We start from the raw sequence: 57,671 nt of genomic DNA on the forward strand, positions 1-57,671 counted from the left end.
TTTAAAAAGTTATCAGAACGTTTTTGTAATGCTCCCCAGTCATACCCCTTAGCCGAGTTAACATAGCCAGGATTACCATTCGTTCCCATTTTATGCGCACTTGGACTAAAACCTTGACCACTATTCAAGCGATATTCACTGCCATTATATGGGGCATGAGCAAATGGCCATAAAGGAACGTTAGGCACAGGGTCTGCACCATGGGTACAACGGAATATGTTGTCAACTCTCGCGGTTGTTTGTGCCGAAAAACCATTTAAACCAATACGTGGTGCACCAAAGGTATATAAATTTACCGGCATACCATATTCACTTTTCAACCAATCAGCGGTTAATCCTGCCAAAGCACCACCTAAGCTATGACCAACACAATGTACCGTGCCGATCGGGCCTTGTTTTTTTGCTTGGGTAATATATTGCTGAAATGCAGGTTTCATAGTCTGAAAGGTTTTATTAAAACCTGCATGTACAGTTGTACCAGTTGCTGAACCAGTTAGACCAACATTAGCATTGGTTAACCAATCACGTAAAATGTTTGTTCCTCGAATAGTAATAACATGATCACCTTTATATACGCCTTTGCCTTTCCCAAGCAAAGCAAACCCAGTGGTGCGATTAAAAAGATGTGAAAGAAAACCTCCTGATACCCCTTTTACGGGACCGTTGGATAGCTCAAAATTAAAATGTTTTTTTACAGAAATAGCTTCTTTGCCTATAAGGTTGTATTTTCCTGCCCTGTCTGGGGTCTCTATTTGATACACAACGTTAGCAAGTTGAGAAGATAATTGTGGGGTAATTTTTTTCATATATTAAGTCCTTTATAATATCTTTAAGTTAATCAATCTTTAGTCAGTTCCCAACGACAAATGCTCTCAACCCCATGCGGGTTATCAGGGGATTCAATATTGTCAAATTCGTAATACTCTTCTGAATCACTCAAGTCACAGTTGAGTTGAGATAACTTTTTTGCTACTCCTTCACTTGGTGCAATTCCTGTCATAACAGCTGCCCATAACAGGTATCGCTCATTTTGATAATCGACATCTATAATTTGGCGAATTCTTGCCTCATGAAACATAGAGCTAGGTCTTCTGGAACGTATATTTTTTTCTGCAAAAGAAAATGCCCCGTTTTTGTCAGTTACTGTTTTATCAAGAAGCTCTTTATCACCGACGTAGGTCAATCCCCGAAAAACCTTTAAACCTACAACAGGTGCTCCGTTATTGGTAATAACGCCGTGAACTTCCGGTGATAGGTGAACATCGTATTTTTTAAATAAACCAAACATAGTGGTGGCTGCCTGTGTCGAAAGTAAAAAAAGAAGCGCAGAAACAGCAAGGATAACAATAACGAAAAAGCGTTTTTGATGAGGGAAAGCAGAAGCCATAGTCGTCCTTGATTACTTGATATTCCTTTATTTTTTTAAGCTACTGCTTAAAAGCAATGTATTAGCATTACAATGCGAGAGTAATATAAAAGAAAAAAGTTATTCATTCAAGTACTGTTCTCACCGATGTTCTCAATAGCCTAATTTTTCAGTAGTAAATAACTGCATGTAATATTAAATTGAGCCATATTAACCATAAGAATACAGCGTTATCTTTATTATTTTTAAAGTAATAGTATTTCTTATTGAATTTTTTTCATTTAAGTTGCAAAATATTGCTGCTGTTTTATCAGGTACGTTTCTACCTATAAATGTTTTTAAAGGACTAATTGTTAAATTATGGATAATACTCATTCAAACACCCCTATTGCAGACGATAAAACACTTATCGGCGTTTCATCAAACAAAACTTCTGCACCTGTCAATTTAATTGGAAAGTGCCTAAAAGACCGTTACCTAATAGAATCGCTTATTGGCTCTGGCGGGATGAGTGATATTTACCGGGCAAAAGACTTACATTTAGAATCAGCCGGCATCAATGAGCCTTATGTTGCCATTAAAGTGCTCCTACAACAGTTTTCATCCATTCCTGAAGCAAAACAAATATTAATTAAAGAAGCTAAAAAAACACAGCAACTGTCTCATCCTAATATTATTAGAGTATATGATGTAGATTCACATGATAATTTTCATTTTATCATCATGGAATGGTTGGACGGTGAAACCCTCGATCAGGTAATTAAACGCTCTAAGCCGATGGGTTTACCCTTTAAAGGTGCGAATAATTTAATACAGCAAATTGGCGCCGCTCTAATTTATGCCCATAAAATGGGTATTGTGCACACAGATTTAAAACCTTCAAACATTATTTTAACCAGACAAGGTAATATAAAAATATTTGATTTTGGTGTCGCAAGCGCGCTGCAGTTGAACTTTGATCAATATGCTATTCAAAATAATGATCTTTCGTCACCATTAAGTGGGTTTACACCCGCTTACGCAAGTTTTGAACAATTAGAAGGTAAAGCACCTTGCCCGGCTGATGATATTTTTGCCTTTTCTTGTATTATTTATGAATTATTATCCTGTAAACACCCATACCAACGCATAGCCGCGAACAAAGTAGACTTAACAAAGGCACCACTAAAAAAACCAAACCATTTAAATTGGTTTTTGTGGCCAAGTTTGAAAAAAGGCTTAGCGATACATAAAGAACAACGATGCGATACTATTCAAAAAATTATTAATGATTTTTCTCGTGTAGTATGGCCTAAAGCCCTAACAGCAGCAGCGGCTATTATTATTGCAGCGGCAACATTTCAAGTGTATCAAACCCAACAAAATGAAATAAAAAACCTTAACGCACTACTCACACTAAATGATAATGAACAGGGTAAACTGAACGCATTTAAAAACTTATCCACCGTCGAGTTATTAGCACAATTAGACAATATTCCAACAGAACAAAGGTTATTAAAACAAGGTTTACTTCGAGAGCACAGACAATCAATTATCAACATTGCTGAAAAACGGATCATGAACGTCTCAAAAGACCCAAGTGGTATATACAAAAATTACGATCAAGTTGACCTGATCATAGCTGATGCTCTTAACGTTTTTCCTGACTCTGTTCGTTTAAATCAATTAAAAAGTGAAGCTACTAAACCGCATAGCTATAGTTGACGCATTATCCGAACGATTGAATTTACTGCTACTTCAAGGTAGATATAATGAAAAAGATGACAATAGTATTGAAAAAATAATTGGTGATTTAAGTTTTGTAGACCCTACGTTTAAATTTCAGCCTGAAGATGAAGTTTTTACTATTTATAATGATAGTTTTAACCTGGCACTAACGGATCATAACGTTGATAGAATTACCTTACTAATTACAGTGGGTGAACTTGCCTTTACTCATTATGCTGATGCCAAACCCCTATTAGATTTTGGCAAAAAAATGAAGTCATCCGTTGCTGAATTAGCTAAATACAATGAAGACATTGAAGCCGGAAGATCTACTAATTACCCTTACGAAGCTGCTGAAGTTTTTTACAAGTCAACATTTACTCAGTTTAACTATGACTTATCACTTGTTGTGAATCCAAAGGAGTTAATGAAAATTGATGACAAAATTGGTGAATTAGAAGCACAACTACCAACAGATTTTTCACCTTTAATTGCAATTAAGAAAAAAATGGCAGGTTCGTATCTTAATTATGGCAACCAATATTTGGAGAAAAGAAATTTCAAAACAGCCCGACAATTAATTAAGAGAGGCAATGAACTTTATACACTTATTAATTAATATAAAGCCGTAATGAATTTATATTAATTTCAATGGAAATAATAATTTTTAATAGTTCGCATAAGCGATTATACGCACTAATTTATAAGGCATAAAACATTCATGGAATTGATTTTTGAAATAGTAAGTTATCATCGACTTTCTCCTGAACAAACCTCTAAAATGTGTATTAGTGACACCCTCACTTTTGGCCGTTCTGAAAACAATGATTGGCATTTGCCTGACCCAGAAAAAATTGTTTCAGGCTTTCATGCCCGCGTTGAAAAACGCGTAGATGGGTTTTATATATACGATTTATCAACTAATGGTTTATATATTAATAGAGCTGTAGAAGCACTTGGCACAACAAATACTCATAAATTGTCTGAAGGTGATTTACTAACCTTTGGCGATTATGAAGTCTCTGTTTCGATTATAAATAAAACAGTACCTAATGAAGCAATGCCTAGTGCTCCACCAATAGCTCAAACAATTGCCCAACCTGCCTTTGCCCAACATAGCAAGCCGGTGGTTAGTTCTCCTGTGCAATCGCCTGTTCAAGGTATTGCTCCGAGTACTTTATTTGGTGATCAACCATTAGCATCAAATAACGCATCGAATATATTGGTGACTAATGATCTAAATGACCATTTTGATGTACCTCAACCTATACCTGAAGAATGGGACACAAATATTCTTAAAACTAAGGTAACGAATAACCCTGTTTTTGATGAGCCACTTAAACCCACCATCGCGCCTGTAGCGCCTGTACATTCAGAAACAGCAATCCCCGTTCAACCAGTAGAAAACAAACAACAAGAATATACCGCGCCCATTGCTGCAACTAACACAAATTTTGATGCCTTTATTAAAGGGTTAGGCATTTCTGAGTCAATCAAATCTGAACAATTAAATGATGAATTGCTCTTTGAAATGGGTCAAAGTATGCAATTAATGCTAATGGGATTAGTTGAGTCATTAAGAACTCGCTCAGCATTAAAGAGTGAATTTAGAATTAACCAAACTACCTTTCAACAACAAGAAAATAACCCTTTAAAATTTTCAGCAACAATAGACGACGTATTTCACAATTTATTTTTGAAACGAAGCTCAAGTTTTTTACCTTCATCAAAAGCGATAACGGAAGCTTTTAATGATACAAAAAAACATGATATAGCCCTTACCGCCGGCACAATAGGTGCTATTGAGGGGATATTTAACCAACTTGCCCCAACCGAAATAGAGAAAAAAACGTCAAGGACTCTGTCTTTGATCAGTTAATTCCAGGGCAAAAACAATTGCGCTACTGGAAAACGTATCAAAGTTTACATAAGGACATGGTGAATGAAATAGCTGCCAATGGCAGTTCAGTGTTATCAGATGACTTCGTAAGAGCATATGATAAGAAAATTAAATCATTATAATTATTAGTAGGTAAAAATGACTTTAAAAAATATAATTCTAACCCTGTTCGTTTCTATCAATGTAATGTTGATAACAAGCTGTTCAACCATAAATGCTATCATACCTCCCTCTACTGATATCAATTTTAATGCATCAGCCGATATTAACCCCGACATGAATGGTAGAGCTTCACCTGTTGTCATCAAAGTTTTTGAGCTATCGTCACGCACAATTTTTGATACCCAAGACTTTTTTACACTGTATGAATCACCTGAAGATATTTTAGGCCCAGATTTACTGAAAAAAGATGAATTAGAACTACAACCAGAAGAGTTACAACAATATAAAATGGTGCTAAATAAAAACACGCGTTATGTAGGCTTTGTCGTTGCTTATCGCGATATTGATAGTTCTCGTTGGCGCTCAGTTATTGAAGTATCTCCAACTGGCTATGATAATTTCACAATGAATATTGAAAAATTAGCCATTTATGTTAGTAACAAATAAAGTAAAAATAAGAAGGATTTTATGAGTGATTTTAGCCCAGTAGCATGGACAGAGGGAATGTTCTTACGTCCGCAGCATATGCAACAACAAGAACGCTATCTGCAGTTTCAACAAGCACGAATTAATGCCAAAACAAATCCGCTTTCTTGGGGAATATTTGATCTTGATATTGATAACAGTTTACTTTCATTAGGACAGTTTCGACTTAATAGTGTCGAGTGCCTTTTCCCAGACAATACATTAGCCATTTTACCTGAACAAGGCTTATTACCTGAAGCGATTAGTATTCCTACGGGAACATTAGATCAACTCATTTATCTCGTTTTGCCTATTAATAAAAGTACAGGTTTAAACATTTCAAATGGAGAAGGCACTTTAATCACTCGTTATCATTATCATGACCATAACATTATTGATACGACTATTGGCTCTGACGCCACTGAAGTGCTTCAAATAGGTAAACTACATTGCCAATTTAAGTTACAAGATGAAGACCGCTCCGGCTACGTTTCCATTGCAATAGCACGCGTTATTGAAGTTTCAGAAGAAGGCGTTATTACGTTAGATAAGAAATTTATTCCTCCCTGCCTATCCATTGATAATATTCAAGGGCTAATAAAGGTTACTCGTGAGATAAAAGGCATGATAAACCAACGGGCAGACGCCATAGCGGCAAGGCTCTGTCAAGCACAAGGTTCATCAAGCTCAATATCAGATTTCTTAATGTTACAATTGCTAAACAAATACCAACCATTATTTGAGCATTATAACCTAATGTCTGGTATTCATCCTGAAGCTTTATACCGTACTATTATTAGTTTTTCAGGTGAGTTATCAACCTTTAGTGCCGCAGACAAACGTTCCCCTGAATTGCCTAAATATCAACACGACAACCTCTGTTATGTCTTTAGTAATGTGATGGCAAGTATTACACAAAGTTTGAGTGCAGTATTAGAGCAAACCGCAGTACAATTACCATTAGAAAAAGCCAATATGGTATTTATTTTACGCCAATACACGACAAAAATTCTTTGGAACATGCTGAGTTTATTATTGCTGTGAAAGCGGCATTACCAAACGAAGAAGTGCGCAAACGTTTACCTGCACAAATAAAAATTGGTTCAGTTGAAAGTATAAGAGAGCTAGTCAATAATCAACTTCCGGGTATTGGCATTATTGCCCTTCCTGTAGCTCCAAGGCAAGTACCTTACCATCTTGGATATCATTACTTTCAACTAGATAAACAAAATAGTCATTGGTTAAAATTACATGCTAGCGGTGGTATTGCCCTCCACCTTTCAGGACACTACCCTGATCTTGAAATAGAGCTTTGGCAAGTTAATCAATAATCTAAATCTATAACCAAAAAATCGATAATAATTGGTTTCCCACTCAATATAAAAATGATCAAAAAAAGGTGAGTGTAATTTTTATTACACTCACCTTCATCAAAACGTTTATTAAGCTAATTTACGTACAACTGTGGTTACAAGCTTAGCGCTTATACTCACAATTTTTACGCATTACTTTTTAGCTGCTAACTTTTCAGCAAGATATAACCATGTTGGTAATACGGTATCCGGATTTAAAGACATACTGTGGATTCCTTCCTCTACTAACCAAGCAGCAAAATCTTCATGGTCTGATGGCCCTTGGCCACAAATACCCACATACTTACCACGTCTATTACAAGCGCTTATTGCCATTGACAATAACGCTTTAATCGCAGGATTTCGCTCATCAAATAAATGCGCCACTAAACCCGAGTCTCTATCTAAGCCGAGCGTCAATTGCGTTAAATCATTTGAACCAATTGAGAATCCGTCGAAGTAATCAAGAAATTGATCTGCAAGTAATGCGTTTGAAGGTAATTCACACATCATAATGATACGCAAACCATTCTCGCCACGTTTTAAACCGTGTTCTGCTAAAATATCAATTACCTGTGACGCTTCTTCCAGTGTTCTAACAAACGGGATCATAACTTCAACATTCGTTAAATCCATCTCGTTTCTTACACGTTTTATGGCTTCACACTCAAGGGCAAAACAATCTCTGAAATTTTTAGAGATATAACGAGCAGCACCACGATAACCAATCATGGGATTTTCTTCTTCTGGCTCATACTCTTCGCCACCCACTAAATTAGCATACTCATTTGATTTAAAATCAGACATACGCACAATCACCTTTTCAGGTGAATAAGCAGCCGCTAATGTAGAAATCCCCTCGGTTAATTTAGCAATATAGAACTCAACAGGACTGTCATAGCCAAGAATAATATCGTTAATCTCATCTTGTAAATCAGCAGATTGCTTATCAAAATTCAATAAGGCTTTCGGATGAATACCAATCATTTTATTGATGATAAATTCTAAACGCGCCAATCCAATGCCTGAATGTGGTAATTTAGCAAAAGCAAAAGCACGATCAGGGTTACCAACATTCATCATAATTTTGAGAGGTAATTCTGGCATAGCATCAATTTCTGATGTGGTTACCGTGTAATCAAGTTTTCCTTGATAAATAAAACCGGTATCACCTTCCGCACAAGACACGGTAATCTCGTCACCTGTTGCAATTAAACTGGTGGCATTACCACAACCAACAACGGCAGGAATACCCATTTCACGTGCAATAATGGCCGCATGACAAGTTCTACCGCCACGGTTAGTAACTATGGCAGACGCGCGCTTCATGATAGGTTCCCAATCTGGGTCTGTCATGTCAGTTACCAAGACGTCGCCTGGCAATATTTTATCCATTTCATCTAACGAAGCTAAAACCTTAGCTTCGCCGCTGCCAATTTTGTGGCCAATTGACCGACCTTCACAAATAACGTTAGCACTTGTATGTAATTGGAATTGCTCCATCACATTAGACTTTTCATGACTTTTTACTGTTTCTGGTCGAGCTTGAACAATATAAAGTTTTTGATCTAAGCCGTCTTTTGCCCACTCAATATCCATGGCGCGACCATAATGCTTTTCGATAATCACAGCTTGTTTTGCTAATTCTTGTACTTCATCGTCAGTTAATGAAAAACGATTTGAGTCTTGCTCATCAATATCAACAATTTCAACTTGTTTATTGTGTTCTTGCGACTCGGTGTACACCATTTTAATGGCTTTACTACCAATGTTACGACGAATAACCGCAGGCTTACCTTTAGCTAAGGTTGGTTTATGAACATAAAACTCATCTGGATTAACCGCACCCTGCACTACCATTTCACCCAAACCAAAACTTGAGGTAATAAATACAACATCCTCAAAGCCTGATTCAGTATCAATAGTGAACATTACACCAGAAGCTGAAATATCACTACGCACCATACGTTGAATACCAAGCAGACAAAGCAACACCACGATGATCATAACCTTGATGTACGCGGTATGAGATAGCACGGTCATTAAAAAGAGACGCAAAAACATGCTTGATGGCAACCATCACAGCATCTAACCCACGTACATTAAGAAAGGTTTCTTGTTGACCTGCAAAAGAAGCATCTGGCATGTCTTCAGCTGTTGCAGACGAACGCACAGCAAACGAAGCATCGGCAGTAAAATCACCCGCTAATTTATTATAAGCCTGCTCTATATCTTGTTGCATTTTCGGTAAAAATGGCGTGTCGATAATCCATTGACGAATGGTTTCGCCACTCTTTGCTAACGCGTTAACGTCATCAACATCAAGGGTATCAAGTAATTGATATATCTTTTCATTAATGCCACTCTGCTCAAGAAACTCGTTAAAAGCAAAAGACGTGGTCGCAAAACCGGTAGGCACTTGTACACCTACATTTGCCAAATTTGAAATCATCTCTCCGAGTGATGCATTTTTTCCGCCAACACGGTCAACATCACCCATTCCCAAGTTTTCATACCAAAGCACATTCTCTTGCACAACAATTCTCCATTAAGAAGTCAGTAAAGGTTAAATTTGTTTATTTATTTGTAGCTGAATACATTCTACACTGCCAACTATTGAAACAAAACGTTAAAATGAAAGATAACGTAAAAGTTTTCTTTGAAAACATCAAAACAACTCAATAAGGATTCACATGCGCACTGCATTTTATATTTCTGACGGTACAGCAATCACCTCTGAAGTTTTCGGACATGCATTACTTTCATTATTTCCAACAGAATTTGAGCATCAAACAATCTCTTTTGTCGAAACAATTGAAAAAGCCAATGAGACAAAAGCAAAAATTAATAAAGCAACCGCTCGTTCTAAAGAACTGACGTTGGTATTTCATACCTTTGTTAACAATGATATTCGTGAAATCATCGATAGCTGTGATGGGATTATTTTTAATTTTTTAGAGCATTTTGTTGAACCACTAGAAAAAAAATTAAACATGAAAGCTAAACCTAAAGCCCACAGAACACACAGCATTCATGAAAACAGCTACGACTACAGAATTGAAGCCGTTAATTATGCCTTAGCCAATGATGATGGTTCGGTAGTAACCAATTATGAAGATGCCGATGTTATTTTAGTTGGTGTATCTCGGTCAGGTAAAACACCAAGCTCATTGTATTTAGCCCTACAGTACGGCATTAAAGCTGCAAATTATCCATTTACCGACGATGACATGGACGAACTTAAACTACCCGAGTTTTTAAAACCTCATAAAAAGAAATTATTTGGTTTAACCATCGATGCCCAACGATTAATCGATATTCGTGAAGGCAGAATGTCAAACTCAAAATATTCTTCTGCAAGGCAGTGTAAAATGGAAGTTAGAGAAGTAGAAAAACTCTATAAAAAAGAAAAGATTCCATACATCAATACCACTAAGTTTTCGGTAGAAGAAATCACCGCAAAAATTCTTAATGAAACAGGACTGCAAAGATATAAGTACTAAATTGGAAAAAAACGCTAAATCTATATCAAATTTTAAGACGTTATATTGTTAAAATATTTCACATTATCGTTAAATTTAGCTATGTTAGCGCCCATAATTTAGTTTATACGTACACTTACTTTATTTCATAATATTTTGTTCTACTTTTTCAGAGTAAAATACCTAACTTGAACTCAGTTTAAGATATTTTAAATCAGTTAAGATACGTTACAATATTGTTTTAACTGCTAGAGGATCATTGATATATGCTGAGCTCAGGTTACCTAATAAAGAATACCCAATAAAAAAGAAATGATATGACCATTAAAACAGATGAACTACGAACCAGTTTAATTGAAAACCTAGTCTCTCCGGATTTCAACTTGCAGAGCAAATCCCGCTGAGTAAAGAAACGGCAGACTTTATCATGAAAAGTCGTCAGGAAGTGGAAGCCATTATTTCTGGTGAAGATAAACGCTTATTAGTGATTATTGGGCCTTGCTCAATACACGATACCAAAGCCGCTATTGACTACGCTGAACGTTTAAAAACATTACGTGATAAATATAGTAATGAGCTATTAATTGTTATGCGTGTCTATTTTGAAAAACCTCGCACAACGGTTGGCCGGAAAGGTCTTATTAGCGATCCTGATTTAGACAAATCATTTCATGTAGCAAAAGGCTTAAACCTTGCCCGACAATTATTAGTAGATATTAATGCTATGGGCTTGCCTGCAGGTACCGAGTTTTTAGACATGGTTACGGGTCAATATATCTCTGACCTCATCATTTGGGGAGCTATTGGCGCTCGTACCACAGAAAGCCAAGTACACAGAGAGCTTGCCTCAGCACTTTCCTGCCCTGTTGGTTTTAAAAATGGTACTGACGGTAATGTTAAAATAGCCTTAGATGCTATAAAGGCAGCAAGCGTACCTCACGTACTTTATTCACCTGATAAAAGTGGTCAAATGTGCATATACCGTACTCACGGTAATCCTTTTTCGCATGTAATTTTACGCGGAGGTAAAGTACCTAACTATCACCCTGAAGATATTAAAGATACCCGTGAAAAACTAGTGAAAGCAGAACTAAACACCGGTATTATGGTTGATTGCAGTCACGGTAATAGTTACAAAGATCATAACAAACAAATTGATGTTGCTCGATCACTTGCCCAACAAATAAAGCAAGGTGACGACAGCGTGTTTGGCGTTATGATTGAGAGCTTTATTGAAGCAGGAAATCAAGCAGTGAAAACAGATTCCCCATTAGTCTATGGCAAAAGTATCACTGATGCTTGTATTGATTTAACTGTCAGTGAAGAAATATTAGCGCTACTAGCGGATGCAGTGAAACACAAACAGTAACAGTAACAGTAACAGTAACAGTAAAAAATTTATCAGCCTTTTATCAGATTTTACAAGGGCTTTTCGACATAAGCATGTTGTTTTGGGCACTCATCTGTCATTTCAAGTTATATATTTCAGCGTATAAAAAGAGATGACAGAATGCTTGTTTACGTTACTTAGATAAAATTTACCTTGTTTGTATTATTATCTGAACATTTCTCAACATCATAACCTATATTAAGCATAACCAACCGCGGTCTGATTACTGATAATATTTTCCGTTGTTACAAAGTGTATTAATTCTTCTTTCGTTAGTTCTCCTAACCCTAATGACGTTAGTGTTCTACCCTCAGCAAAAAAATCTCTTGTTAAAATACCACCACACATGTCGATTAAACGATTACATTCAGGCATTTTTATCCCCAATTTTTCACCCAGTGAAGATAATAAAACCAATCCCATAGGAACATCCTCTGTTACGTATCTATTATCAAAACTATAAGGTCCAGGAGGCGACGAAATTTTATAACTTTCAAAAACATCTTTAGGATCTTGTGTTAGATCTTCTTCATTCCTAAATAAACAAGCTTCAAGGTAAGGTGTTGGTTCGCACCCTAATGCAGATAAAACTGCCATTTTTTCTGCATCGAGTTTTTTAATCATCAGCCAAGCCATATCCGTTGAAAGCGCATCTCGGTACATATACGGTACTTCATCAGGATGATGCTTGGCACAATATTCAAGCATTGGATACATAACATATAGTCCCACTGTATGCACAATAATATTGGGATTATGTAGCGCCGATTCAAAGATGTTTTTTCTTACATCTTTTCTATCAATGTCATAGGCAGGAAACAAATTAGCAGCTATAGCCATTCCGCGTGTGGTGGTTACCGAAGGAAAAAAAGAAAGTGAATTTCGGGCATTTTTAAATAAAACTTTTACGATACCGGGTTCAACCACCCTGGCATCATTAGGCGTTGATTCACCTTCTGCAAATATCGGCTTGTTATCGCAATATTTACTATAAAAAATACTTCCCGCATAGCCAGGAATAATTATGACAAGTTGATTATCCTGAAAATATTTTGCAATTCTCTTCGCTAATTCAGGATGATAAGTAGTTTGAATAAAAATCATCACAACATCAGCTCCTTCAATTGCTAGTTTAGGATCACGGGTGATCAATTCTAATGATTGAAAATTTTTAGTGGCATCGTCTGCACTATCGGTAAACGTGCCATTTTTTGTATTGTCGATGCAATATATTCCTTTATTTGCAACCATGGCATCAAAATGTTCATCATGAGTAATATGATTAGACGTTTTCAATAATCTTACTTTATGACCTGCCTCAGCAGCCATAAACGCACATGCAGAACCGGCATTACCGGCACCTATTATGGCGATTCTCATTTTTTTCCTTAGATAATTAAAGGTATTAATTCAAAGGGACTAAAATCTATCACCTTGAACGCGTAAATGTTGAGATGTTGAGATGTTGAGATGTTGAGATGTTGAGATGTTGAGATGGGATTTTGTGATGGATAAACGAATATTTCACCAATTGAACGCGATTAATTTCTATCAGCGAATGCCGATGAGATTCATTCATGGATTGGTGATTAATAGAAACCCATTGTAGCATATTTCCATAATGATATCTGTATAATCTGGTTATCCTTAAGTTTAAAACCCTCTTAATTTATCCGAAAACCCAATAACTAAATTATATTACAACATTTTTTAGCTCATGTTTTTAAACCCTACCCCTCATGTAATATTTCCTTCATTTATCTAACATAAAAATGTCACGTCTTACTTTTACACTTGCTGCGTTTTTAAAATAATAAACTCATTAATAAAAGTAGGAATAACATGTCTATAAGAAAAACAGTAATTGCTTTGTCAATAATATCTTTATTGTCGGCTTGTCAATTTGATGGCGATAAAGGTGATCAAGGAGAGATAGGCGCAACAGGCGCGCAAGGCATTCAAGGTGAGCAAGGAGATCAAGGTTTTAATGGCGAAAATGCAACTTCCAAGGTGAAAGTTGAAGTGGTTGGACGGTTTAGCGCCGGTGGTAGTGAAATTGCAGGTAAGAGCGCCGCCGAAATTGTTCAATTTCATAAAACATCAAACTCGGCTTTTGCCGTAAACAGTGCACTGAATCAAATAGAAGTCATCAATTTAACTAGTCTACCAAACACTGAAGTTGGTAATCCTGTTTCCGATACTAGCTTATCGTCAACCGCTTTTACTTTTCCAAATGAAGTTAATGTATTACTACCAAACAATACACGTGAAATAATCACTTTAGGCGCAGCTAATTCTATTGCCATCTACGAAAACACCTTAGCTATTGCCGTAGAAGCAGACGAAAAAACTAATCTTGGTGCGGTTTTGTTTTACCAACTAAACAATCAAGGTGCGGGCACTTTGATTAAAGCAGTAAAAGTTGGTGCTTTACCCGACATGGTAACGTTTACTCATGACGGTGCAAAAGTGCTTGTAGCAAATGAAGGTGAACCAAATAAAGCGTATACTATTGATCCAGAAGGCTCTATCTCTGTCATTAGTATCACCAATAATTTACCCGAAGATATCGCCAACGAAATCAATTTATCATCAAACATTACTTTCAGTAGTGATCTTTTGTCTGCTAATGATTATGACACTGATGCCGAGCGAGTAGCTTTACTTAAACAGCGCGGATTAAAATTAGCAGGACCAGTGAATACAAGCTTAGCCCAAAGCTTAGAGCCTGAATATATTAGTGTAAGTGAAGATAACAAAACGGCTTTTGTGTCTTTACAAGAAAATAATGCTATTGGCATCATTGATCTAGAGCATAACACAATTGAAATTAAGCCATTAGGTTTTAAAAATTGGAATGAATTTCAACTAGATTTCACCAACAAAGATGAAATTCCATCTTTTAGTCATGTTAAAAATTTATTTGGCATGTACCAACCAGACACCATTACAACCTATCAATGGCAAGGTGCCACCTTTGTATTGTCTGCTAATGAAGGTGACTCGCGCGATTACGATGGTTATTCTGAAGAAGTAAGAGTAGAAGACATTATTGACGTTGATGAACTAAACAAAGCCTTATCAGTTGAATTACAAGCAGCTTATGATGCAAGTGGCGGTTCAGATGGTTTGGGTCGTTTAAAAGTGACAACAGCACTTGGTGATGCAGATAACGATGGTATATACGAAGCCTTATACGCTTATGGTGCTCGCTCATTTTCTATTTGGGACCAAAATATCAATTTAGTTTATGATTCAGGTGATGATTTTGGCAAAATTTCAGCATCAGTATTAGGTAATAACTTCAATAGTGCTCACACTGAAAATAAAGGCGATAATCGCTCAGATGATAAAGGTGGAGAACCTGAAGCCATCGCGGTCGGAAAAGTGGGTGATAGAACCTATGGTTTTATTGCCAGTGAACGTTCTGGGGATTTATTTATTTATGATATTACCAATCCGTTTAACGTTACCTTTTCAGCTTTTTACAACAACCGAGATTTTAACGTTGATTTTGAGTTAGATGACGACTTAGACAACCCATGTGATCCTAACGAAGGCATGGATTGTAGCATGATAACAAGTGCAGGCGATTTAGGCCCTGAAAGCATTAAGTTTGTTAGTGCTGATGACAGCCCTAGCGGAAAACCATTACTTATTATTGGTAATGAAGTCAGCGGTTCAGTCACTATTTACCAAGTGCTTGCTGAATAAAAAAACACAATAGAAACCCTGCAACAGAATTTATTGCGGGGTTTCTAGTTTATTTTTTGTTATTTTTCGGTTATCTATTTCTTGCTATCATACATCTCAAGTAATACACGCTGAGCAGTTAATCAGGATTTGATAAATTCAACCAAATATCTGCATTGACCGATGTTTTCTTTTTGCGTTTTTTCTTGCCGGTTCCTTCAGGCTTTGCCATCGGTTTAGTTTCAGCTAAATGTTGTGAAACAGCTTCTTCATCAACTTCAAAACCAAACCACTTGCTCACGTTCGAGGCGTATTTTGTTTTTCTTTTCGATCACCTTAAAATGATGATAATCTTCAAAATCAATCAGCGATAAAGCTAAACCTATTTCACCCGCACGACCACTTCGACCGATGCGATGCATGTAATCCGCGGGCTTCTAGGTAAGTCAAAATTAATCACAACGGGTAGCTTTTCAATGTCGATACCACGGGCAGCAATATCTGTGGCAATTAGCACATCAATTTCCCCGGCTTTAAACGCATCAAGCACACGATTACGCGCCCCCTGCCCTTTATCACCATGAAACACCTCGGCAGCGATACCACGCTTTGCGAGTTTTCCGCCTAAATGTTCGCAACTATTTTTTGCATTAACAAAAATCAGTGTTTGTCGCCATTGATGTTGATTAATTAAATGCGCCAACAGCGCTGTTTTCTCGCCTTTATTAACGGTAAACACACGTTGTACCAAGGTGCTAGCATCGCGACTTTGCACTTGTATTTCGATAGGATTATTAAGTAACGTTTGTGTTAACGATTGAACTTGCTCTGGAAACGTTGCTGAAAATAATAACGTTTGTTTTTTCTTCGGCAATAATGCAAGCAATGCAGATAATTCTTCGGTAAAACCTAAACTTAACATTCGGTCAGCTTCATCAAGCACCAAGGTGTTGACTAAATCAAGTTTAATAGCGTTACTTGAAATTAAATCAAGTAACCTACCTGGCGTTGCCACTAAAATATCAGTACCGCCCCGTAAAGCCAACATTTGCGTATTAACTGAAACACCGCCAAACACAGCCACCGTTTTAATCGCACCGTTAAAGTGTGCCGCATAAGATTTGATGCTATCAGCCACTTGCTTAGCCAACTCGCGCGTAGGCACTAAAATAAGTTTAGCTACTGTATTGCTTTTATTAGATTTCGCTTGTGCTGTATTTGTTTGATTATTAGATAATTGCTGTAACAGTGGTAAGGCAAACGTAGCAGTTTTTCCTGAGCCTGTATTAGCCCCACCAATTAAATCTCGTCCTGCTAAAATCTTTGGGAATAGCCTTCGCTTGAATAGGTGTTGGCACTTGGTAGTCTAATTCAACTAATCGCGCTAACAAAGGTGCAATAAGACCAAGTTCATTAAAATGGGTGAGTGTTTTGGTAGAGGTCATTAAATAAAGGTTCAAAGCTATAAAGAATTATTTGTTATTTTAGCGTATATACGCCCACTTGAGTATGTAAAATCTAATAAACAACAATATGACCATCACATACTTGAACAAGCAACATCAAATAACACAACGTCACCTATCTAAACTTACGTGAATCTTTAGATTTGCCGGCTATCGTTACTTTACAAAGATTTAGTTTCCTAATATCCTAACGGCAATGGAATCTTAACTTAAATGGAATTTACTATGTCTTGGACAAAACTTGATAAACAAATTAATGCAAATTCACTGATGGCTATAGATGCCCTTTCATGTAGAGATTATGGCGTAAAGCTAGATTATAATTTTCCTTTTCATAAAGTTAAATTTACCTGCCAAGCCTTGGCAATGCTAGCTCAGTTAAACGATTACGACCAAGATATGGTAGTAAAAGACATAGAACACATCTGTGCACACCCTAATGCTAAAAACTCATTGAAACATAGTCGAAATCCATTACGTCGTTTATGGCGCACTAAATATCCATTCCGTAATTACCATTATTTATTGGAATACATACAGAAAGATAACCAGATTAATATTGAGGAAATTTTCTTTGATAAACAATTAAACGGTCCAAAAGATAATTTTTCTGCTGAACGCACTATGCTTTACAATGTAAATAGGCAAACTTCTGTAACTTATAATAAAGCAATGGATGAAGATGAACTTGAAGAATTAAAGGGTGCATGGAATAGAGCCCCTACACCAACAACCAAAATTAATACGGGACATGCCGCGGTTAATGGTATGTTGAATGAGTTAGATAAGGCTACATGGTTAATGGGAACACATTTAGATACAGCCTATCAAAGTGACAATATAAAAGCCTATACGCTATTTCATAACCCGACTGATAATTTTGGCTTAGATATAGTTGAATGTATTTTTGATAAAAGCCAAGGGCAAACATCACATAATGCCCAACACCTAGCGGCGGTATTAGCGCAAAATCATCAACAAGGTAAGAAAGTTAAATGGGTGGCGCACAGTCAAGGGGCTATTATCTTTTGTTCTGCGCTAGAGCACTACCGCATTAAGTACGGTAAGCCGCTAACCACTCAACAACTTGCTATACATGGCTCAGGTACTAACCTTGATCGACTTCAACGCGTTGCACACAATACAGGGATGACGATTAACTCTATTCGTAACAACCCTTTTGATCCTGTGCCTAATATTGGTGGTACAAATGATTTATCAGGCAGTAGCTTAGCCCGCTCAATTAAATTCGGAAAATACCTCGTAGCAGATCCTGGCATTAGCCCGCATACGTTACCTTTTTTGGGGCTAAAAACCTATGCAGACCAGTTGCAATTATCTGGTAATATTCCCGCAGCGACCAAGGTAAGAAAGTTTATAAAAAAACTACCTGAAGGTGATAGTAGAGTATGATAAACCTATTACAACTCATTAAAGCTTTTTGGCGCGGGTTTGTTGGCGGTCCAGACTCTAATCGCTGTATAACGCATCGTTTTCTTTTAAATGCACAACAACTCAGTATTGAGCTACCTGATAGTAATGTCGTCGCAACACCTATCTCTGTTGATGTTGGGTTTCCGCACACATCCACTGCGTGGTTTGAAGAGCATAAAAGAACATATGAGCAGCATAATTTTGTCCGTGTAATAACTAAAAATTGGATGTATGTCCCCCCAATAGCCTTAGTACCAAGTAGTGAATATGGCATGTTAAGTTGTCAATTACGTATTAAACAAACCAATAAGATTAATGTGTTAGACAAGCAAGCTCTGTCTCAATTCGTCATACAAGAATATGATGAATACCATAATGGCCCAAGTGGTAAAAACACCAAAATAAGACAAGAGACAATTGAACGCTATAGTAAAAGAGCAACTCAATGGACACCAGAAGAAATAGAAGAGGAAGCTATGGGATGGATTGAAAACTGTGGTATGCCCTCTATTCCACCGGCTCTCATCAAGACATTTAATCAAACTGATTGGGTATTCTATCAAGAAGTAAGAAGTAACCGTTTATCTCGTCACGACTTTTATTGTTTACCTTTAAGTGAAAACAGCTTTTTAGAAGTAAAGTTTAATCACAGAGTCGATCGTTCTGACAAACACAAAAAATGGGCTAGGCATGCACTTGAATCTCAAGAACGTATTATGGCGTCTATATATTTAGATGAGTTACCAGATGCAACTTTAATTGAAGGCAGTGATAAATAAGCTAATAAAAGAGGAAGGTTAATGCCTTCCTTTTTAGCTATGTAATTTGGGGTTATACAATGTTGAGTTTCACAATATTCAGATATACGATGTTTAAATAGAGTGTTTTTACATTATGTGGTGTAATTAAAGCTTAGCGAGTAACCCATCGCTTGCATCTTCAATTAAATCTAGCACGTAACGAAAACCATTTGCGCCACCATAATATGGATCAGGTACTTCGGTTTCTTCAAAATTTTCGGCAAACTCTAAAAACAGCATGACTTTATGATGCAGATGAACAGGCGCTATTTTCAGTAAATCTTCAAGATTAGTTTTGTCCATTGCTAAAATAAGATCAAAGTTTTCAAAATCTTGAGCGGTTACTTTACGCGCTTTAATACCATCAAAAGAATAACCTCGTTCAACACCCACTTTTTGTGCTCTGTGATCAGGTTTTTCTCTGGCATGAGCGCCCACAGTACCCGCTGAATCTATTTTCAAGGTCACCCCTTGTAATTCAGCTTTCTTCCTAAAAACAGCTTCCGCACTCGGCGAACGACAAATATTGCCCATACAGACAAAAAGAATACTTTTTATTTCTTTATAATTCATAATGTTAATCACTACACTCCCTGTGTTGTCTATTTATTAGCTGTTACGAACTATTTTGAGCTGTTTTGCTTTAAAGGTAAAGGATAATTTTCCCCTTTAAAAATACACTAAACAAAACACTAAATAATACTTATATTGTTCAAAATGCCTTTATCAATAAGTCGTTTTAATAAATCAGCACACTTAAGTTTCAAATGTTCCCTAAGTAATCTAACGGTGGTGTTATAGATTGTCTACTGGGACAAATAAGCCATAGTTCGGTCGGCTTGGGCTTAAACCCCGTTAAAATAGGTACAATATTGTTTGCTAATAAATCGGTAGACAAATCTAAACTTGATTTAGTGGCGATTCCTTTACCAGCCAACGCACCAACGCCTAACTATTTCAGCATCATTTGAAATACGATCACTTTTCATTTTAACACTAATTACGCCTTCATAATCTTGATGAGTAAATTCCCAAACATCATTTACCATGTCACGTAATTGATATAAAAGGCCATTATGATTAATTAAATCATTTGGATGCGTCGGTTCACCGAATTGATCCAAATAGCTTTGAGCGGCACAAAGTATTCTTGGCACATTACAAATTTTAAAACCATATAAGCCGCTATCATCAGGCGAACCGTAACGTAGAGCAATATCAACGGGATCACGGTAAAAATCGATTTTACTATCACTCATATGTAATTTTACGCTCACCCCCGAATATATCTGCATAAACTCATCAAGCCAAGGTAGAATGATATTTCGCCCTAAATCAGACGGCACCGAAATTCTTAACTCACCGTCAACAATATCTAAATCTTCTTTTACATTCTGTCTTGCCAAGTCAAGCATCTGTATCGCTTGCTCGCAGTTGGGAATATAACGTTCGCCTGCGGCAGACAGTCGTAATTGTCTGGTTGTTCTAATAAACAACTCTGCACCAAGCGATTTTTCAACTCGTTTAACTGCAGCGCTCGCCGTCGCTGTCAGCATATTTAAACATTCGGCCGCCGCAGTAATACTACGAAATTCAGCTACTTTTAAAACGACGTTTAAATCTTCTAATTGCATAATTGTCAAATAATTATTGATAATGATTCAATTATTATGCTGTTTTTCTTTTGTCTTACAAGCTTTATTATAGCGTCATTAGATAAATCGTCTTAAAGCAATCCTGCTAACCCAATGGAGAAACATCATGAAAGCAATTGGCTATAATCAAGCTTTACCTTTAACAGACCCTGCATATTTAATTGATATTGAACTTCCTCAACCTCAAGCATCAGGCCATGATTTATTAGTACGCATTAATGCAGTTGCTGTAAATCCTGTGGATTGCAAAATCCGTGAAAGAGTTACACCTGAATCAGGTCAGCACAAAGTGCTTGGTTGGGACGCCGTTGGCGAAGTAGTTGCCATTGGTGAACTAGTAGAAAATTTTAAACCTGGTGATAACGTTTTTTATCTTGGTGATTTAAATCGTCAAGGCTGTAACGCAGAATATCAATTAGTTGATGAACGCATTGTCGGTAACAAACCTAAAAGTCTATCGAATAGCGAAGCAGCAGCCTTACCACTAACCGCTATTACCGCTTGGGAATTACTCTTTGAACGTTTAGCAATTAAAGCAACGCAACCGGGCACAACAACATCGTCAAATGATGTACTTTTAATTGTAGGTGCCGCAGGCGGTGTTGGTTCAATTTTAGTGCAATTAGCGAGCAAATTAACGGGGGCAACGGTTATTGCAACAGCCTCACGCGAAAGCTCAGCAACTTGGGTAAAATCTTTAGGTGCTGATCACGTAGTTGATCACTCTAAACCTTTGGCGAGCCAAATTGAACAATTAGGTATTGGGCCAGTAACACACGTTGCTAGCTTAACTCACACTGATTCATACTTAGACAGCTATGTAGAACTATTAACCCCAATGGGAAAAATTGCCTTAATTGACGATCCTCAACATGTTGATATTAGTAAGCTTAAGGCTAAATGTATTTCTCTGCACTGGGAGTTTATGTTTACGCGCTCAATGTTCAAAACAGCCGATATGAATGAACAACATAATATACTTAATAACGTAGCAGACTTAATTGATCAAGGTTTATTAAAAACCACCCTAGGCAAAAATTTAGGCGTAATTAATGCTAAAAACTTAAGTGCTGCCCATCAAACACTTGAGTCAGGTACGTCAATAGGAAAAATTGTGTTAGAAGGTTTTTAATTCTTCTTTTAGGCACAAATCTATTTAACCTCAACTCGGGTTAAGAAGTTTTTAACTCATTGAAAATTAGTATTTAATTTTCCTCTTATCACTATAATGAGATAGTTTTGCTTAATTCAAGGCAAATTTACGCGTCAATAGGGAGCAATTGCAAGTGAATTTAACGAAGAAGTTAGTAAAAATAGCCATTATAGAAAGATTTATTAAGCCGAGCTGAGGTTATTTAACCAAACAATTCACATCACGCAATTGTAACGTGATTATAAAGAGAAACGACTATGACACAATTAACTATCGTAGCAAACATAAAAGCCAAAGCAGACCAAATCGACTTGGTGAAAGCAGAGCTGATAAAGCTTATTAACATTACACGTGCTGAAACGGGCTGTATTAATTATGATTTACACCAAAACAATGAAAACCCGGCACATTTTATGTTTTATGAAAATTGGGAAACACGTGAATTATGGCAATCACATATGGCAAATCAGCATCTAGCTGACTATTTAGCAGCAACAGAAGGCGCTGTAGATGAATTTACTGTAAATGAGATGACGTTAATCGATTAATTTTCAGTAAATTTGAAGAACTAATACAACTAAGGTAACCAAACAACAACTTGTAAACATTGTAAATTGGTTACCTTTTTTAATTATAAAAATTTACTAAGTAGCTCTAGCTAGCCTAGTTGTCACTAGCCGCTCGAGAAGAGCAATAGTATTTCAACAAACCTTTTGTTGAACTGTCATGAGTTTCTTTAATTGTATTGGTAGAAAGCTCTTTTACTATCTCATTGGCTAAGCCTTTACCCAATTCAACGCCCCATTGATCAAACGAACAAATTTGTAAAACAATCCCTTGAACAAATATTTTTTGTTCGTATAAAGCAATTAAACTGCCCAATGATTTAGGTGAAATACGCTTCATTAACAAGGTGTTAGTTGGGCGGTTACCTTTATGAACTTTATGCGGAGCTACTTTATCAATATAAGATTTAGGATGCCCTCTTGCCGCCAGGTCGTCACGTACTTGCTGTTCATTAACCCCAGACATTAATGCCTCAGTTTGTGCAAAAAAGTTAGCCATTAAGGTTTCATGATGACCTTGCACAGGCGTAACACTTTCTACCGACCCGATAAAGTCAGCCGGCACAACGTTATTACTCTGGTGTAAATACTGATAAAACGCATGCTGTCCGTTTATCCCTAATTCACCCCAAATTGAAGGCACGGTTGGGTAATCAATTTCTTCGCCATCCCAAGTAACTGATTTACCATTACTTTCCATTTCAGCTTGTTGCATATAAGCAGACAACATATGCAAATGCTGATCATATGGCAATATTGCCTGAGACTGCGCGCCCAAAAAGGTACAATTCCACACACTTAACAAAGCTAAAATTACCGGTGCGTTCTGTTCTAAAGGGGTTTGGCAGAAATGTTCATCTATTTCATGCGCACCGTCTAATACCTCAAGAAACTTCTCAAAACCAATATCCAACGCAATAGGTAAACCAATAGCTGACCATAAAGAAAATCGTCCGCCAACCCAATCCCACATGTCAAAAATATTATCTTCATCAATACCAAAGGCCATGGCATTTTCTTTATTAGCACTTACCGCAACAAAATGTTTTGCTACCGACTTTTTACTAAATGAAGACGACGTTAACCAGTTAACCGCCGTCATAGCATTGGTCATGGTTTCAGTGGTCGTAAATGTTTTACTCGACACAATAAATAACACGCGTTCTGGATTTAAAGGACGAAGCACTTCAGCAATTTGAGTACCGTCAACATTCGACACATAATGTACCTGAACGCTGTGATCACTATAATGTTTTAAAGCTTCGGTAACCATTTGAGGACCAAGGTTTGAACCACCAACGCCAATATTTACAATATCGGTAATTCGTTTACCCGAATAACCAAGCCATTTTCCTTGCCTTACTTGCTCTGTGAAAGCGTGCATTTTTGCTAAAGCTTTTTCAACATCAGGGGTAATGTTTTTTCCGTCGAGCATAATCGGTTTTTTGTCTCTATTACGAAGTGCCACATGTAAAACGGCTCGGTCTTCAGTTCGATTAATATGCTCACCATTAAACATTTTTTCACGCCATTGCTCTACTTCACAATCTTTTGCTAAATCAATTAAATGAGCAATGGTTTTATCCGTGATCCGGTTTTTAGAATAATCGAGTAATAATGAGGGGAGTTGAATAGAAAACTTGGAAAAACGTTCACTGTCTTGCGAAAACAAGTCATTCATATGTTGGGTTTTCATTTCATTCGCGTGTTCAACCAGTGCTTGCGGTACGGGAAGAAGTGTTCTTTTTAATGCTTGGTTATTTTTGCGCATAGTTATACTCTAAAATTAATGAGTTAATGTGATAACGAACTAATATAAAACTGAATGTAAAAATGATAGATAGTAAAATACCTCAAGTTTATTTCTCGCTATTTTTTGACCAAATACCAGGCTCAGTTTCACCTTGTATTTCTACATCATCTAAAGAAAACGAAATTTTATCACTTGAGTGTAGTTTTTCCCGAAAATCTTTGGTTAAATTAATAACCGTCGGGGTTAGTAAAACAATAGCGTATATATTCACCAAAGTCATTAATCCTAAGGCCATATCAGCTAAGCCCCACACTTCTTTTAATGTGGCACTTGCGCCCCAAAACACCATAACTAAATAAATACTTGTGTAGCATAATCGTCCTGCTTTATTGTCTAATTTAAATAAATGCAAGTTACTTTCAGCATACGCATAGTTCGCAACAACGGATGTAAATGCAAATAAAGTAATAGCGGCCGCAACAAAGTAATTACCACCAAGACCAAAGTGACTCGTCATTGCATTTTGGGTCATGCCTATGCCTTCCATTTCACCACTAATACTAATATCTGATAACAAAATGACCACTGCGGTACAACTACAAAGTACCATAGTGTCTAAGAAAACCCCTAACATTTGCACATAACCTTGAGCAACAGGGTGATTTGGAACAGGAGAAGCACCTGCTGCCGCATGAGGTACACTACCTGCACCCGCTTCATTTGAATACAAGCCACGTTGAATGCCATTTTTTATAGCCGCACCTAATGCGCCTGCACCCGCTTCATTTAAACCGAAAGCTGACGAGAAAATATCCATAAACATAGAGGGTAACAATTGAATATTCATTACCGTAATAACAATAGCCGTACCAACAAACGCTAACCCCATAAACGGCACGATAAGTTCAGCAAAGCGCGCTATGCTGCGCATTCCACCTACCACAATAGCACCCGGCCAAGTACCGCAATCACTGCGCCAGAATATTCACGAGGAATAGTAAATGTATTATTTAATGCATCCGCAATCGTATTTGCTTGCATCGCACTAAAGGTTAAACCATACCCTAAGAAAAGACACAATGAAAAAAGTACCGCAAGCCAAGGCTTATTCAACCCAGAGCGAATATAATAAGCAGGCCCCCCTAAATTCTTTGTGTTCGTCTCGAACTTTATATAACTGCCCAAGCACACTTTCAGCAAAGCCGGTTGCCATACCTAACATGGCTATAACCCACATCCAAAATACGGCGCCGCTGCCACCTAAAGAAATAGCCATAGCAACACCGCCTAAATTACCCGTCCCAACACGAGCAGAAAGGCCAGTACACAACGCTTGAAACGAACTAATACCAGACTTGTCAGATTGAGTACTGCCTTTCATTACCGTAAACATATACTTAAATTGCAGTATTTGAATCCAACGGAGCTTAAACGAAAACCAAAAACCAAAAAAGCAGCAAGTAAATTAATATTTGACCTTGACCCCACAGCACATTGTTAATCGCGCCTACAATTTCATTAATCATTACTTTCCTCTTTTATTTTTATTTTTTGTTCTTCATATACTAAGCCCCAATATTACAATGAGGTAGCAACGTAAACAGTTCAGGATATTACAAAATTTAAAACATCATAATATAGATTAACAGGAATACAATTATCTTTTTGATAAATGTATTCCAACAACCAACATACATCGTACTGACCCACCAAAGCAAGTTCAATTGCTGAAACATCAAGTGGTACTAGCTTTACACTGTTTTCAAGCAGGGCTATTTGCTCAACGGTTAACGCAGCGTAAGCCTTTGCAGAAAGTGCTAATATACGGCCAGATTTCCCAGTTAATTCAAGGGCATTACCACAAAAAGCATTTATTTGTTGTTCAGTTAAACTAATTATACGTTTACCTGCACTTTCAAACCGTTGAATAATTTGCGCACGTCGTTTTGGATCAGTCATCATCTCAAACCCGCCCATCACAAAATCACTGCCAATACACATTAAAACATTGGTGTGATAAACAGAAACCCCTTGCCTGTCTTGTGCATCAAAAACCATAGGTTCATAATTAAAGTGCGTACAGAAACGCTCAAGCACATGGGAATCTGTTCGCTTAGACCGAACAGCATAAGCAATACGTTCTATGTGATCTAAGACCATTGCCCCCGTACCTTCAAGAAATATGTCATCATATTCCAACCCCGAATAATCAACGACATCTTGAACCCGGTAATCTTGTTTTAACAGATCAATAATATCCGAACGACGTTCCTTTCTGCGATTTTTAGCATACATAGGGTAAATAGCAATTTGCCCCCCTGTATGTGTTGAAAACCAATTATTAGGAAACACTGAATCGGGTGTTTCTTCACCTTCGTCTTCAAACCTATGTACAGTAATACCCTCAGCTTCAAGTATTTTGCCCACGGCTGACACTTGTTCGTAAGCTTGTGTTTTTATTTGTTGTTTATTCAATAACGTTTTCCCTTGAAAACTATTATCGATCTCCGTTTCTTCATTTGGATGAAAATGATGTGGACGAATCATAACAACCGCACTAGGTGCTTGTGGAAATAATGACATGGTTTCTCCCGTAATCGATAATGTTGGCAACACTTATACCGTTAAACCAAATAAGTTTCGTGGATTTTCGGGATTTGCTAACAACTCAAGCTGTGCACAATTACCCTGTTTTTTCACAAGATCATAAACGAACCTAAGCGCTGAATAATCTTCAACTGCAAAACCAACTCCATCAAAAATCGTCAGTTGCTGATCAGAAGTTCTACCGGGCTTTTCACCTCGAATAACATGATACATTTCGGTGATTGGCGAGTTTGCAGGCAGTTGCTGAATATCACCTTCAATACGTGTTTGTGGCTCATATTCAATAAAAACATCGGCACGATTTAATAAATCAGCAGCAAGTTCCGTTTTACCAGGGCAATCACCACCAATCGCATTTACATGAACACCGTCTGAAACCATATCACTGGTTAAAATCGTCGCATTTTTTTTGTCTGCAGTACAAGTAGTAATAATATCTGCCCCTTGAACCACCTCGTTTGCCGAAGCACAAACAATGATATTTAACCCTTTATCAGCAAGGTTGTTACGACACTTTTCAATTGCTTGCGCGTTAATATCGTATAAACGCACCGTTTTTATCCCCAACAAAGAACTAAACGCAATCACTTGAAACTCAGATTGTGCACCACATCCAATCATCGCAAGGGTTGATGCATTTTTAGGCGCTAGGTACTTAGCCATCATGGCTGACGTTGCTGCTGTTCTTAGTGCCGTAAGAATCGTCATTTCAGACAACAATAACGGATAGCCGGTTGCCACATCAGACAACACACCAAACGCGGTTACTGTTTGTAAACCTGACAAGGTGTTTTTAGGGTGACCATTAACATACTTAAAGCCAAATAAGGTATCATTACCCGTAGGCATTAATTCAATAACCCCTTCTGGCGAGTGGGCTGCGAAGCGAGGTGACTTATCAAACGCCTCCCATTGCCTATAATCTTGCTCTAAATATTCAACCAAACCTGCAATAAACTGCTCAGTTCCAATACGTTTTAAAAGCGCAATCATCTCGGTAACGCTGATAAATGCTACGTTAGCTGACTTTTCGTTAATACTATTTTTCATCTTAACCCCTTTAAGTTTGCTGTATAAAACTAAAACGCCGGCCTTCCAGACAAAATGTTCTACACACTATTAGTTACTTTAGTCATATATTATCGGTTGAACATACCAAACAAAATGGCAAAAACTTGCAAAATTAGTACAAAGATTTATCATAATGAGCAATAATACTATCAAAATGACAATACAGCGTAAAAAAGGAAGTAAAATGACCTTTGAAAAAACGGTAAAAAAACACGTTTACCTGCACGACTCAGTAGATAGATCACTTATCGCAATTTTACGTACGGATGCCAGAGCCTCTATATCAAAGCCGGCAACCTTGCTTCATGTTTCACGCGGTACGGTTCAAAATAGACTTGATCGGTTAATTAGCTCAGGTGCAATTTTAGGGTTCACTATTAGAGCGCACGACGAATTAGAAACTGATTTGATTAAAGCAATTATGATGATTGAAGTTGTTGGTAAATCAACCGCACAAGTAATTAGCAAACTGCGCGGTATACCGCAACTTGAAAAACTGCACACAACTAATGGTGCTTGGGATTTAGTGGCGAATATTAAAACATCAAACTTGCTTGAATTTGACCGAGTACTTCGCGATGTAAGAACAATAGACGGGGTGCTTAACAGTGAAACGAGTATCTTATTAAGTTCAATATAATGATCACTTCAAAAAATAAACCGAGCAACAAAAATACAGATGCTCGGTTATCAATTTTTACGCCTTGCCCTATTTAATAAAGCGGGAGGCTTCATAAACTAAATAAGCTACATAGCCGCTTTAAAAATTTGGCAAATTTCTTCATGGCTTGCTTGTTTAGGGTTGGTTAAACCACACACATCTTTTAACGCATTGTCGGCTAATAAAGAAATATCTTCCTCTTTAACACCTAACGTTGTTAACCCCGATGGAATACCCACTATTTTCGATAATTTTTCAATGGCCTCAATAGCCGCATTTGCGCCCTCTTGTGCTGACATAGCAAGCACATCAACACCCATGCAATGAGCAATATCCTTTAAACGTTCAGGACAAACTTGTGCGTTATAACGCTGAACATGCGGTAACAACACCGCATTACAAACACCATGCGGTAAATCATAAAAACCACCTAATTGATGCGCCATGGCATGCACATAACCTAAAGATGCATTGTTAAACGCCATACCTGCCATAAACTGGGCATAAGCCATTTGTTCTCTTGCTTCCATATCTTCGCTATTTTTAACCGCAGTTGGCAAATACCTATGAATAAGCTCAATGGCTTTTACCGCAACGGCATCGGTAATTGGCGTAGCCGCCGTAGACATATAAGCTTCAACCGCATGAGTTAACGCATCCATACCCGTTGCGGCAGTTAACGATGCAGGCATACCCACCATTAATGACGGATCGTTCACTGACAACACTGGCGTTGTATGCTTATCAACAATCGCCATTTTAACATGACGTATTTCATCAGTAATAATTGCAAAACGGGTCATTTCTGATGCAGTGCCTGCCGTGGTATTAATAGCAATTAATGGTAATTGAGGCAGTTTAGATTGATCAAGGCCCTCATAGTCCGCTATTTTACCGCCATTGCTAGCAACTAAAGCAATCCCTTTGGCGCAATCATGGGGCGACCCGCCACCTAACGACACAACAAAATCACAATCATGTTGTTTAAGTAGCGCTAAACCTTCATTAACATTGCCAACAGTTGGGTTAGGTTGTGCTTTATCAAAAACAATACTGGCAACCTGCTCTTTTTCCAATAAATCAGTGAAATTTTTAACCACACCCAATTTATTCAACACACTGTCACTAACAATCAATCCCTGTTTAAATCCTTGCTCTTTTATATAATTTACAGCTTCCGCTAAACTACCACTACCCATAACATTCAAAGACGGCATGTAAAATGTTGAACTCATCATTTTCTCCTTAAATTATTTCAATACAAATTGTTTAACGACACTGTTTAACTCATTATCCATTGCTTAATGCTTGGCTTTGAACAACCTATAAAGCTTAAACCTATATAGATTAATGTGCGTACTATTGAGGCCAAAAAAGTTCATTTGATGATAAATTAAGGCCTGAATATGAACTACTAAACCATAGTATTAATTTCTCTCATACTTTAGGATAAGTAATAAACGTTAATAACCCTATTTTTAACATGAAGCACAGCTAAATAACTTGATCTAAAGCATAGGGTTAACATTCATTTTCCAAAACAATGACAATAAAAAGCAGAATAATATGACAATAAACACAAGCGTATTACCTGTAATCATAGCAGGACCTATTGTGCGTAAAGCCATAAATAAACAAATCGTTTTTTGGCTAGTTACGTCACAACAATACCAATGCTGTGTGACCCTTTATGATGAAAACGGAACCAAGGTTTATTCGGCTACCTTAACCGATAAACAACATGCCTGTATTACCGTGGGTAAACAAGCTTTTGTTAATTTACTCAACATTCACCTAACGGATGATCTACCTGACAATACCTGGATTAGCTACAATATCACCTTAAAAAACAGCACCAATACATTCAATTGCACTGAACTAAACAACCTCTGTTATGAAAACCAAGCATATCCGCGTTTTTGGCACACCACACAAGCCAACCATGTATTACACGGCTCATGTCGTAAACCTCACCATAAAAGTAGCGATGGATTACTGGCGGTTGATACCCAAATAGCCAATGCCCTAAAAGACAAAAACCCTGCCCCCGACTTATTAATGTTATCAGGCGATCAAGTTTACATAGACGATGTAGCCGGCCCTATGTTGTCAGCAATACATCAAGTTATTGCCTTACTTGGTTTACATAGTGGTAGTTGGCAAAATGAAGACATTGAAAACAGTGAGCAGCTGTTATCAAGCCCAGATTGCTATTATCAACGTGACAAAATATTGCCCTTATTTGAAGGTGACAACGACAACTTTCTCGATTTTTTTAAAGGTAAAAAGAAACGTGTGTTCACCTCGGTTAGCGCCCATAACCATTTAATTTCATTTGCTGAAGTGATGGCAATGTACTTACTTGTTTGGTCACCCGAACTATGGGAATTTGTAACCTTTGACGACTCAAAAATAGCGACAAAACATCAGCAACGTTACCAAGAAGAACAAAAAGTGATAGAAGAGTTTGCGAAGGGTTTACCCTCCGTAAGACGTGCATTAGCTCACATTCGTACATTTATGATCCACGATGATCATGACATTACCGATGACTGGAACCTTACCCGTGAATGGGAAGAAATAGCCTACGGCCACCCGTTTTCAAAGCGCATAATAGGTAACGCACTAACCGGTTACTGGTTATGCCAAGGGTGGGGAAATAACCCCGAAGTGTTTGACGAAATTTACCAACAGGCTAAAGATTGCTTTTCATCAAACAAAATGAATAACATTGATGCACTTATCGACACCCTACTGCAATTTAATCAATGGCATTATAGTGTAGAAACACACCCTAAAATGGTGGTTTTAGACACACGCACACAACGATGGCGCTCAGAAAAAAAGCAAACCGCCCTTCAGGTTTAATGGACTGGGAATCACTCACCGATTTACAACGAGAACTCTTTGACGAAAAAGCCGTAATATTAGTTTCTCCCGCCCCTATTTTTGGTGTTAAATTCATCGAAGTAATACAACGCATATTCACCTTTTTTGGTTTTGCCCTAACTGTAGATGCTGAAAACTGGATGGCGCATAAAGGCACAGCTTGAGCGTGATACTCAACATATTTAAACATTCTAAAACACCCCCTAATTTTATAATTTTGTCGGGTGACGTACATTACTCATTTGTTTATGACGTAAGCCTTAAACACAGCAAACATAACCCGCATATTACCCAAATAACGTGTAGCGGTATTAAAAACCAATTTCCGAAACCACTATTAAACTTTTTAGCTCAATGTAATCACTACCTTTATAGCAGCCAATCACCCTTAAACTGGTTTACCAAACGACGCGATATGCTGATAAAAGCTCGCAGAGTTAACAATAAAAAGTTACTAAATCAAAGTGGCATAGGCTTACTACACATTGAAACCAACTACCAAGTAATGGCAAAAGTGATAACCGCAGACAACAAAGAATATTTGTTTGAAAACAAAGCTAAGCAATTGAGTGATTGAAGTATTTATAACACAACAACAATCGGCTCATCTATGATGATTAAGAAACTGCCTATACAGCAGTGAACAATACAATAATATTAAAAAAATAAACGACAACAAACACTAAAGTGATTTACTCTATGTTTTGTCTTATTTGTGACATGGCTTCTTTTACCGATATGGTTCTGCCTGCTGCAATATCTTGTTCGCCAGTTGAAACAAGCTGCAACATGGCTAATGTTTCTTGGGTTTCTTCATATTCAGTGACTGATTGCACTACCATAACGGCTTCACCATTTTGGGTAATAATATAAGCTTCACCATCATTTTTAAGTTCTGCGGCAATTTTAGCTGCATTGGCTTTTAAGTAACTGATCGGTTTTATCTGATCGGCTAATGACATAATGTTAACTCTTGAACCAATAAAGAACCAAATATAAACCATATTAGGTTCTTTATAAAAATATTTAAACCTATTGCCTTTAATGGGATTAAATTCATCAACTATAGCAAATGCAGCTAAATCCAAGGAATGTGGCTTCTGTACTATGGCCATAACAAGTAAACTCACCTACAACAACGGCTACACCTACCTTTTTTTGGTCGATAAACAATCTAAATTGTTCATTTTTAGAAAGGCTAATTACGTTGATAAAAGGTAGTTTCAATTGCTCGTCCTCATTTCTTTCAAGCTCAGTTCCTCGCGCCCATTTATCAAAAAATGTGTAAAAGTCTTGTTTGTCTTTTGGTGATAGTACATTTACTAAAAAATCATCAAACCGTGAAGGTGTGTTAAACATAGCCAATGCGAATAATGAGTTATTATTTGTAACACTGAACAAATGTGAAAAGCAGTTTTCAGCTACAAACATGTATCACGACTATGCAATTAGCCCCACACTTTTTCATTGGCAAACTCAAAGCAGCGCAAGACCAAATTCAAGCCGTGGTTTAGGTTATATTCAGCAAAAAGAAAACCCTCAACAAAACAAGAAAACCTTCACTTTATTTGTGCGTGAACAGGCCAAAGATGAAAACGGCAACACCATGGGATTTATTAATTTTGGCGCTGTCAATTTTGTAAAATATGAAGGCAGCCTGACCGATGAATATTATATGGAAGTTAAACATCCCATGCCCAAAGATATTTGTGGCATGAGACGGCGGGGTAATGTAATATTAAAACTAGGTGTGAGTTAGTAACTAACACATCGACGAAAATACTTACGAGGTGACTATTACATCATTTTTTCTTAAAAACATTAACTGCTTTTCCCCTTTATATTTAGGGTTCCATTCAACATCTTGTTCATCCCCATCATAATGGTATTCAGTAGTAGAGAATATAATTTGAAGATCATTATCATTACACAACTTTTTTAATGATTTAATATATCGGTTCAAGTCATCGTTATGAATCTCATGTTGCTTAGGGGTATCTAATATTAAAAATTTAAATGAAAGGCATTCATGCTCAGCCATAAGTTCTAATAAAGCTGCATGATAAGCTAGTACAGCTCTTGTTCTAGTACTACCTTTCAATTGAGAGATAGTTTCACTGCCTAAGTACGGGGTAAAATCATCTTTAAATTTAATATTCCGGCTTATGTTATTAGTATTCAATTCTTCCACCAATTTAAAAAATACTGTCGTAAATCAGCTTTTAGTTTCAACAATCCCGGTATTGAGTTTCTCTCATTAGAAAAAGACTGGTACTTTTCTAATGCCTTACTTCGTTCAAATATAATCTTAAAATGTTTATTTTCTAGAAGTTCAACTTTCTCAATATCACTCCTCTGGATTTGAAGTTCAAATATTTGATTCTTTAATGCAGAAATGGCGTCTACAAGTACTGATATTTCACTTTTTTCTAAAGACTTATTTCTCTCTTCAACGATTGATTTAATTAAGTCTTCTATACTTGTCTTTTGTTGCTGAATTTGTTCAACCTTAACTTTATCAATTTCAGCATTTCTCTCAAGATCTTTAATTTGATCTTTTAAGTACAATAGGTTTTTACTATATGCATCCGAACTTGATGAGAAAAGCTGACAATTACTCGAACCACATATTTCTTCAAAAGATAAAAATACTCGACGTGCTTCTTCATTAAGATTAAGTGTTTCAATTTCAGTATTTATTTCATGAACTATTTGAGAGATACCATTGGTTCTTTTGTTCATTTCTGCTATTTCTAAAACGAGATCCCTAATAGTAGATCTATGTTTAGATATTAATCGATCTAATACATTTATTGAATCATCATGGTTAGCATCTGAACTTTTTAATTGTTCTACTTCTCTTTCTAATACTGATATTTCTTGTGTTAACTCTTCGGAAGTTTTTTTAATTATTGCAGCATCTTGTTTAGCTATCTCTACACCACGTGCGTGTATCTCTACTTGTTTATCTAAGTAAACCAGACGCTCCTTCGCTTTGATTTTTTCTTTCTTCTGATCAAATGAATTCTTAACAGGTAGATCAAAAACCATTCTCACCATTTCTGAGAATTGGTCTTTAATAAAGTTATTCGGAGGACTATAAAATCTGTTGTAACCATCGTCTTGATCTAAGTAATATATTGGCAGCATTGAGGAAAGATAAGGGGTAGTACTTTTATGATTATTGGTTACCATATTATCTACTTTTAATCCTAACCACTCGAATACAAAAGTAGAATATTCCTTTTCATCAAAAAATCTCTTTTTTTCACCATCAGGTTCTGTTACTTCAATATCTAGGCTTTTACTATAAATTCTTTTTATTATTAGATGACCTTTAGCGGTATCAACCTCTAAAATGACATTACTACAACGCTCATAAATATCATTCCTAAATATACAGGGATAGCCTAAACAATAAGCAATTGACTGTACTATAGGTGTTTTACCACAACCATTAGCACCAAATAACTGAGTAATATTATCACCAAACTTGAGTAAATCAGATTGCCAACCTGATAAGCCGTTGGGAAAAATTTGTATACTTATAAATTTCATTCTAACTCCATATCTAGTTGCTTAGAAACGCATAAGTTTCTGTATGCCGTTGATATCTCGGCTAAGTTATATGACAGCGTATCTTCCTGATCCAAAGCTCTATTAATGACTCTTTTGCCAAGTTCGGTTATTTTTATCTTTCCTTTATTATTAGGAATTTCAATTAGTAATGAATACTCTAAGAAACTTATTGCTTTAACAGTGCGAACTCTTAAATTAGCAGACCAACCTACATGTTGTGCAGAACCTTTAAAACCAGACATACTTGCCTCGATACTTTCTCCCACTAGTTGCCCTATTTCAGATACGCGTGGTTTACGTCTATCTTTCGCCAGTAATAGAATAATAAGGCTAATTAACGGAAGTTGAAATAAAGCTTCGTTATTCAAAAAATGTGATTTGTTAGTTTCACTTTTATCAAAATGAAGCTCTGCACCAGATTCTGAAATGCTTTCGAAAAATTTATCAAAATTCATGATTTCCCCTTAACTAACTCAGCAAAAATACCACCGAGAATCAACTCATGATTTAAATCATATATTTGATCTTCTTCTGTCAGTTCACGTACGAGATCTTTAATTGGTTTGCTGAGTTTTACAAGATTAATTGAGTTTCCACCTTGAGTTAAATCATTAAGTAATTGCTTAATTTGGCTAGTTATACTCTGTAATTCAAATTCTAAAATTACATGGCGATTTTTACGAAGCCATAAATCCCAATTAGTTTTACACCTTGAACAATACTCAACTTCTTCTGAGCCGCCTGCAGTCGTTAAAGTTCTTTGGATTATTGATGCACTTTTGATTGCTTTGTTATCGCCACCTTTAAGTAAGTTGTCATATGCATCTTTTGAAATACTTAAAATTGAAAGTAAATCATCTATGGAAATACCTGCAAACTCCTCAATTGATTCACTCGTTAGTTCGGCAATAACTCCACTTGATTTACGCTCAACAAGCTCTAGCAACTTCATCAATATTTCTTTTGATTCAGTATGCAGCAAATCAACTTCACTAAACTTATAAATCTTATCCCGTGCTAATGGTTCAAAATTATCATCACCATTTTTTAAGTACTGAACATCGGTTTCAAATTTTAGCTTTGATAATCTTTCTTTAATTTCATCTGGTGATAATTCAGTTACAATCTCATCAGGGAAACAGTTATTAAATCTGTTTATTAAGACCTCTGAAAATTTATTTTGAAATTCACCATCTTCTATATCTGTTAAGAGATTCTCTACATCATTTGCATTATGAATATTTGTCTGGAAGACAACAGAGTTGCAGTACTGGTCAAAAACTACAGTATGCAGTAGCAACTTCCCTATAAAGCTGTTTTTGATCTTATCAGTACTTTGCTGATTTTGATCTTTAAGCGTTCCCCTCAAACCAAATAGTTCATTTAAAGTCCAATTATGATTTTTTTTACCCATAGTTTTGACTTGGTAAAACACATAACTATAACCACTAGAATTCTTTTTTCGTACAACAAAGTCATCGTGTAAATCACAATAAACTCTATCAACATCATCACCTTCTAATATTGATAATGAAGCTATTGCAGCAGAGCGAACTTGCGCTCTATAACGGCTAAATGAATCTCTGCCACTTTGTTCTCTGGGTTTTTTCGTTTCTAACACACAAACATCCCGTTCATATTTAAATTAATCAATATTCACCACTCTCTCAACTGCTGCATTTCTTTCAATCGCCCGCGTTGCATCACTAGCGCTTCAAACAAATCATCAATTGATTCGTTGTCTGAATTTACCCCGGTAAGGCGATATTCGCTTCGGCAAAAAAGCGTTTTTGTTGTATTTTTTCCGCATGATTTTTTGGAGCGATTTTATCTGACGATATTAAGTGTGTAGTGCTAATTGCATAACCTGCTGACACTTCATTTAATTCATCGTTTTTTGCGTCATTTTTAATATCAGTCGCAACTGAACCAGTGTTGTTATTCAGCCAAGCTGCTTGCCACCAGTGTTGAATTCTTTCTTTCGCCTGTTGTAATTTTTGCTCTGTTGGCAATCTATCATTTTTCTGGTTGTTAACATCACTATCAGTTGGTAATAAACCTTTGTAATAATACCACCAATAAAGCGTAACTAAGCCGGCAGGTAAAATAACTCGGTCGCCAAAAAGTGATGTTTCTCTGCGTATCACTGCATCAAGGTGCCCGTCAGTAATTCGAAGTAACACTCGTAACAAAGCAAGTTTATGTGTTGCTGATTTACCATTATTAATCGCCACATGCCGCTTAAACGAAAATGCCCCAGTATTATCGTTGGGCATTTGCAATACTACTGTTTGCCATGACACGTGGTTTCTGCCAAGCTTGTCTGCTTCTTTTGGTGTTTCTAGTTTGGTAAATAAGCCAACATCGGTTGCTAAGCGTTTTAATTCGTCAGCGCAAACGTCAAACATTTTTCGGGTTTTGTAGTCGTCTTCTGTTTGTCCATGTCGTAGCGAAATGACTATTATTCCGCCGGGTTTAAGTAGGTTGGCCAGTTTACGCATTGAACGATCACGATCACTTGGTGGAATGTGCATCCAAACAGCGCTAAGCAGTATTAGGTCAAAACTGATTTCTTGTTCACTAACATGAGTTAATTCAGGTAATGAGTCTTCTAGCCATTTAACTTTTAGGCCATGAGTTGTTTTTTTGCCAATAGCTAACAGTTCGTTAGCAGGTTCAACTGCAATGATTTGAATTTGATTATCTTTTTTATGGGTTTTGGCGGCTAATTCACCAAGATATTTAGCGTCTCGGCCAGAGCCGCCCCCTAAATCTAGAATATGAGCATTGGGGTTTTCTATAATGGCGGGTAAGAATTGCGACCGACTTTGGTGAAGCTCTTCAAATGACTTTGAAAGATACTGCATTGCTAAGTCTGTAGCATTGTCATTATAGAAGTTTGATTGCAATGACATCTTCCTTTTGCATCAATAGTATTTAGTATTTTGTCGCCTCTACATTCGACTATTTGTTATGTTTTGTCAATAGGTTAGATATTGAAAATAAGTAGTATCTCTATATAAATCAGAAGGTAGAAACCAAAAAGCAATCATAAATGAGTAAAACCTCTATGATTGCTTGCCTTTATTCATTAGTGCTAGTTTTGTACGGTTAGGCTTCTTTTAACTATTCAACTAATAAAATGCCGGTATACATTTTCATGGGGCAATGAAATGGGTATTCACCCGCTGACATTGCGGGAAGTATTATTGGTTTACTTTCTGCTAAGGTCAGTTCTTCACTTATGTCAAAATCTGGAAATAACACTGTACTTGCGCAGGGGCTAGCGTCTTTCCTTAAAAAGTGAAGGGTAACTTTTTTATCGGCAGGCACTTTTATTCTAGACGGTTGATAAACGCCATTATTTACCACAATGGTTATGTCCTCGTTGCTAAGTTCAAGCGGTATGCTTGGCTTATAAAGCCAAAACCACCAAATAATTAGCGCGATAAGTACTAAGCCTATTAAATTAATTATCATCATTTTTACAGTCTCCTACTTTAAATACTAGTGGTTTTGAGGTTTAAACAAACGTAAGCGGTTAGCGTTACTTACCACAGTTAATGACGAAAATGCCATTGCCGCTCCGGCAATAACAGGATTAAGTAATATGCCAAAAAATGGATAAAGCAAACCCGCAGCAAAAGGCACTCCGGCAGCGTTATAAATAAAAGCACCAAATAGATTTTGTTTAATATTTCGTAAGGTCGCTTTGCTAACAGCAATAGCATCGGCAAGTCCATGTAATGAACCGCGCATTAATGTAATGTCGGCACTTTCTATTGCTACATCAGTTCCGGTACCAATAGCAAAACCGACATTAGCTAATGCTAATGCGGGGGCATCGTTAATACCGTCGCCTGTCATGCCAACAATTTCACCTTGTGCTTGTAGCTCTGCTACTTTGTGAGATTTATCTCCGGCAGTACTTCAGCAAACACCTCATTAATTCCCACTTTTTTGGCAACTGCTTTTGCGGTTGCTTGGTTGTCGCCAGTAAGCATAATCACCCTAATACCGTTCGCTTGAAGTCGTTTAATTGCAGAAACAGAATCTTTTTTAATGGGGTCTGATACGGCGATAATTGCGGCTAATTCGTTGTTAATAGCAAGGTACATTGGCGTTTTTGCTTCATCAGCAAGTGTTTGTGCTTGACTAACAAAAAGATTGAGGTCGATATTGTTTTTCGTCATTAATTTTTGATTACCAAAAAGTATTTGCTGACCATTAAGTGTTGCCTGTACGCCATAGCCTGCTATCGCGTCAAAGTTAGTTACATTTTTAGGTGTGATACCTTGTTCAGCGGTTGCGTCTACAATAGCCTGCGCTAATGGATGTTCAGAGCCACTTTCAATACTTGCGGCCGCAGTTAACACATTCTCTTTTGTGAATTTTTCGTCAGTGATAATTACATCGGTAACGGTTGGCGACCCTTCGGTAATAGTGCCTGTTTTGTCTAATATCATGGTAGTAATTTTTGAGGCCATTTGTAAGGCTTCACCGTTGCGAATAAGTACGCCCGCTTCAGCGGCTTTTCCTACGCCAACCATTATAGACATTGGCGTTGCTAACCCCAGTGCACAAGGGCAAGCTATAATTAAAACGGAAGTAGCAGAAACAACGGCAAAAGCTAGGCTAGGATCAGGACCAAAGTTAAGCCAAGCTAGCGCACTAATAATTGAAATTATCATGATCACTGGAACAAAATAAGCAGATATTACATCGGCTAATCGGCCAATTGGTGGTTTGGAGTTTTGTGCGCGTTTAACCATATTAATGATTTGAGCTAAAGCAGTATCTTTGCCAACGCGGGTTGCTTTAAATAAAATTGAACCTGACTTATTTAATGTGCCTGCAACCACCTCGTCGTTTTCATCTTTTTTAACGGGCATAGGTTCACCCGTTAACATTGACTCGTCAACTGTTGTGCTTCCTTGTGTAACAACACCATCTACTGATATTTTTTCACCGGGTCTAACGCGAACAATATCATTAAGTAGTACTTGCTCTATTGCGATATCTATTTCTTTGTCATTTCTGACCACGCGCGCTGTTTTAGCTTGTAGGCCAATTAATCGTTTTATTGCTTCACTCGTTCGGCCACGCGCTTTTACTTCTAGGGCTAGTCCTAAATTTATTAAGCCGATGATCATGGCTGTGGCTTCAAAATACACATGTCTTGCCATCTCAGGTAATGCCAGGGGGAAAAGCACCACAATCATTGAGTATATCCATGCTGTACCTGTGCCTAACGCTATTAGGGTATCCATATTGGCGGTGTGATTAACAAAGGATTTCCAAGCACCTATATAAAAGTGCTTGCCTGAAATGTACATAATAGCTGCACAAAGTAAGCCGATAATTAACCAAATAATACGTTCTAGCGAGGTTTCAACAGTCATAGGGCCACCAAGAAGCCCATACAACATTAGTGGTGCGCCAAGACCAAGCGCCATCCAAACTTGTTTCATTAAGCCGGCATAATACTTTTGATCTGCTACTTCTTTGTCATCTAATAATTCGTCATCACTGGCTTCATTAGCGCTTTTAGCGTTATAGCCAATTGATTCAATTACCTTAATAAGTTTTTCTGTATCAACTTTTCCCGTTATTGTAACTGTCCGTAGAGCAAAGTTCATTTCAGCGTTACCAACACCCGATACGTTTTTTAAGGCGCTTTCTATTTTATTAACACAGCCGGCACAACTGGCACCGTCTACAATCAATTCTTGACTATTATTGTGAGTAACACTGTCTGTTTTATTCATTAGAAGCTCCTTTATCTAGATTACTTGGCGTAATATCGTTTTCAATTAAATGACAAATCATATGTCCAGTAGGCACTTTGTCAGGCTTGCTTTCCCAATCACGTATTGAGTCTTTTAGTTTTTTTCTTAATGCTAAGGCTTGTTGAAATTGTTGTTCGGTTTCGGCGAGGCGGCGTTCAACAATTTCTCGAACCAAAGGACAAGGAGTATCGCCTTTATCAGCTTTAGATAAGATTTCAGTGATTTCTTTAATTGAAAAACCTAATTGTCTAACACTTAAAATAAATTTAAGTCGCTGTTGTGCCTTTTTATCATAAGATTTATACCCATTTTCGGCATTTTTGCCAGGTATGATAAGCCTAATACGAGTGTAATAACGTACCGTGTCGGGTGTGGTATTCATTGCCTTTGCTAATTCTGTTACTTTCATCACCAATAACCTTCTGCAATATGAATATAATAATAAGATAGTTAACCTAAACACCAAGTTCAGGTTAATTACCTTATGTGCATCTTACGCCTATGTCTAAGACACAGGTCAAGAAATTAATGATTATATCGGGCTAATCAATACCAGTTAGCGTTTGATGTTTGATGTTTGACGTGATTTGTTACTTTTGAAACGAGCTGAAAACCTTCAGTTGGTTAATTAATGACTGTTTTTATTTTCGCTTTGATCTGTTGTTTTTTGATCTGTTTATTTTTGATTTTTTAACTGGTTTCTTTTTCTTGGTTTGTATTGGTGCTTTCGAAAACTCTTTATGGAAAGGCTGGTCTGTAACAACAGGAATGACTTGCCCTATGTTATTTTCAATAGTAGTTAATTGCCTTTTATCATTTTCTACCGCAAATGATATGGCCATGCCATTTTTACAAGACGAGCAGTTCGTCCTATGCGGTGTATGTAGTTACGCGGATCTTCAGGAAGGTTATAGTTAATAACTAACGTAATATTATCAACATCAATACCACGGGCAGCAACATCTGTTGCTACTAATACTCTTAAATTAGCATCTTTAAAGTTTTGTAACGCTTCTTCTCTAACGGCTTGTGTTTTACCACTATGGAGGCTTGCGGCTTTTATTGATTCTTTTTCTAGTGCTTTAACAATGATGTCTGCGCCATACTTTGTTTTACAAAAAATAAGTACTTTTTCATAGTCAGCATTTTCTAGAATGTTAAATAGTAAAGGGAGTTTATTCGATTTATCAAGTTGATAAACGCTTTGATTAACCAAGTCGATAGTTACCGTTTCTGCCGCAATTTGAACTTTGCTTGGATTCGTTAATATGGCTTGTGCAAGTATTTCTATTTCAGCCGGCATAGTCGCTGAAAATAAGAGTGTTTGCCGTTTCTTGGGTAGTTTAGATATGATGCTTTGAACGTCATTAAAGAACCCCATATCAAGCATGGTATCGGCTTCGTCTAATACAAAAACTTCTACCCCTTTAAAATTGATATCGCCCGTTTCAATTAAATCTAATAACCGGCCGGGGGTGGCCACTAAAATATCAAGTCCAAGTGCGATAGCGTCAACTTGTGCTTGTCTTCCTACACCGCCATAAACAACCTTAGTTTTAAGGCCTAAACCGTCAGCGTAGTCATCAATATTTTGCATTATTTGCGAGGCAAGCTCACGTGTGGGCGTTAGTATAAGCGAACGCGTGCTCTTAGCTTTAATATCAATTTTATTTTGCCCTAAATTATTGATAATAGGTAATGAAAAAGCCGCCGTTTTTCCTGTTCCTGTTTGCGCAATGCCAAGAAGATCATTGCCCTTCATAAGCACGGGGATACATTCTTTTTGGATCGGTGTGGGCTGTGTATAGCCTTTAAGACTAACACGGTCAATAATTGACGCTAAAAGTGAAAATGCTTTAAATTCTGACATGCTGTTTTGGTATTCTTTAATAAATAGCCGGCTATACTAACAGAATGCTGTAACATGTTTAAGATGTATTCAAAATGTCTGTTTGTGATGAACCCCACAACACATCTCACAAAAAACAGCTTATATTCTGGTTGTTAACAATCGATCTTATATAAACATTTTTTCAGTTTAGCTAACCAATAGCAATTTATACACTCAGCATTCTCTTTTTCAGTCTTGCTAAATCAATCACGTTTGAGCGTACGGTAAGCTTAATATGATCATATTCATAGTCTTCCTTTACAACACTCATGCTTGATCTAATTTCCCCTATGATACCTTTAGCGGTATAGGGCACAATTATCTCATCTTCAATCATTTCGCCTTGCGCAACTGATACGATATATTTATGCAGTTTACTTACATCCAATGGATTACGGGTTGATGTCATCATGGCATCAGGAAACTCTTTCATTAATGCTTGTTGTTGCTCAGGCGTAAGTTGATCTGATTTATTGAGTACTAGTAGCTTTTTACTGTCTGCAACACCCACTTCCTCAAGAACTTCGTGTACTACATCGAGTTGCGAACGAAAAGAAGGATCTGCAGCATCTACAACATATAACAACAATGAAGCATCGTGGGCTTCAGCCAATGTTGAGTGAAATGAGGCGACTAAATCATGAGGTAATTTTTTAATAAAACCGACGGTGTCTGATACGAGTATTCGAGGTTGAGTAATAGGGAATAAAGCACGAACCGTGGTATCAAGTGTTGCAAACAGTTTGTTTTCACCTTCAACATCACTACCAGTGATCGCTCGCATCATGGATGACTTACCGGCATTGGTATAACCTACTAAGGCGACACAAAAAAGCTCAGAACGTTGTGTACGTCGGCCTTTCATTTCATCTTGAACATTAACAAGTTCGCGCTTAAGTTCCGCTAATTGGTCGCGAACTTTACGTCGGTTTAGCTCTAGCGTGGTTTCGCCGCCGCCTTTACCCATTTGACGTTCTTTATCACCACATGATGACTCTCGAAGTCGCGGCGCTACATAATTAAGGCGAGCAATTTCAACTTGTAATTTTGCTGTTTTGGTACGGGCATGACGACTAAATATTTCAATAATAATACCTGTACGATCAAACACTTCTACGCCTAATTGGTTCTCAACATTGCGCAGCTGAGATGGGCTTAAATCACAATCAAATACAACAACGTCAGCACAGCCAAATGGTAAATTGTCTGACTGAATATCTGAAAACATGGCTTCATCAATTGTTTCTTCAGTTATGTTTTCTGATAATTCTTCGGCATTTTCGTTTTCAACGAAACCTTTGTTACCGGTAAGATGCGCTATTTCTGCCAATTTCCCTAAGCCGAGTACGTTAACTCTTTTAGTCGAACTCTGCTTTTGCGATTGGGAGCCGACTACTTTAAAGCCTAGAGTAGTGACTAAACGAGCAAGTTCAGCAAGTGACTCTGTTGCTTCTTCTCCTTTAAAATCAGGCGTACAAATAGAAATAAGTAAAGCGTTAGTCAATGATGGTTTTTCGGTTAGTTGCATGTTTTTTATGTTAGTGCACTTGAAGCGCAGACCTATATTTTTATCTAAGTTTGATCCTACGCTGTTATAGCCGTGCTTTATACAGCAATAGGCGACTAATGTAGTTTTATGTTCAAAAAATAAATAAAAGGAGGCTTTGAAGGATTGAACTCACAATTTATGACAGCCTGTCAGATTAACACTCAGCTTCAAGTCGATTTCTATGTTTTTCTTCCACCACAAAGGCAATGTCAGCCCATTGAATGTCTTTTGCTTTTACCGTTTTTCTTGCGCTTGAAATAGTACCTGCTGATCTCACATTTAGTTCGCGTGATTTTAAATATTTACTCTCCAACAGGGCTACGCTACTGATTTTTACTACTGATGAATAGCATATTTCTCAATTAACGTTCTTTAAACATGTTGTCCTTAATGAGTCGATAATCCCGTATGAGGTAGCACTACCGTTGATATTAGTTTTACTTTTCACTTTCCGATTTAAGAAATCTATTGTCATTCTCTTTAGTGGGCAAAATACAATAATCGTACTGTCCAAACAATTTGTATCGGTTAAGAGCAATACGATCATAAAGCCAATTTCTTAATCCCTTAGGAATGATTTTGAAAATGGTTAATAAACGCCATGGGAATCTTAGCTTGTTAACAATATTTAGAAAAGCGTCACTCTTATCAAAATATTGATTACCTTCTACGTATAACATGGTATCGAAATGGTCAGTTGGCATTTCAAAATGGTTTAATATGATCTGTCCTTCTGGTGATTGAACACTGCATAATTTAAAGCGCTGTTGTGTATCAACCTTAATGATGAATTGACTCCAGACATTACAAAGCTTGCAGACACCATCAAATAATATTACACAATCATTAACACCAACGTTAGGAGGATATTTTGTTACATCGATCATGCCCGCTACTTCTCCATCTCGTTATTTAACCCTTTTTTAGCTCGTTTTTCAGCTCACTTTTTAACTCGAATAGTAAAATAAAGCTAAAACCAATTAAGGCAATATTGGTAGTAACAGGGTTAAATGCTTCAATAAGTAAATGAGGCTGCATAACAGCGACAAAACCTAACAACCCCGTAAGCCCTATTATATTCAATAAGACAATAGCTTTAGATCGATATAAAACAAAGAATAGTATCCCAAAAATAATCTCACCTACCCCTGCTGATTTAGTTACAAAGTAAGAAAGTTCATTTGAAAGACCTAAGCTAGATGTCATCAGTTTTTCTAAGGGCGCTATATGTACCAGTTTTGGAAAAATGCCATGATATAACCGGCTAAAGGAAATGATGAATCTTGCGATTTGTATTGATGACAAGGTAAACCTCTTTAATGCTCAAATGAGTTATAATATTTAGCTATTAAATTGAATTATTCGATTTTCGTTGAATTTATATTAACGTTACTGGCATATATATAACCAATCAAAACAATGATTGGAACATTTTTAGTTATTGGCCCAAAGGGATGTAACCAAAAACTCGCATCGATACACGTTAAAAGTACGGTATAAATTGCAATTACGCCTACTTGCACAATACAACATAACTTGGTTTTAACTGATGTAATTAACCAAAGCCCAAGTATTATGTCTAGGATCCCGCCAAAGATAAACAGCTATATCAGCAAGTGATCCTGTGATGTTGGCGCTTGTTAATATTTCATAACCAATTTCAGGGGAGAAATAACTAGAGGTTAGCCCTGTAAAAATCCATAAAAAAGCTAATGAGTATTTTGCTGCTTTGATTAAATTATCTTGATTGATACTGCTCATGTCTTAACCTTTACGCTACAGGAAATGGTTTGAAAACCATTAACCAGAAGATGCCTAAAATGGCCGCAAAAGCAGGAATACCGAGTAGCGTCCATGTTCTCATTAGTGATTTAAACTCAGAGGTTACTTCATTAGCATCTACCGATATTTTTGCTAGCTCTCGTAACTTGTATTGAATTTTCAAAACCGGTAACCAACAAAGCCCAATGAAGACAAACAGCCCGACTACCCAATAAAACCAAGGCGATGAAAATGAATATCCCTGCGTGTTCATCAGTAATACTCCCGTGATTATTTGGGTAACAACCGCAGGTGTAGTAAATATCCAATCACCTAAAATAACGTGCTGCGCGGTAATATAAATAGCCTGAGGATTATTAGAGCGATTAGCCATAAACATAAAAAATGCTATACCCGCCCCTGTACCCGTTACGACAACAGCGGCTAGAATATGAATTAATTTAAGGGCTAGGTAGTTTTCCATTAAAAAAGCTCCCATTATGTCTTCTGGCTTTGTGCTTCAACAGAAGGACTTTCTTCAAAAGTGAGTTCTAACGCATCAAAACATTCTCTAAAATCACTTAACTTCAATAATCCAACGCAAGGCTTAGCTCCGTATTCTACTTTCGAATTATCACCATCAGCACAAAGAAGCTTTCTTGCTAATATTATGGTTGAAAGCGTTGGAATATAAGGGCCGTTGCCCTTTGGTGCATACAAGGTCCACTTCACTTGTTTCGCGTTACCATCATTACCCTTACCACAAATTAGTACTTCCATTGCCCCTTTATCGCTACCAAGTGGTAAGAATACATTACTGGCGCTAACAATAGCTTTTGATAAGGGTACCCAGTTTTTTATTAAACCTATTTTTGATAAATAAGCCATACCAACCATAGTGAAATGCAGTAATGGGATCTCTAATCCGGCCTGAAAGCTAACTTGCTGCTTTACACCATATCGGCTAGGAAACAGCTCTAAATCAGGTACATCTACATTCGCTAAGTGCCGTTTACCTACAAAGCTGCCGAAATCGTTTACTTTAGAATCCATCCAACCATACACATCTTGCCAACGACCGCCTTTAAAAACGTTAAGAGGATGCCCAGTATAAGATAAAATAGCCTCAACCGTTGCCAAGCCACGTTCTGCCTTGTTACCGGGAGCAATGGCTAAATCTATCGATTCTATAGTACTAAACTGATTTTGATAACGATCAACTACGGCTGACGACAAACCCGGTACAGAGCCGGCACCAGTAACAATTAACACGCCTTTTTCTTTTGCTTGGCTATCTAGCTCGGCAATATCACAAACAAATCTGCGATCATCGGCTAAATCGATGTAATGTGCACCACATTCTATACATGCTTTTGGTACGCGATAATCTTGTCCTTGAAATGGGCCACTGGTATGAATAACAAGAAATGGAGAAATAGCCGCTAATTGTTCCGTAAAATCATCAGCGAAAATATCTATGACTAATGGCGCTAGATTTGCAGTGGAATTAGATTGTAGACTTTCAACCAATGCAGACGATTTACTTAAATTTCTGCCTGCGATAAGTATTATTATGCCCTCAATACCTGCCAGATTTTCAACAATTCTTTTCCCAAAATTCCCATATCCACCAAGAACGACTACTTTCTTCATCAATTCAATTCCTTATATACTCTTTACATGGGATGTCAAAATCTACATGGTAGTGTTCATCATGTCTCACCCACGAACGTTTTTTAGAGAATTGAATGTGCTTTTTAAGATATGAACCGTATGGAGTTTTAAATAGTTCAGGTTGTAACTTTGGATCAAAGATTACTCGCCATAAATCGACACCTTGTGCTTTCGCCTCTTTATGCAGAGCAACAATATGAGCAGCTAATGCAACGAAATCAATTCTGTATTCCTCATATTTCCCTTTACTATTAAATTCAATGTTGTAGCCAAACTTGTTGAGTGGATGAGTTGGCAAGTGCACTGATTGGCCTGACTCATCTTTAACAGGTGTCATAAAGTCTACTGATAATCCATTGCGATGAGTTTTATGCGGTTTGAATTGGCCCCCATCTTCAAACCCTGTTTCTGCATACTTAAAGACTTTGTTGGGCTGTTCGGTTTCTAATGATTTATATGCGCCTACTATAATACTTTTTACTTTAGAATGAACATAAGTTCTGCCCGACTAACCTAGCAATATCACTGTAACCTAAAAAGTTTTTTCCTGAGCTAGGCAGTTCAACCCCATTTTCTAAACGTCCTTTAGAGGTTGTTCCATGGCAGGTGCTTTCTTCTGCTATAACTGCATAAGAAAATAAACTCAAAATCAGCATACTGGATTTTAATATTTTCATAATTCCCTTTTTATTTTCCAGTTAATTCTATAATAAATAGCAGCACCGACTAGACCGCTTTATAAACACAACTTGAGTAACACCGACACTGAGAACAAGCCTAAAAATTGGTTATCTATGGTAAAAGGAAAGAATGATTCAACCTCTTGGCTTTTCTTTAGTGATATTTGATAGTGGTAACGATACTAATGCTTTAATAGGCAAACGATACCTGCATTTAATTCTTCATGAACCCAAATTTTTTACACTAATATTTGACAACACAATGATAACAGCTTGAGCCTCCTTGAGGCCTTCTTCGAATATTTTATCTACGAGGTACCTCCTAGTAACATCTCCTACTTATCAAGCCAAGAATCAACACCATTTTCACGTAACTTTGTTGAAAACTCAGGTACAAACCTTTCTTTATCTTCACTAGCGTGACTTACAAAACTTTAGGGTGCATAAATATTTCTTTTCGTGCTTATAACGAGCCTGTATGTTAACTCGTTTTTTATTGTTTTTGTTAATGTCAGAAACATTAACTGACTTTGGGCAGTCATTCAAATGAATCCTTTGTTTTATAAATAATTATTTTGATCGCAATTTTTAGGGTTTATTATGGGTGGCCTGATTAGTTTTTGCCTGATTAGTTCTTCAACATCTAAAAATCATTAAAAAATTTATTTTTACTTTATAAACTGCTGAATATATGAGATATTAATGAAAATTAAGGGTGAGGGATGGACGTTACTGAAAAGTCTCCATAGCAACGATTGAATAGGAAGAAGTAACAATTTTCTATTTAGCACCTTTACATTGTCGAAACTGTTATTCCTTTATGAATGGCCGTTAGGTGTTACATTCACTATTAAACATTTTTATTTCTAAATGGATTTATATGAAAATATTATTTTTAGGTTTTATTTCTGCTACTTTAGCATCCTCAGCATTTGCCGCAAGAGACTCATCTCTTGATATTTTGATCGGGCAGTCATACCAAACGACAAGCTTTAATGGTAATGACTCCACATCAGGGAAAGATATTTCTTTAGGTATAAGGACTGATTACAGATTATTTGATAATCTAAAACTCGAGTTATCCTTGAATAATTACCAAGAGTCAGCAGGGTCTTATATTGATGAACAACTTGTACTGCAAGAAAGTAGGATAAAAACTACATCTGTCGATTTAGGTTTTAAATATGGCGTTAAATTAGTTGAGGATTGGACTATTTATGGTCATTTAGGTGTATCTTCATGGGAAATTAATATAAAAGAAGGTGTAACAGAGCTTCCTAAAGAAAATAATCGGTTGCGTGATGAAGATATGTACTATTCAATAAGCCTCGATTATGACCACAACGATTACGATGCATTTGGTTTAGAGTATAAAGTCATAGATATTGATTATTCAGAAGATAGCATACTTATCAGCAATAAGGTTCAAACCCTGTCAGTTTATTTCAAAACTAAGTTTTAGTTCGAAGGTTTAGCGCTACAAACCCTATACTCGAAATTAATATCTATATTCTGAAATTATTATCTATATCCTGAAATGCAAAAAATCCGCTAACCTTTCAATTAACGGATTCTTAAAATGTGGCGGTGAATCCAGATTTGAACTCTACTCGAAGGTTTAGTGCTACAAACCCATTCTCTTTTTACAGAAATCATAGGCGAAAAAAAACCGCGACTCGTTAAAGTTGCGGTTTCTTAGAATGTGGCGGTGAGATTGAGATTTGAACTCTACTCGAAGGTTTAGCGCTACAAACCCATTCTCTTTTTATAGAAATCATAGACGAAAAAAAACCGCGACTCGTTAAAGTTGCGGTTTCTTAGAATGTGGCGGTGAATCCAGATTTGAACTCTACTCGAAGGTTTAGCGCTACAAACCCATTCTCTTTTTATAGAAATCATAGACGAAAAAAAACCGCGACTCGTTAAAGTTGCGGTTTCTTAGAATGTGGCGGTGAATCCAGATTTGAACTCTACTCGAAGGTTTAGCGCTACAAACCCATTCTCTTTTTATAGAAATCATAGACGAAAAAAAACCGCGACTCGTTAAAGTTGCGGTTTCTTAGAATGTGGCGGTGAGATAGAGATTTGAACTCTAGAAGGGCTACAAACCCTTGCCGGTTTTCAAGACCGGTGCTTTCGACCACTCAGCCATCTCACCTGAAGTAAACAAGTAGCAAAAACAATGCTTGCTTGAGAACGAGGCGAATATTAAAGTCTCGCTAACCGCTTGTAAAGTACTATTTTACAAATTATGTTAGTTTTAAGTTTGTTTGCTAGAAAATTAAGCACCTTGCTTTTATTTCAAACAAGAATACATACAGAACGAGGAGTTGTTCATGGGTAAATCTGAGTATGACAGAACATTGTGTCGCTGCCCTTGGCTTGATATGTCAAAACCCGATTACGTTGCTTATCATGATGATGAATGGGGTGTTCCTGTTTATGATGATCAAAAATTGTTTGAGTTTCTTTGTCTTGAGTCTGCGCAAGCGGCTTAAGTTGGTATACCATTTTAAAGCGTCGGCAAGGTTATCGTGATGCATTTGCTAACTTTGATGTAAATATTGTGGCAACATTCGACCAAGACAAAGTTGAACAACTTATGCTTAATTCAGCCATTATACGTAATAGAGGTAAAATTAATGCGGCAATTAATAACGCGAAGTTATTTATTGATATTCAGCATGAGTTTGGTAGTTTCAGTAACTATATGTGGGCGTTTGTTGATAATAAGACGATTGTTAATGAAAATAAAACGTTAGCGGATTTTCCTGCAACCACTGCTGAGTCTGATGCGTGGAGTAAAGACTTAAAAAAACGTGGCTTTAAATTTGTTGGTTCTACTATATGTTATGCACATATGCAGGCCTGTGGCATGGTGAATGACCATAGTTTAGATTGTTACAAACGGAAACACATTTTAGAAAAATATCAGCAATTGTGAGCTAGCTATTTGAAAAACACCATGTCATAATATGTCACAAGGTCGTTGACTATTGTTTATTCAAATAACTTGAACTTTACGTAAATGCCCTTATCTTAGCTTATATAAAGTTATTATCATTAAGTTTTAAAGGAAGTTTTATGCAAACTAATATGAATTTTCAAACAGCAAGTAAAAGCTCAGCTATTGAAATTAACAAAGTATTGAAAAATACTTATATGCTTTTATCAATGACGTTAGCGTTTAGTGCGGTAACTGTTGGCGTTTCTATGGCAATGAACTTGTCTCACATGGCTGCGCTTGTCATGATGCTAGTTGCTTTTGGTTTAATGTTTGTTGTAAACAAAAAAGCCGATTCTGCTAGTGGTATTTATTGGATATTTGGTTTTACTGGGTTGATGGGTGCTTCGCTTGGGCCAATGCTTAACGGCTACGCTGCAATGCCTGGTGGCCCTGCTATAATTATGCAAGCGCTTGGTGGAACTGCATTAATATTTTTTGCTTTATCAGGTTATGCCTTAACCGGAAGAAAGACTTCTCATTTATGGGTGGTTTTTTGATGACAGGATTGATTGTAGTTTTAGTTGCAAGTTTAGCTAATATTTTCTTTCAAATCCCTGCCCTTTCATTAGCCGTTAGTGCTGCGGTTATTATGTTAATGTCTGGTTTGATTTTGTTTGATACAAGCCGCATTATCAATGGTGGTGAGCGTAACTACATTAGAGCAACTGTTTCATTGTATTTAAATATTTATAATATTTTTGTTCATTTGCTTCACCTTTTAGGTGTATTTGGTGGCGATGATTAATACGGGGTATTTTGTCCCTTACGTTAAGCTTAAGCTAATTCGCTTTTAGTCTCCAAAAAAAACGTTATAATATCAAGCCTCGCCAACGCGGGGCTTTTTTATGTTTGTTGATAAAACCCAAGTAGAGATTATTTTAGTGAATTCACTAGCTGTTATTGTTACCACACCGCCGCATAGTAATTTAAGTGTTACTGCGCTTGATTATATTGAAACGGCTCTCAACGGTGTTGACGTTATTGGTGTGTTTTTTTATCAAGACGGTGTGATGCATGCGGACACAAGCATTCAAATTGCCAGTGATGAGTTTCAATCACTACCCCTGGCAACGTTTATACAGCCAATTTAACTTACCACTACATCTTTGTATTACCGCGGCAGAAAAACGTGGCATTAGTGATGAGCATGCTCAAAACATTCATCCTATTTTTACCGTTTCAGGGTTAGGAGAATTGGTAGAGTTATCATCAAAAGCTGATCGAATGGTGCAGTTCTAATGATTAAATCACCGAGTAAATCCTTGGCCATACTCAATAGTAAGGCACCTTATAGTAGTTCAGCAGGTAAAGACGCATTAGATATTGCGTTGGTGTTTGGTTCTTTTGAGCAACCCGTGTCATTATTTTTTCAGGGTGACGGTGTTTGGCAGTTAGTACAGGGGCAAAACGGCGCTATTGTATCAGTTAAAGATTATCTTAAAACGTTTGCTGCGTTTGAGTTTTACGATATTGAAGAGGTCTATGTTTGCCAAGCTTCATTAATTGAACGTAACTTAGCGGCTACATTTCACATTGAAGCGGTGCAAGTATTAGATTCTCAAGCCTTTGCAGCACAATTAACTTCTCATCATACTATTTTAAGGTTTTAGCATTGTTACTTTTTAGCCTTTCGGAAAATCGATTATGACCACCCTACATATTGTTCGTCAAAGTGCTTTTACTACGAATGATTTTTATCAATGTCTGCAATTACTCGGTAATAATGATTGTGTTGTTTTTACTGATGACGGTTGTTATAACCTGCAGCATCATTTGATTGATACCATTCATTCCGATAACAGTAAAAACATTCAATTGATGGCGCTATCTTCTCATGCGAAAGCACGCGCTATTACAATATCCCCCGAGCTTTGTACTGAAATTGAAATGAGTGCGTTGGTGTCGCTTACCTTTAACAATGACAGAGTAATAACATGGCAATAAATTTTAATGGTAATGAAGTGGCTACTGACGAGCAAGGTTACTTGTTAGATTATACCCTTTGGGAAAAAGCATTAGCCAATGAAATAGCATTACAAGATAATGTTGAATTAACGGATGCACACTGGGAAGTGATTCATTTTGTTCGTCAGTTTTATCTCACTTATAATACTTCTCCGAATTCGTGCGTTAACTAAAGCAATGAAAGCAGAGTTTGGCGAAGTAAAAGCCAGTAGCCGTTATCTGTTCCGTTTATTTCCTGATGGCCCAAGAAACAAGCAACAAAGTATGCGGGCTTGCCCAAGCCGAAGCGGTGTTTGTAATAGATTTATAAACAAAAAAGCGCCACATAAAAAATGTTGGCGCTTTTAAAATAATGACTTAACTTTTTCTATCTAAGCTAATATCTACTTAACAGGTCTAATAACTACTTAACAGGTCTAATAACTACTTAACAGGTAATGTCGGTACTGTAATACCTGCCATTTCAAGCATAACACGTACAACTTGACAGCTATAACCAAACTCATTGTCATACCATACGTATAACACTGCGCGATCGCCATCAACAATTGTTGCTTGTGAATCAACAACACCTGCATAGCGTGAACCCACTAAATCGGTTGATACAATTTCATTTGAAGCCGTGTAATCAACTTGGTTTTGTAAATCAGATTTCAATGAAATTTCACGTAGATAATTATTCAAACTGTCTTTATCTGTCGCTTTTTCAAATTTAGATTCATAATAGCCATAGATACATTTGGCGTAGGGACCCGGATCGCATTACCCGTTAATAAACCTTTTAGTTCAGGTAACGCTTTAGCAACTGCTTTTGCTGCACCTGTGGTACTAATAACCATATTAAGTGGTGCACTACGTCCACGACGTGGCGTCGGGTGGTAGTTATCAATTAAGTTTTGATCATTTGTGTAAGAGTGAATTGTTTCAACGTGACCGTTACGAATACCAAATTCATCATTTAACGCTTTCAACACTGGCGTAATAGCATTGGTAGTACAGCTTGCTGCAGAAACAATTTTGTCTTCAGGCAAAATCATATTGTGATTAACACCGTAAACGATATTTTTAATGTCACCTTTTTTTGGGGCTGTCAGTAATACTTTCGCAACACCTTTAGATTGAAGATGTTGGCCTAAACCTTCTTCATCACTCCAAATACCCGTGTTATCAACAACCAATGCATTTTGTATATCATGCTCAATATAATCAACTTCTGACGGTGATTTAGCATAAATTACTTTGATGAATGCACCATTTGCTTTGATTACATTGTTTTCTTTATCAATAGTAATACTGCCATTAAAAGCACCGTGTACAGAGTCACGACGTAATAAACTAGCACGTTTTTCTAGATCATCCTTGCCTTTACTTGGGCGTAAAACAATAGCGCGAAGATTTAGCTTGGCGTTAGGGCCTGTTTGTTCTATTAATAAACGGGCTAACAAGCGACCAATTCGTCCAAAACCATATAACACAACATCTTGGCTAGCTTCTTTATCTTTAGCGCCACTCACTGCTGTTAATTCTTTTTCTAAATATTGATCAATTGACAAGTCGTTAGACTGTCCTTGAAATAAATAACGGTATGCTAATTTACCTACATCAATACGTCCGGGTTAATTCCATTTTGCTTAGGGCTTCTACAAATGGATAGCTTTCACGTAATCGTAATTTTCTCTCTTCATGCAAAGCAACAGATTTATGCGCTTTTATAATATCAATAGGAGAGGCATTGAGTAGTGGACGACCATAGACAGATATTTCAATACCTTTATTTCTAAATAGTTGACCGATAATGGGTTGCATATTTTCTGCGAAGGTTTGGCGTTCTTGCCAACTTGTTTGATATTCTTCCTCAAGATGAGACGTCATTAGTTAAGCCTTATATTTCAATCAATTAAACGATAATTTACTGTAATCATAATAATCTAATTATTCAAAAGAAAAAACTAGACTATGGTAGAGGTATATTGCGGCCATATTGTAATGCAAGATGTAATATTTCTCTATAGGTTACAAAAATATTTATTGATAAAAGTAAGATCTAAATCAATGAGACTTACAAAAGTCTTATTATGTCTTCAGAAAGGTTAAACTGAGGGAGTTTACGCAGTACCTTTTACCAGTGGGTTTAGGACCATCGTCGAATACATGCCCCAAGTGAGATTGACAATGTTGGCATTGAATTTCGATACGGCTCATGTTGTGACTCATATCTTCTAGATAAGCAACATTGCCTTCAACTGCGTCATAAAAACTTGGCCGCCCACAGCCAACATCGAACTTATGGACGCTTTCAAATAAAGGTTTGTCGCAACAGGCACAAAGGTATGTGCCTGCGAGCCAATGATCATTATAAATACCAGTAAAAGGACGTTCTGTGGCAGCAAGTCTGCACACTTTATACGCTTCATCACTGAGCTTATCTTTATATTGATCATTCATCGTTGTTACTCCAATATGTAATTTTATGCACTGATTGTATTAGATTTAGAGGGTTAATCTATAATAATCGTTTTACGTTCAGGTGTAGACCATTCAACGTGATACTTTTTACCATCAGGTCTGTCAACACGCTCAAAAGTATGTGCGCCAAAAAAGTCACGTTGCCCTTGTAATAAGTTTGCGGGTAACGTTTCGCAACGCATTGAATCATAATAGGACAAAGCAGAAGAAAGTGCACCATTTGGAATACCAAACATGCTTGCGCCGCAAACGGCTTTACGCCAGTTTTGTTGACGTTCGCTTAATTGCTTAGCAAAGAATTCATCGAGTAATAAATTATCTAAACTTTCATTACGTTCATAAGCTTGAGTAATTGATTGTAAAAATGTTGCACGGATAATGCAGCCTGCTCGCCAAATTTTAGCAATCTTTGGCAAAGTTTAGTGTCCACCATGTTCCTTTTCAGCTAATTTCATTAATTGAAAACCTTGAGCATAGGCAGAAATTTTAGCGCAATAAATAGCATCATGAAGTTCAAGTATATAGGTTTGTTTTTCTTCGCTTGACAGTGTTACCTGATCAGGTCCACTTAAAATAGAAGCGGCTTGAACTCGTAATGCTTTAAAAGACGAAATAGAACGTGCATAAACTGCTTGAGCAATGGTTGGTGCGGGGCAACCTAGTTCTAAACTACTCATTGCTGTCCACAGACCCGTGCCCTTTTGTCCTGCTTTATCTAAAATTAAATCAACTAGGTGGTGCCAGTATCAACAGATTTATGGCGAAGTACTTCAACACTAATTTCCATTAAGTAACTGTCGAGTAATCCTTTATTCCATAGTTCAAAAATGTCAGCAATTTCATTAGCACTTAAGCCTAGTCCTGCGTTTAAAATATGATAGGCTTCACAAATAATTTGCATATCTGCATATTCAATTCCGTTGTGAACCATTTTCACATAGTGGCCTGCTCCTGCCGGCCCAATATAAGCAGCACAAGGCTCGCCTTCAGTGACAATTTCACCCGGTTTAGTACGTTCAATGGGTTTACCCGTGTTAGCATCAACTTTGGCAGCAATCGCTTCCCAAATAGGTTTAATACGTGTCCATGCATAAGGAGAGCCGCTTGGCATTAATGATGGACCAAATCTCGCCCCCACTTCACCACCAGAAACCGCCGAAGAAAATAACAAAAAGTTGTTTTGATATTTCTTTTCACGCGCCACGGTGTCAACCCAAAGACTATTCCCCGTGTCAATAACAATATCGTCAGGCTTGATACCCGCGCCAATTAAGCTTTCGCATACTTGATCAACAGGTGAACCGGCAGGTACGCTAAGTACAATAAGATGAGGTGCTTTTAACTGTGATAATAATTCTGTATATGATGAACAACCGTATACCCGTGCTGCATCGGTAGTATTTTCAACTTTGTCTTGCTCAATGACTCCTTGAACTTTTTCATTACTTAAGTCAAAAGCAGCAATATTATAGCCGTTATCAGCTAAGTTAAGTACCAGGTTTTTACCCATAACGCCTAAGCCGATAAAACCAATGTCACACAAAACTTTATCCGGTGTCATAAAATCATTTTCCTAAATTAACGCACTACACAGAGCACTTACATTTGTACTGGTGTACAAAGCCAATATAAAAGAGTAGGTGAAGTTTATGCTTGGTATCTTTCAGATCAAAAGCCAATTCAATCATACCGAAAGGTAAAAACTACACATCGAAATCTTTTTCATTCTACCACGCAA

49 protein-coding genes, 1 tRNA gene and 14 pseudogenes (1 of these 64 only partly in view) are annotated in these 57,671 nt (G+C 37.0%); 25 read left to right on the forward strand and 39 right to left on the reverse strand.

The features are described 5' to 3' along the window. Both L3081_RS14290 and L3081_RS14295 read right to left on the reverse strand, forming a co-directional pair. Nucleotides 1-806, reverse strand: the 5' portion of a protein-coding gene (locus tag L3081_RS14290) for a lipase family protein (protein ID WP_242286781.1). It extends 373 nt beyond the left edge of the window; only the first 806 of its 1,179 coding nucleotides appear in the window; it begins with the start codon at nt 804-806; its stop codon lies beyond the left edge, outside the window. 32 nt (nt 807-838) lie between these two features. After that, nucleotides 839-1,387: a DUF4198 domain-containing protein gene (locus L3081_RS14295; protein WP_242286782.1), complete on the reverse strand. Its 549-nt coding sequence runs from the start codon at nt 1,385-1,387 to the stop codon at nt 839-841. 339 nt (nt 1,388-1,726) lie between these two features. Between L3081_RS14295 and L3081_RS14300 the strand changes: the two genes are divergently transcribed. From L3081_RS14300 to tssK, 5 genes and pseudogenes are all read left to right on the forward strand, one after another. Then, nucleotides 1,727-3,070, forward strand: a complete 1,344-nt coding sequence (locus tag L3081_RS14300) for a serine/threonine-protein kinase (RefSeq protein WP_242286783.1) — start codon at nt 1,727-1,729, stop codon at nt 3,068-3,070. Nucleotides 3,071-3,086: 16 nt separating this feature from the next. Beyond that, nucleotides 3,087-3,692, forward strand: coding sequence for a hypothetical protein (locus L3081_RS14305; protein WP_242286784.1), 606 nt, complete (start codon nt 3,087-3,089; stop codon nt 3,690-3,692). A gap of 102 nt (nt 3,693-3,794) precedes the next feature. After that, on the forward strand, nt 3,795-4,952 hold the full coding sequence (gene tagH / locus L3081_RS14310) for a type VI secretion system-associated FHA domain protein TagH (RefSeq protein ID WP_242286785.1): 1,158 nt from the start codon (nt 3,795-3,797) through the stop codon (nt 4,950-4,952). A 159-nt stretch (nt 4,953-5,111) separates the two neighbouring features. Beyond that, entirely contained in the window at nt 5,112-5,582 is a 471-nt protein-coding gene (tssJ, locus tag L3081_RS14315; RefSeq protein WP_242286786.1) for a type VI secretion system lipoprotein TssJ, read from the forward strand. Between the two features lie 78 nt (nt 5,583-5,660). After that, nucleotides 5,661-6,931 (forward strand): annotated as a pseudogene (tssK, locus tag L3081_RS14320) (type VI secretion system baseplate subunit TssK). A 174-nt stretch (nt 6,932-7,105) separates the two neighbouring features. Here the strand turns inward: tssK and ppsA are convergent. Beyond that, a pseudogene (ppsA, locus tag L3081_RS14330) lies at nt 7,106-9,488 on the reverse strand (phosphoenolpyruvate synthase). Between the two features lie 157 nt (nt 9,489-9,645). Here ppsA and ppsR point away from each other — a divergent pair. Next, nucleotides 9,646-10,455 carry a posphoenolpyruvate synthetase regulatory kinase/phosphorylase PpsR gene (ppsR, locus tag L3081_RS14335; protein WP_242286789.1) on the forward strand — a complete coding sequence of 270 codons (810 nt, stop codon included), beginning with the start codon at nt 9,646-9,648 and terminating at the stop codon, nt 10,453-10,455. A gap of 296 nt (nt 10,456-10,751) precedes the next feature. Continuing rightward, nucleotides 10,752-11,803 (forward strand): annotated as a pseudogene (locus L3081_RS14340) (3-deoxy-7-phosphoheptulonate synthase). A 219-nt stretch (nt 11,804-12,022) separates the two neighbouring features. On the opposite strand, the gene L3081_RS14345 reads toward L3081_RS14340, so the two are convergent. After that, nucleotides 12,023-13,204 (reverse strand): NAD/NADP-dependent octopine/nopaline dehydrogenase family protein, encoded by a 1,182-nt coding sequence (locus L3081_RS14345; RefSeq protein ID WP_242286790.1) that lies wholly within the window; start codon nt 13,202-13,204, stop codon nt 12,023-12,025. Nucleotides 13,205-13,666: 462 nt separating this feature from the next. On the opposite strand from L3081_RS14345, the gene L3081_RS14350 reads away from it, so the two are divergent. Next, nucleotides 13,667-15,538: a choice-of-anchor I family protein gene (locus tag L3081_RS14350; protein WP_242286791.1), complete on the forward strand. Its 1,872-nt coding sequence runs from the start codon at nt 13,667-13,669 to the stop codon at nt 15,536-15,538. Nucleotides 15,539-15,656: 118 nt separating this feature from the next. On the opposite strand, the pseudogene L3081_RS14355 reads toward L3081_RS14350, so the two are convergent. Beyond that, nucleotides 15,657-16,962: pseudogene (locus L3081_RS14355) on the reverse strand (DEAD/DEAH box helicase). 246 nt (nt 16,963-17,208) lie between these two features. Between L3081_RS14355 and L3081_RS14360 the strand changes: the two are divergent. Both L3081_RS14360 and L3081_RS14365 read left to right on the forward strand, forming a co-directional pair. After that, nucleotides 17,209-18,396 carry a hypothetical protein gene (locus tag L3081_RS14360; RefSeq protein ID WP_242286792.1) on the forward strand — a complete coding sequence of 396 codons (1,188 nt, stop codon included), beginning with the start codon at nt 17,209-17,211 and terminating at the stop codon, nt 18,394-18,396. Further along, a complete protein-coding gene (locus tag L3081_RS14365) occupies nt 18,393-19,196 on the forward strand; it encodes a hypothetical protein (protein ID WP_242286793.1) in 804 nt (267 codons plus the stop codon). Before L3081_RS14360 ends, L3081_RS14365 begins: the two co-directional genes overlap by 4 nt. Before the next feature lie 126 nt (nt 19,197-19,322). On the opposite strand, the gene L3081_RS14370 is transcribed toward L3081_RS14365, so the two are convergent. Beyond that, nucleotides 19,323-19,790, reverse strand: a complete 468-nt coding sequence (locus tag L3081_RS14370) for a low molecular weight protein-tyrosine-phosphatase (RefSeq protein ID WP_242287053.1) — start codon at nt 19,788-19,790, stop codon at nt 19,323-19,325. A gap of 119 nt (nt 19,791-19,909) precedes the next feature. Then, nucleotides 19,910-20,851: pseudogene (locus L3081_RS14380) on the reverse strand (LysR family transcriptional regulator). Between the two features lie 127 nt (nt 20,852-20,978). Here L3081_RS14380 and L3081_RS14385 point away from each other — a divergent pair. Further along, a complete protein-coding gene (locus tag L3081_RS14385; protein WP_242286796.1) occupies nt 20,979-22,004 on the forward strand; it encodes a zinc-binding alcohol dehydrogenase family protein in 1,026 nt (341 codons plus the stop codon). A gap of 278 nt (nt 22,005-22,282) precedes the next feature. Beyond that, nucleotides 22,283-22,573 carry a putative quinol monooxygenase gene (locus tag L3081_RS14390; protein WP_242286797.1) on the forward strand — a complete coding sequence of 97 codons (291 nt, stop codon included), beginning with the start codon at nt 22,283-22,285 and terminating at the stop codon, nt 22,571-22,573. A 115-nt stretch (nt 22,574-22,688) separates the two neighbouring features. On the opposite strand, the gene pgi is transcribed toward L3081_RS14390, so the two are convergent. From pgi to L3081_RS14410, 5 genes and pseudogenes are all read right to left on the reverse strand, one after another. After that, nucleotides 22,689-24,362, reverse strand: coding sequence for a glucose-6-phosphate isomerase (gene pgi, locus L3081_RS14395; RefSeq protein WP_274620547.1), 1,674 nt, complete (start codon nt 24,360-24,362; stop codon nt 22,689-22,691). 88 nt (nt 24,363-24,450) lie between these two features. Next, entirely contained in the window at nt 24,451-25,275 is an 825-nt protein-coding gene (locus L3081_RS29410) for an alanine:cation symporter family protein (RefSeq protein ID WP_476728552.1), read from the reverse strand. 5 nt (nt 25,276-25,280) lie between these two features. Beyond that, nucleotides 25,281-25,737 (reverse strand): annotated as a pseudogene (locus tag L3081_RS29415) (alanine:cation symporter family protein). 264 nt (nt 25,738-26,001) lie between these two features. Further along, nucleotides 26,002-26,927, reverse strand: a pseudogene (ctlX, locus tag L3081_RS14405) (citrulline utilization hydrolase CtlX). 33 nt (nt 26,928-26,960) lie between these two features. Further along, nucleotides 26,961-28,001 (reverse strand): ornithine cyclodeaminase, encoded by a 1,041-nt coding sequence (locus L3081_RS14410; RefSeq protein ID WP_242286798.1) that lies wholly within the window; start codon nt 27,999-28,001, stop codon nt 26,961-26,963. Nucleotides 28,002-28,206: 205 nt separating this feature from the next. On the opposite strand from L3081_RS14410, the gene L3081_RS14415 reads away from it, so the two are divergent. Next, complete coding sequence (locus tag L3081_RS14415; RefSeq protein ID WP_242287055.1) at nt 28,207-28,662, forward strand: Lrp/AsnC family transcriptional regulator; 456 nt, start codon at nt 28,207-28,209, stop codon at nt 28,660-28,662. A 107-nt stretch (nt 28,663-28,769) separates the two neighbouring features. On the opposite strand, the gene yiaY is transcribed toward L3081_RS14415, so the two are convergent. Beyond that, nucleotides 28,770-29,918, reverse strand: a complete 1,149-nt coding sequence (yiaY, locus tag L3081_RS14420) for an L-threonine dehydrogenase (protein ID WP_242286799.1) — start codon at nt 29,916-29,918, stop codon at nt 28,770-28,772. Nucleotides 29,919-30,249: 331 nt separating this feature from the next. On the opposite strand from yiaY, the gene L3081_RS14425 reads away from it, so the two are divergent. From L3081_RS14425 to L3081_RS14435, 3 genes are read left to right on the forward strand one after another with little or no spacing between them, the layout of a single operon-like run. Continuing rightward, complete coding sequence (locus L3081_RS14425; RefSeq protein WP_242286800.1) at nt 30,250-31,551, forward strand: hypothetical protein; 1,302 nt, start codon at nt 30,250-30,252, stop codon at nt 31,549-31,551. After that, nucleotides 31,512-31,736 (forward strand): hypothetical protein, encoded by a 225-nt coding sequence (locus L3081_RS14430; protein WP_242286801.1) that lies wholly within the window; start codon nt 31,512-31,514, stop codon nt 31,734-31,736. The genes L3081_RS14425 and L3081_RS14430 overlap by 40 nt, the downstream gene beginning before the upstream one ends. 53 nt (nt 31,737-31,789) lie before the next feature. Continuing rightward, nucleotides 31,790-32,149, forward strand: coding sequence for a hypothetical protein (locus L3081_RS14435; protein WP_242286802.1), 360 nt, complete (start codon nt 31,790-31,792; stop codon nt 32,147-32,149). Between the two features lie 115 nt (nt 32,150-32,264). On the opposite strand, the gene L3081_RS14440 is transcribed toward L3081_RS14435, so the two are convergent. After that, a complete protein-coding gene (locus L3081_RS14440) occupies nt 32,265-32,687 on the reverse strand; it encodes a type II toxin-antitoxin system Phd/YefM family antitoxin (RefSeq protein WP_242286803.1) in 423 nt (140 codons plus the stop codon). Further along, nucleotides 32,632-32,931, reverse strand: coding sequence for a type I-F CRISPR-associated endoribonuclease Cas6/Csy4 (locus L3081_RS29125; RefSeq protein ID WP_420839736.1), 300 nt, complete (start codon nt 32,929-32,931; stop codon nt 32,632-32,634). The genes L3081_RS14440 and L3081_RS29125 overlap by 56 nt, the downstream gene beginning before the upstream one ends. Here L3081_RS29125 and L3081_RS14445 point away from each other — a divergent pair. Next, nucleotides 32,870-33,303 (forward strand): annotated as a pseudogene (locus tag L3081_RS14445) (DUF3427 domain-containing protein); the annotation flags it as partial. The gene L3081_RS29125 and the pseudogene L3081_RS14445 sit on opposite strands and share 62 nt — an antisense overlap. A gap of 52 nt (nt 33,304-33,355) precedes the next feature. Here L3081_RS14445 and L3081_RS14450 read toward each other — a convergent pair. The 19 genes and pseudogenes from L3081_RS14450 to L3081_RS14530 all read right to left on the reverse strand — a co-directional run bounded on the left by L3081_RS14450 (nt 33,356) and on the right by L3081_RS14530 (nt 48,492). After that, nucleotides 33,356-33,754 carry a hypothetical protein gene (locus tag L3081_RS14450; protein ID WP_242286804.1) on the reverse strand — a complete coding sequence of 133 codons (399 nt, stop codon included), beginning with the start codon at nt 33,752-33,754 and terminating at the stop codon, nt 33,356-33,358. Further along, nucleotides 33,751-35,130 carry a coiled-coil domain-containing protein gene (locus L3081_RS14455; protein WP_242286805.1) on the reverse strand — a complete coding sequence of 460 codons (1,380 nt, stop codon included), beginning with the start codon at nt 35,128-35,130 and terminating at the stop codon, nt 33,751-33,753. Before L3081_RS14455 ends, L3081_RS14450 begins: the two co-directional genes overlap by 4 nt. Then, complete coding sequence (locus L3081_RS14460) at nt 35,127-35,606, reverse strand: hypothetical protein (protein WP_242286806.1); 480 nt, start codon at nt 35,604-35,606, stop codon at nt 35,127-35,129. The genes L3081_RS14455 and L3081_RS14460 overlap by 4 nt, the downstream gene beginning before the upstream one ends. Next, nucleotides 35,603-36,772: a dsDNA nuclease domain-containing protein gene (locus tag L3081_RS14465; protein ID WP_242286807.1), complete on the reverse strand. Its 1,170-nt coding sequence runs from the start codon at nt 36,770-36,772 to the stop codon at nt 35,603-35,605. Before L3081_RS14465 ends, L3081_RS14460 begins: the two co-directional genes overlap by 4 nt. A 127-nt stretch (nt 36,773-36,899) precedes the next feature. Then, entirely contained in the window at nt 36,900-38,060 is a 1,161-nt protein-coding gene (locus tag L3081_RS29130) for a class I SAM-dependent methyltransferase (RefSeq protein ID WP_420839737.1), read from the reverse strand. Between the two features lie 217 nt (nt 38,061-38,277). Beyond that, entirely contained in the window at nt 38,278-38,634 is a 357-nt protein-coding gene (locus L3081_RS14475) for a cupredoxin domain-containing protein (protein WP_242286808.1), read from the reverse strand. Nucleotides 38,635-38,658: 24 nt separating this feature from the next. Continuing rightward, nucleotides 38,659-40,919: pseudogene (locus tag L3081_RS14480) on the reverse strand (heavy metal translocating P-type ATPase). Beyond that, nucleotides 40,912-41,349, reverse strand: a complete 438-nt coding sequence (locus L3081_RS14485) for a MerR family transcriptional regulator (RefSeq protein WP_242286809.1) — start codon at nt 41,347-41,349, stop codon at nt 40,912-40,914. Before L3081_RS14485 ends, L3081_RS14480 begins: the two are co-directional and overlap by 8 nt. 411 nt (nt 41,350-41,760) lie before the next feature. Continuing rightward, the gene (locus L3081_RS14490; protein ID WP_242286810.1) at nt 41,761-42,810 is read right to left on the reverse strand and encodes a DEAD/DEAH box helicase; all 1,050 of its coding nucleotides are present in this window, start codon (nt 42,808-42,810) and stop codon (nt 41,761-41,763) included. Nucleotides 42,811-42,997: 187 nt separating this feature from the next. Further along, the gene (gene hflX, locus L3081_RS14495; protein WP_242286811.1) at nt 42,998-44,359 is read right to left on the reverse strand and encodes a GTPase HflX; all 1,362 of its coding nucleotides are present in this window, start codon (nt 44,357-44,359) and stop codon (nt 42,998-43,000) included. A 175-nt stretch (nt 44,360-44,534) separates the two neighbouring features. Next, nucleotides 44,535-44,657, reverse strand: coding sequence for a hypothetical protein (locus L3081_RS27040; RefSeq protein ID WP_274620548.1), 123 nt, complete (start codon nt 44,655-44,657; stop codon nt 44,535-44,537). A gap of 160 nt (nt 44,658-44,817) precedes the next feature. After that, nucleotides 44,818-45,267, reverse strand: coding sequence for a thiol-disulfide oxidoreductase DCC family protein (locus L3081_RS14500; protein ID WP_274620549.1), 450 nt, complete (start codon nt 45,265-45,267; stop codon nt 44,818-44,820). 25 nt (nt 45,268-45,292) lie between these two features. Further along, complete coding sequence (locus L3081_RS14505; RefSeq protein ID WP_242286812.1) at nt 45,293-45,685, reverse strand: DoxX-like family protein; 393 nt, start codon at nt 45,683-45,685, stop codon at nt 45,293-45,295. Between the two features lie 53 nt (nt 45,686-45,738). Next, a complete protein-coding gene (locus L3081_RS29135) occupies nt 45,739-45,984 on the reverse strand; it encodes a DoxX-like family protein (protein ID WP_420839744.1) in 246 nt (81 codons plus the stop codon). After that, nucleotides 45,923-46,141 (reverse strand): hypothetical protein, encoded by a 219-nt coding sequence (locus L3081_RS14510; RefSeq protein ID WP_242286813.1) that lies wholly within the window; start codon nt 46,139-46,141, stop codon nt 45,923-45,925. Before L3081_RS14510 ends, L3081_RS29135 begins: the two co-directional genes overlap by 62 nt. Before the next feature lie 10 nt (nt 46,142-46,151). Further along, the gene (locus L3081_RS14515; protein ID WP_242286814.1) at nt 46,152-46,640 is read right to left on the reverse strand and encodes a DUF2269 family protein; all 489 of its coding nucleotides are present in this window, start codon (nt 46,638-46,640) and stop codon (nt 46,152-46,154) included. Continuing rightward, nucleotides 46,640-47,794: a saccharopine dehydrogenase family protein gene (locus L3081_RS14520; RefSeq protein WP_242287057.1), complete on the reverse strand. Its 1,155-nt coding sequence runs from the start codon at nt 47,792-47,794 to the stop codon at nt 46,640-46,642. The genes L3081_RS14515 and L3081_RS14520 overlap by 1 nt, the downstream gene beginning before the upstream one ends. A 4-nt stretch (nt 47,795-47,798) precedes the next feature. Then, complete coding sequence (locus L3081_RS14525) at nt 47,799-48,152, reverse strand: hypothetical protein (protein ID WP_242286815.1); 354 nt, start codon at nt 48,150-48,152, stop codon at nt 47,799-47,801. A 145-nt stretch (nt 48,153-48,297) separates the two neighbouring features. Further along, nucleotides 48,298-48,492 (reverse strand): hypothetical protein, encoded by a 195-nt coding sequence (locus L3081_RS14530; RefSeq protein ID WP_242286816.1) that lies wholly within the window; start codon nt 48,490-48,492, stop codon nt 48,298-48,300. Nucleotides 48,493-49,375: 883 nt separating this feature from the next. On the opposite strand from L3081_RS14530, the gene L3081_RS14535 reads away from it, so the two are divergent. Further along, the gene (locus tag L3081_RS14535; RefSeq protein ID WP_242286817.1) at nt 49,376-49,957 is read left to right on the forward strand and encodes an outer membrane beta-barrel protein; all 582 of its coding nucleotides are present in this window, start codon (nt 49,376-49,378) and stop codon (nt 49,955-49,957) included. A gap of 605 nt (nt 49,958-50,562) precedes the next feature. On the opposite strand, the gene L3081_RS14540 is transcribed toward L3081_RS14535, so the two are convergent. Next, nucleotides 50,563-50,653 (reverse strand) — tRNA-Ser (locus L3081_RS14540). A gap of 178 nt (nt 50,654-50,831) precedes the next feature. Here L3081_RS14540 and L3081_RS14545 point away from each other — a divergent pair. The 7 genes and pseudogenes from L3081_RS14545 (at nt 50,832) to L3081_RS14575 (ending at nt 53,766) form a co-directional block, all read left to right on the forward strand. Beyond that, a pseudogene (locus L3081_RS14545) lies at nt 50,832-51,439 on the forward strand (DNA-3-methyladenine glycosylase I). 152 nt (nt 51,440-51,591) lie between these two features. Next, nucleotides 51,592-52,247: pseudogene (locus L3081_RS14550) on the forward strand (Bax inhibitor-1/YccA family protein). A 100-nt stretch (nt 52,248-52,347) separates the two neighbouring features. Further along, the gene (locus L3081_RS14555; RefSeq protein ID WP_242286818.1) at nt 52,348-52,593 is read left to right on the forward strand and encodes a hypothetical protein; all 246 of its coding nucleotides are present in this window, start codon (nt 52,348-52,350) and stop codon (nt 52,591-52,593) included. Continuing rightward, entirely contained in the window at nt 52,547-52,741 is a 195-nt protein-coding gene (locus tag L3081_RS14560) for a DsrE/DsrF/TusD sulfur relay family protein (RefSeq protein WP_242286819.1), read from the forward strand. The genes L3081_RS14555 and L3081_RS14560 overlap by 47 nt, the downstream gene beginning before the upstream one ends. Beyond that, nucleotides 52,741-53,112: a sulfurtransferase complex subunit TusC gene (tusC, locus tag L3081_RS14565; protein WP_242286820.1), complete on the forward strand. Its 372-nt coding sequence runs from the start codon at nt 52,741-52,743 to the stop codon at nt 53,110-53,112. The genes L3081_RS14560 and tusC overlap by 1 nt, the downstream gene beginning before the upstream one ends. Nucleotides 53,113-53,146: 34 nt before the next feature. Beyond that, nucleotides 53,147-53,446, forward strand: coding sequence for a sulfurtransferase complex subunit TusB (gene tusB / locus L3081_RS14570; RefSeq protein ID WP_242286821.1), 300 nt, complete (start codon nt 53,147-53,149; stop codon nt 53,444-53,446). Continuing rightward, nucleotides 53,437-53,766 (forward strand): annotated as a pseudogene (locus L3081_RS14575) (TusE/DsrC/DsvC family sulfur relay protein). Before tusB ends, L3081_RS14575 begins: the two are co-directional and overlap by 10 nt. A 124-nt stretch (nt 53,767-53,890) precedes the next feature. On the opposite strand, the pseudogene L3081_RS14580 reads toward L3081_RS14575, so the two are convergent. The 4 genes and pseudogenes from L3081_RS14580 to L3081_RS29145 all read right to left on the reverse strand — a co-directional run bounded on the left by L3081_RS14580 (nt 53,891) and on the right by L3081_RS29145 (nt 57,494). After that, nucleotides 53,891-55,339: pseudogene (locus L3081_RS14580) on the reverse strand (glyceraldehyde-3-phosphate dehydrogenase). Nucleotides 55,340-55,540: 201 nt separating this feature from the next. Further along, nucleotides 55,541-55,912: a peptide-methionine (R)-S-oxide reductase MsrB gene (gene msrB, locus L3081_RS14585; RefSeq protein WP_242286822.1), complete on the reverse strand. Its 372-nt coding sequence runs from the start codon at nt 55,910-55,912 to the stop codon at nt 55,541-55,543. A gap of 53 nt (nt 55,913-55,965) precedes the next feature. Then, nucleotides 55,966-56,610, reverse strand: a pseudogene (locus tag L3081_RS29140) (NADP(+)-dependent, decarboxylating phosphogluconate dehydrogenase). 53 nt (nt 56,611-56,663) lie between these two features. Further along, nucleotides 56,664-57,494 carry an NAD(P)-binding domain-containing protein gene (locus L3081_RS29145; RefSeq protein ID WP_420839738.1) on the reverse strand — a complete coding sequence of 277 codons (831 nt, stop codon included), beginning with the start codon at nt 57,492-57,494 and terminating at the stop codon, nt 56,664-56,666. Between the last annotated feature and the right edge of the window lie 177 nt (nt 57,495-57,671).

The sequence above is a fragment of the Colwellia maritima genome (assembly GCF_022669015.1).
Classification (GTDB): domain Bacteria; phylum Pseudomonadota; class Gammaproteobacteria; order Enterobacterales; family Alteromonadaceae; genus Colwellia; species Colwellia maritima.

Coding starts and splice junctions, on each gene's coding strand:
- L3081_RS14485 (WP_242286809.1), bottom strand. CDS start 41,349: ATGAAAGTAACAGAATTAGCAAAGGCAATGAATACCACACCCGACACG.
- L3081_RS14430 (WP_242286801.1), top strand. CDS start 31,512: ATGGCGCTCAGAAAAAAAGCAAACCGCCCTTCAGGTTTAATGGACTGG.
- L3081_RS14390 (WP_242286797.1), top strand. CDS start 22,283: ATGACACAATTAACTATCGTAGCAAACATAAAAGCCAAAGCAGACCAA.
- pgi (WP_274620547.1), bottom strand. CDS start 24,362: ATGCGCAAAAATAACCAAGCATTAAAAAGAACACTTCTTCCCGTACCG.
- L3081_RS29125 (WP_420839736.1), bottom strand. CDS start 32,931: ATGTTTAACACACCTTCACGGTTTGATGATTTTTTAGTAAATGTACTA.
- L3081_RS14425 (WP_242286800.1), top strand. CDS start 30,250: ATGACAATAAACACAAGCGTATTACCTGTAATCATAGCAGGACCTATT.
- L3081_RS14490 (WP_242286810.1), bottom strand. CDS start 42,810: ATGTCAGAATTTAAAGCATTTTCACTTTTAGCGTCAATTATTGACCGT.
- L3081_RS29145 (WP_420839738.1), bottom strand. CDS start 57,494: ATGACACCGGATAAAGTTTTGTGTGACATTGGTTTTATCGGCTTAGGC.
- L3081_RS14345 (WP_242286790.1), bottom strand. CDS start 13,204: ATGAGAATCGCCATAATAGGTGCCGGTAATGCCGGTTCTGCATGTGCG.
- L3081_RS14510 (WP_242286813.1), bottom strand. CDS start 46,141: ATGAGCAGTATCAATCAAGATAATTTAATCAAAGCAGCAAAATACTCA.
- L3081_RS14515 (WP_242286814.1), bottom strand. CDS start 46,640: ATGGGAGCTTTTTTAATGGAAAACTACCTAGCCCTTAAATTAATTCAT.
- L3081_RS14385 (WP_242286796.1), top strand. CDS start 20,979: ATGAAAGCAATTGGCTATAATCAAGCTTTACCTTTAACAGACCCTGCA.
- L3081_RS14530 (WP_242286816.1), bottom strand. CDS start 48,492: ATGAAAATATTAAAATCCAGTATGCTGATTTTGAGTTTATTTTCTTAT.
- L3081_RS14520 (WP_242287057.1), bottom strand. CDS start 47,794: ATGAAGAAAGTAGTCGTTCTTGGTGGATATGGGAATTTTGGGAAAAGA.
- L3081_RS14440 (WP_242286803.1), bottom strand. CDS start 32,687: ATGGCCATAGTACAGAAGCCACATTCCTTGGATTTAGCTGCATTTGCT.
- L3081_RS14360 (WP_242286792.1), top strand. CDS start 17,209: ATGTCTTGGACAAAACTTGATAAACAAATTAATGCAAATTCACTGATG.
- L3081_RS14410 (WP_242286798.1), bottom strand. CDS start 28,001: ATGAAAAATAGTATTAACGAAAAGTCAGCTAACGTAGCATTTATCAGC.
- L3081_RS14365 (WP_242286793.1), top strand. CDS start 18,393: ATGATAAACCTATTACAACTCATTAAAGCTTTTTGGCGCGGGTTTGTT.
- L3081_RS14500 (WP_274620549.1), bottom strand. CDS start 45,267: ATGATCGATGTAACAAAATATCCTCCTAACGTTGGTGTTAATGATTGT.
- L3081_RS14415 (WP_242287055.1), top strand. CDS start 28,207: ATGACCTTTGAAAAAACGGTAAAAAAACACGTTTACCTGCACGACTCA.
- L3081_RS14300 (WP_242286783.1), top strand. CDS start 1,727: ATGGATAATACTCATTCAAACACCCCTATTGCAGACGATAAAACACTT.
- L3081_RS14455 (WP_242286805.1), bottom strand. CDS start 35,130: ATGAAATTTATAAGTATACAAATTTTTCCCAACGGCTTATCAGGTTGG.
- L3081_RS14350 (WP_242286791.1), top strand. CDS start 13,667: ATGTCTATAAGAAAAACAGTAATTGCTTTGTCAATAATATCTTTATTG.
- tusB (WP_242286821.1), top strand. CDS start 53,147: ATGACCACCCTACATATTGTTCGTCAAAGTGCTTTTACTACGAATGAT.
- hflX (WP_242286811.1), bottom strand. CDS start 44,359: ATGCAACTAACCGAAAAACCATCATTGACTAACGCTTTACTTATTTCT.
- L3081_RS14460 (WP_242286806.1), bottom strand. CDS start 35,606: ATGAATTTTGATAAATTTTTCGAAAGCATTTCAGAATCTGGTGCAGAG.
- L3081_RS14295 (WP_242286782.1), bottom strand. CDS start 1,387: ATGGCTTCTGCTTTCCCTCATCAAAAACGCTTTTTCGTTATTGTTATC.
- L3081_RS14370 (WP_242287053.1), bottom strand. CDS start 19,790: ATGAATTATAAAGAAATAAAAAGTATTCTTTTTGTCTGTATGGGCAAT.
- yiaY (WP_242286799.1), bottom strand. CDS start 29,918: ATGAGTTCAACATTTTACATGCCGTCTTTGAATGTTATGGGTAGTGGT.
- L3081_RS14535 (WP_242286817.1), top strand. CDS start 49,376: ATGAAAATATTATTTTTAGGTTTTATTTCTGCTACTTTAGCATCCTCA.
- msrB (WP_242286822.1), bottom strand. CDS start 55,912: ATGAATGATCAATATAAAGATAAGCTCAGTGATGAAGCGTATAAAGTG.
- tssJ (WP_242286786.1), top strand. CDS start 5,112: ATGACTTTAAAAAATATAATTCTAACCCTGTTCGTTTCTATCAATGTA.
- L3081_RS14560 (WP_242286819.1), top strand. CDS start 52,547: ATGAGTTTCAATCACTACCCCTGGCAACGTTTATACAGCCAATTTAAC.
- L3081_RS14555 (WP_242286818.1), top strand. CDS start 52,348: ATGTTTGTTGATAAAACCCAAGTAGAGATTATTTTAGTGAATTCACTA.
- tusC (WP_242286820.1), top strand. CDS start 52,741: ATGATTAAATCACCGAGTAAATCCTTGGCCATACTCAATAGTAAGGCA.
- L3081_RS14525 (WP_242286815.1), bottom strand. CDS start 48,152: ATGACACCTGTTAAAGATGAGTCAGGCCAATCAGTGCACTTGCCAACT.
- ppsR (WP_242286789.1), top strand. CDS start 9,646: ATGCGCACTGCATTTTATATTTCTGACGGTACAGCAATCACCTCTGAA.
- tagH (WP_242286785.1), top strand. CDS start 3,795: ATGGAATTGATTTTTGAAATAGTAAGTTATCATCGACTTTCTCCTGAA.
- L3081_RS29410 (WP_476728552.1), bottom strand. CDS start 25,275: ATGCGCAGCATAGCGCGCTTTGCTGAACTTATCGTGCCGTTTATGGGG.
- L3081_RS14475 (WP_242286808.1), bottom strand. CDS start 38,634: ATGATGATAATTAATTTAATAGGCTTAGTACTTATCGCGCTAATTATT.